This is a genomic window from Cylindrospermum stagnale PCC 7417, assembly GCF_000317535.1.
GTDB classification, from domain to species: domain Bacteria; phylum Cyanobacteriota; class Cyanobacteriia; order Cyanobacteriales; family Nostocaceae; genus Cylindrospermum; species Cylindrospermum stagnale.
This window is the reverse complement of the sequence record NC_019757.1, coordinates 2,015,143-2,057,500: the sequence shown is the minus strand read 5'-3', so window position 1 is coordinate 2,057,500 and position 42,358 is coordinate 2,015,143. Positions and strand designations below refer to the sequence as shown.

Annotated in this window: 31 protein-coding genes, 1 tRNA gene and 1 pseudogene (2 of these 33 running past the window's edge); 18 read left to right on the top strand and 15 right to left on the bottom strand. The window is 42.5% G+C overall.

Annotated features, from left to right (window positions below; translation table 11 throughout):
• Window positions 1–630, bottom strand: the 5' portion of a protein-coding gene (nadA, locus tag CYLST_RS08450) for a quinolinate synthase NadA (RefSeq protein WP_015207296.1). The gene continues 345 nt to the left of window position 1, outside the view; 630 of the gene's 975 nt are visible here — the first part of the coding sequence; the start codon lies at window positions 628–630; the stop codon falls past the left edge of the window.
• Between the two features lie 149 nt (window positions 631–779).
• On the opposite strand from nadA, the gene CYLST_RS08445 reads away from it, so the two are divergent.
• The 7 genes from CYLST_RS08445 (at window position 780) to CYLST_RS08415 (ending at window position 10,607) form a co-directional block, all read left to right on the top strand.
• Entirely contained in the window at window positions 780–1,700 is a 921-nt protein-coding gene (locus CYLST_RS08445; RefSeq protein WP_015207295.1) for a TIGR04168 family protein, read from the top strand.
• Between the two features lie 131 nt (window positions 1,701–1,831).
• Window positions 1,832–1,916, top strand: a tRNA-Ser gene (locus CYLST_RS08440).
• 741 nt (window positions 1,917–2,657) lie between these two features.
• A complete protein-coding gene (gene argS, locus CYLST_RS08435; protein WP_015207294.1) occupies window positions 2,658–4,424 on the top strand; it encodes an arginine--tRNA ligase in 1,767 nt (588 codons plus the stop codon).
• A 117-nt stretch (window positions 4,425–4,541) separates the two neighbouring features.
• On the top strand, window positions 4,542–5,279 hold the full coding sequence (locus tag CYLST_RS08430; protein WP_015207293.1) for a Uma2 family endonuclease: 738 nt from the start codon (window positions 4,542–4,544) through the stop codon (window positions 5,277–5,279).
• 299 nt (window positions 5,280–5,578) lie between these two features.
• Window positions 5,579–7,057, top strand: a complete 1,479-nt coding sequence (locus tag CYLST_RS08425) for a CoA-acylating methylmalonate-semialdehyde dehydrogenase (protein ID WP_015207291.1) — start codon at window positions 5,579–5,581, stop codon at window positions 7,055–7,057.
• 427 nt (window positions 7,058–7,484) lie between these two features.
• On the top strand, window positions 7,485–7,874 hold the full coding sequence (locus tag CYLST_RS08420) for a hypothetical protein (protein WP_015207290.1): 390 nt from the start codon (window positions 7,485–7,487) through the stop codon (window positions 7,872–7,874).
• Window positions 7,875–8,222: 348 nt separating this feature from the next.
• Complete coding sequence (locus CYLST_RS08415; RefSeq protein WP_015207289.1) at window positions 8,223–10,607, top strand: WD40 repeat domain-containing protein; 2,385 nt, start codon at window positions 8,223–8,225, stop codon at window positions 10,605–10,607.
• A gap of 245 nt (window positions 10,608–10,852) precedes the next feature.
• Here the strand turns inward: CYLST_RS08415 and CYLST_RS08410 are convergent, their stop codons facing one another.
• Window positions 10,853–11,428 carry a response regulator gene (locus CYLST_RS08410; RefSeq protein ID WP_015207288.1) on the bottom strand — a complete coding sequence of 192 codons (576 nt, stop codon included), beginning with the start codon at window positions 11,426–11,428 and terminating at the stop codon, window positions 10,853–10,855.
• A 238-nt stretch (window positions 11,429–11,666) separates the two neighbouring features.
• On the opposite strand from CYLST_RS08410, the gene lipA reads away from it, so the two are divergent.
• Entirely contained in the window at window positions 11,667–12,578 is a 912-nt protein-coding gene (lipA, locus tag CYLST_RS08405; RefSeq protein WP_015207287.1) for a lipoyl synthase, read from the top strand.
• Between the two features lie 124 nt (window positions 12,579–12,702).
• Complete coding sequence (gene psaX / locus CYLST_RS08400; RefSeq protein WP_015207286.1) at window positions 12,703–12,843, top strand: photosystem I protein PsaX; 141 nt, start codon at window positions 12,703–12,705, stop codon at window positions 12,841–12,843.
• A gap of 21 nt (window positions 12,844–12,864) precedes the next feature.
• On the opposite strand, the gene CYLST_RS08395 is transcribed toward psaX, so the two are convergent.
• Window positions 12,865–13,731, bottom strand: coding sequence for a branched-chain amino acid ABC transporter permease (locus CYLST_RS08395; RefSeq protein WP_015207285.1), 867 nt, complete (start codon window positions 13,729–13,731; stop codon window positions 12,865–12,867).
• 183 nt (window positions 13,732–13,914) lie between these two features.
• Here CYLST_RS08395 and hrmK point away from each other — a divergent pair, with 183 nt between their 5' ends.
• Entirely contained in the window at window positions 13,915–15,774 is a 1,860-nt protein-coding gene (gene hrmK, locus CYLST_RS08390; RefSeq protein ID WP_015207284.1) for a hybrid histidine kinase/response regulator HrmK, read from the top strand.
• 62 nt (window positions 15,775–15,836) lie between these two features.
• Window positions 15,837–16,667: an ATP-dependent sacrificial sulfur transferase LarE gene (larE, locus tag CYLST_RS08385; protein WP_015207283.1), complete on the top strand. Its 831-nt coding sequence runs from the start codon at window positions 15,837–15,839 to the stop codon at window positions 16,665–16,667.
• A gap of 261 nt (window positions 16,668–16,928) precedes the next feature.
• Here larE and CYLST_RS08380 read toward each other — a convergent pair whose 3' ends face one another.
• Both CYLST_RS08380 and CYLST_RS34305 read right to left on the bottom strand, forming a co-directional pair.
• Window positions 16,929–17,999, bottom strand: coding sequence for a GDSL-type esterase/lipase family protein (locus CYLST_RS08380; RefSeq protein ID WP_015207282.1), 1,071 nt, complete (start codon window positions 17,997–17,999; stop codon window positions 16,929–16,931).
• A gap of 183 nt (window positions 18,000–18,182) precedes the next feature.
• On the bottom strand, window positions 18,183–18,359 hold the full coding sequence (locus CYLST_RS34305; RefSeq protein WP_157162549.1) for a hypothetical protein: 177 nt from the start codon (window positions 18,357–18,359) through the stop codon (window positions 18,183–18,185).
• Between the two features lie 272 nt (window positions 18,360–18,631).
• On the opposite strand from CYLST_RS34305, the gene CYLST_RS08375 reads away from it, so the two are divergent.
• Window positions 18,632–18,844 (top strand): hypothetical protein, encoded by a 213-nt coding sequence (locus tag CYLST_RS08375; RefSeq protein ID WP_015207281.1) that lies wholly within the window; start codon window positions 18,632–18,634, stop codon window positions 18,842–18,844.
• A gap of 311 nt (window positions 18,845–19,155) precedes the next feature.
• Here the strand turns inward: CYLST_RS08375 and CYLST_RS08370 are convergent, their stop codons facing one another.
• The 5 genes and pseudogenes from CYLST_RS08370 to psaA all read right to left on the bottom strand — a co-directional run bounded on the left by CYLST_RS08370 (window position 19,156) and on the right by psaA (window position 26,529).
• A complete protein-coding gene (locus CYLST_RS08370) occupies window positions 19,156–20,388 on the bottom strand; it encodes a hypothetical protein (RefSeq protein WP_015207280.1) in 1,233 nt (410 codons plus the stop codon).
• 56 nt (window positions 20,389–20,444) lie between these two features.
• Entirely contained in the window at window positions 20,445–20,927 is a 483-nt protein-coding gene (locus tag CYLST_RS36740; RefSeq protein WP_425389082.1) for a transposase, read from the bottom strand.
• A 543-nt stretch (window positions 20,928–21,470) separates the two neighbouring features.
• Window positions 21,471–21,707: pseudogene (locus CYLST_RS36735) on the bottom strand (transposase); the annotation flags it as partial.
• Between the two features lie 205 nt (window positions 21,708–21,912).
• Entirely contained in the window at window positions 21,913–24,144 is a 2,232-nt protein-coding gene (gene psaB / locus CYLST_RS08355; RefSeq protein ID WP_015207277.1) for a photosystem I core protein PsaB, read from the bottom strand.
• Between the two features lie 126 nt (window positions 24,145–24,270).
• Window positions 24,271–26,529, bottom strand: a complete 2,259-nt coding sequence (gene psaA / locus CYLST_RS08350; protein WP_015207276.1) for a photosystem I core protein PsaA — start codon at window positions 26,527–26,529, stop codon at window positions 24,271–24,273.
• Between the two features lie 519 nt (window positions 26,530–27,048).
• Between psaA and CYLST_RS08340 the strand changes: the two genes are divergently transcribed.
• Window positions 27,049–28,632 (top strand): hypothetical protein, encoded by a 1,584-nt coding sequence (locus CYLST_RS08340; protein ID WP_015207275.1) that lies wholly within the window; start codon window positions 27,049–27,051, stop codon window positions 28,630–28,632.
• Window positions 28,633–28,634: 2 nt separating this feature from the next.
• On the opposite strand, the gene CYLST_RS08335 is transcribed toward CYLST_RS08340, so the two are convergent.
• Window positions 28,635–29,549: a glutaminase gene (locus CYLST_RS08335; protein ID WP_015207274.1), complete on the bottom strand. Its 915-nt coding sequence runs from the start codon at window positions 29,547–29,549 to the stop codon at window positions 28,635–28,637.
• 38 nt (window positions 29,550–29,587) lie between these two features.
• Here CYLST_RS08335 and CYLST_RS08330 point away from each other — a divergent pair, with 38 nt between their 5' ends.
• From CYLST_RS08330 to CYLST_RS08310, 5 genes are all read left to right on the top strand, one after another.
• Window positions 29,588–31,108: a thioredoxin-like domain-containing protein gene (locus CYLST_RS08330; RefSeq protein ID WP_015207273.1), complete on the top strand. Its 1,521-nt coding sequence runs from the start codon at window positions 29,588–29,590 to the stop codon at window positions 31,106–31,108.
• A 188-nt stretch (window positions 31,109–31,296) separates the two neighbouring features.
• The gene (locus CYLST_RS08325; protein WP_015207271.1) at window positions 31,297–31,725 is read left to right on the top strand and encodes a KGK domain-containing protein; all 429 of its coding nucleotides are present in this window, start codon (window positions 31,297–31,299) and stop codon (window positions 31,723–31,725) included.
• A 12-nt stretch (window positions 31,726–31,737) separates the two neighbouring features.
• Window positions 31,738–32,085, top strand: coding sequence for a DUF952 domain-containing protein (locus CYLST_RS08320; protein ID WP_015207270.1), 348 nt, complete (start codon window positions 31,738–31,740; stop codon window positions 32,083–32,085).
• A 64-nt stretch (window positions 32,086–32,149) separates the two neighbouring features.
• Complete coding sequence (locus CYLST_RS08315) at window positions 32,150–32,338, top strand: DUF4089 domain-containing protein (protein ID WP_015207269.1); 189 nt, start codon at window positions 32,150–32,152, stop codon at window positions 32,336–32,338.
• Window positions 32,335–33,699, top strand: coding sequence for an AtzE family amidohydrolase (locus CYLST_RS08310; protein ID WP_015207268.1), 1,365 nt, complete (start codon window positions 32,335–32,337; stop codon window positions 33,697–33,699). The genes CYLST_RS08315 and CYLST_RS08310 overlap by 4 nt, the downstream gene beginning before the upstream one ends.
• A 105-nt stretch (window positions 33,700–33,804) precedes the next feature.
• Here the strand turns inward: CYLST_RS08310 and CYLST_RS08305 are convergent, their stop codons facing one another.
• The 4 genes from CYLST_RS08305 to CYLST_RS08285 all read right to left on the bottom strand — a co-directional run.
• Window positions 33,805–34,311, bottom strand: coding sequence for a GNAT family N-acetyltransferase (locus CYLST_RS08305; protein ID WP_015207267.1), 507 nt, complete (start codon window positions 34,309–34,311; stop codon window positions 33,805–33,807).
• Between the two features lie 178 nt (window positions 34,312–34,489).
• Window positions 34,490–39,883, bottom strand: coding sequence for a trifunctional serine/threonine-protein kinase/ATP-binding protein/sensor histidine kinase (locus tag CYLST_RS08300; protein ID WP_015207266.1), 5,394 nt, complete (start codon window positions 39,881–39,883; stop codon window positions 34,490–34,492).
• 504 nt (window positions 39,884–40,387) lie between these two features.
• Window positions 40,388–41,065: a hypothetical protein gene (locus CYLST_RS08295; protein ID WP_015207265.1), complete on the bottom strand. Its 678-nt coding sequence runs from the start codon at window positions 41,063–41,065 to the stop codon at window positions 40,388–40,390.
• Window positions 41,066–41,672: 607 nt separating this feature from the next.
• Window positions 41,673–42,358, bottom strand: the 3' end of a protein-coding gene (locus tag CYLST_RS08285; RefSeq protein WP_015207263.1) for a pyridoxal phosphate-dependent decarboxylase family protein. 889 nt of this gene lie beyond the right edge of the window; only the last 686 of its 1,575 coding nucleotides appear in the window; its start codon lies off the right edge, out of view; it ends in the stop codon at window positions 41,673–41,675.

Here is a 42,358-nt window from a genome sequence, read left to right as displayed (position 1 = left end):
TGCCTCTGCCTCTGGGTGTGTAATTTTTAGCTGGATAATTTTCTTCTCGGAAAAGGTTTCATGCACTATACAGCTACCTTCCCATAGCAGCAAATCTCGCCCAGTCTGTTCCATCACATACCGCCCCAAATTCCGGTCTGGGGCAAAAATAATTGGCTGCTCCTGGGGTATCTGCTGCACAATCTTCACAGCGTTGGAACTGGTGCAGATAATATCGCTCATCGCCTTAATTTCTGCAGAGCAGTTGATGTAAGAAATCACCAAATGATCTGGATGCGCTGCTTTAAAAGCTGCAAACGCCTCTGCGGGACAACTGTCTGCTAGAGAACAACCAGCATTCAAATCTGGTAACAGTACCAATTTTTCTGGATTGAGGATTTTGGCTGTTTCTGCCATGAAGTGAACGCCAGCAAAGACGATCGCATCTGCATTGGTTTTTTCAGCTGCTTTTGCCAGTTGCAACGAATCCCCAATAAAGTCTGCGATATCCTGAATATCAGGCTCTTGATAGTAATGTGCCAGGATAACCGCGTTGAGTTCTTTTTTGAGATCCTCAATAGCGGCAAATAAGTCTAATGGTAGTCCACCCGGTTGGGTTGTGTCCCGTTGAGCAAGTGCAGTTGTAAACACAGTTAGGGGTTGCTTCCAGTTGCAAGTATTTTTCTTGTGGATTCAATTATAGTAGTTTTTACCAAAAATGGTGGACGGTTGATATTTCCAGATTGTGTCCAAATTCGGCTGAGTTTCATATCCTGGAGATAGACGGCAAGGAAAGCGGCATGACCAGTCAGAAAACTCAATCAATAACCCTGAAAATTGCTGTAGTTGGCGATGTTCACGACCAATGGGAAGTAGAAGATGGTGTAGCACTCAAGCATCTGGGTGTGGACTTAGTGCTGTTTGTAGGGGATTTCGGTAATGAGTCGGTGGAAGTGGTAAGAGCGATCGCATCCCTCGACATTCCCAAAGCAGCGGTAATGGGCAATCACGATGCATGGTACAGTGCCACGGAATGGGGACGTAAGAAGTGTCCTTATGACCGCTCCAAGGAAGACTGGGTACAGGAACAACTGGATTTATTAGGTTCAGCCCATGTTGGTTACGGTAAACTGGATTTTCCAGCTTGGAATTTAACTGTGGTGGGGGGTCGTCCCTTTACTTGGGGTGGCCCGGAGTGGAGATTCGCGGAAATCTCCCAAGAACGGTATGGTGTGACGAGTCTGGAAGAGTCCGCCGACCGCATTGTTAAAGCCGTAAAAAGCGCTGCTTATGAGACGATTATTTTTCTGGGACACAATGGGCCTAGCGGATTAGGCGATCGCCCTGAAGACCCCTGCGGCAAAGACTGGCACCCCATTGGCGGCGATTTTGGTGATCCAGATTTTGGCCAGGCGATTTCTCAGAGTCTCACTGCTGGTAAAACGATTCCTCTGGTTACTTTTGGTCATATGCACCGGACTCTCAGGCACACTAAGAAGGTGCCGCGAACACCCGTTTTTAGAAGTCCAGAGGGGACAATTTACTTGAATGCGGCAAATGTGCCCAGAATTGTGGAAGACGACGGGGTGAAGCTGCGGAATTTTTCGATTGTTTCCTTAGAGGAGGGTGTGGTTTCCCAAGTCTCTCTCGTTTGGGTGGGTAATGACTTCCAAGTGGCATCGGAGGAAATTTTGTATGCGCGATGGCACAATGTGTCGTAGAAATTCGCTTCCAGTAGTGCCATCTGTGTAGATAATGAGATATAGTATTATCTGTCGGCTTTAGTTTTAGCTGAGGCAAGCATCTGCATGGCCTTTTGACCAAGGGTAGGCAGAAGCGCGACAGATTTACTGGAGAGGTGGCAGAGTGGTCGATTGCGCCTGACTTGAAATCAGGTGAAGTGAAAGCTTCCGGGAGTTCGAATCTCCCCTTCTCCGTTGAAAGATTTTAATAGGGTATTAGGCGATCGCATTTAAAAGCTGAGAGTTAAGAGCGATAAATTTCCATCACTAAAAAATTTCAGCGTATCTGGTTTGTTGATATAGCTGCTACTTCCAGTTAGCAGAGCTAATGCCTTACACGGGTATATTCGGTTATATCAAAAAATGAAAGTAAAATTTAATACTTTAAATTAAATATATCATGAACAATTGAGCAAGTTAAGCAACTCAAACCAACTCTAGTTGCAGAACTAACATATCCCTCTTTTGTCACTTTCCGGGAGGGCAATCTCTGAAAGCCTGATCAACCAATCAATCCAAGCTATCCTATTAGAAAAAAATGGGTGTTGTATTTGTTATTAGAAAGAAATTGTGCAATCGCTTGGTAGATAAAAGCTCTAGAATTCAGAAATGGCAAATGTTTTCGGAGAGTTACAGAACAGGGATATGTGTAAATGCATTTATTAGTAATTAGTATTACCCGATTTCCTCAATAATCTGTAACACGCTAGTCTTTCCACCTGTTCCCGCTGCGCTAATTCTTCAGATGTGGGTAACTAGAGTATCGTCAGAGTTTGGAAGTTCTACCGCAAGAAGACAGTTTAGGGTGTGGTAATTTACCATTACAGTCTTCAAGGTGACGATGTAACTAGATTTTAAGGCTAAAATAGTCAAGCCTTGGGGAATATCCGAGCATTAAGCAGCCCATAGCCCCTGCAAACAGATAAGAATTTAGATATGAACGCTACACAAGAACAACTAAAAGTTAAGTTTGAGCAGGCTTTGGTGGCTGCTTTTGGCGCTGACTACGCTGGGGTAGATCCGATTTTGGTTCCTGCGAGTAATCCTAAATTTGGTGATTATCAGGCGAATGTGGCTTTGTCTTTGAGTAAAAGGTTAGGAAAGCAACCAAGGGCGATCGCAACGGCGATCGTTGATAAACTAGATTTATCGGATATTTGCGAACCCCTGGAGATAGCTGGCCCGGGTTTTATCAATCTGAAGCTAAAAACAGCATTCCTGGAAGCACAACTTAACGCTATTCAAGCAGATCCCCGGTTAGGAGTGCCAATGGCGAAGACGCCACAACGGGAAATTGTGGATTTCTCTAGTCCGAATATTGCTAAAGAAATGCACGTCGGACATTTGCGGTCTACGATTATTGGTGATGCGATCGCTCGGATTCTCGAATTTCTAGGTCATGATGTACTGCGGTTAAATCATGTCGGTGATTGGGGTACGCAGTTTGGGATGTTAATCACCTACCTGCGGGAAGTATACCCAGAAGCGCTTACCACTGCTAACGCTTTAGATATTGGGGATTTAGTCAGCTTTTACCGTGAAGCCAAATTGCGGTTTGATACAGATGAAGCTTTCCAAGAAACCGCACGGCAAGAGGTCGTAAGATTACAAGCAGGGGCTGAAGATACAATCCATGCTTGGAAACTGCTGTGTGAACAGTCGCGGCTTGAGTTTCAGATAATTTATGATTTGCTGGATGTCCATGTAATGGAACGGGGAGAATCTTTCTACAACTCCTTTTTACCTGGAATTGTGGAAGATTTGGATAAATCTAGCTTATTGGTAGAAAACCAAGGTGCAAAATGCGTTTTCTTGGATGGGTTTACGAATAGAGAAGGGGAACCCTTACCTTTAATTGTCCAGAAAACCGATGGTGGTTATAACTACGCGACAACAGATTTAGCATCTCTCCGCTACCGGATTCAACAAGATGAGGCCAAGCGGATAATTTATGTAACGGATTCTGGACAAGCAAACCACTTTGCTCAATTTTTCCAGGTAGCGCGTAAAGCTGGATGGATTCCCGATGATGTAGAACTTGTCCATGTTCCCTTTGGTTTGGTGTTGGGGGAAGATGGTAAAAAGTTCAAAACTCGCTCTGGGGATACGGTGCGGCTGCGGGATTTGTTAGATGAAGCGATCGCTCGTACCCGTGCTGACCTAGAAGCTAGATTACAAGAAGAAGAACGCCAAGAAACTGAAGAATTCATTAATAATGTTGCTGAGGTAGTTGGTATCAGTGCGGTGAAGTATGCCGATTTAAGCCAAAACCGGACTAGCAACTACATCTTCAGCTATGACAAAATGCTGGATCTCAAAGGCAATACTGCACCATATATGCTGTATGCTTATGCACGGATTCAAGGAATTAGCCGCAAAGGTGATATTAATTTTCAGGAGTTGGGTGATAATGCAAAAGTTATATTGCAACATCCAACAGAATTGGCGTTAGCAAAGGATTTGCTTCAGCTAGATGAAGTTATTAGCACTGTGGAACAAGATTTGTTACCCAATCGTTTGTGCGAGTATTTGTACGAGTTGTGTAAAAAGTTTAATCTGTTTTACGATCGCATTCATGGAGTGCCTATACTAGAGGCAGAAGAACCGCAGCGGACATCCCGGTTGATTTTGTGTGATTTGACAGCTAGAACTCTGAAGCTGGGATTAAATTTGTTGGGAATCCAGGTTTTAGAGAGGATGTAGGAGTATTTTTTAACGCAGAGAGACGCAGAGAGTATATTCTTTGCGTCTTTGGTGCAGGTGAATAAGCTTTAGTTGATTGGGGTTAAACTATAAGTAGCAACACAAGCCAGTAACTATATGACGGCTGCTAAAGATTTTCCAACATCTGCTGAATTAACTATAGATATAGATACAGAAGATATTATTATTCCTCCTAGTGATTTATGGAGTGATGAACCACCTTTGGAAAGTGATTTACACAGAGAACAAATTGAACTGCTGCTAGCTTGTCTTAAGCACTGGTGGCGTAACCGTAATGATTTCTATGCAAGTGGAAATCTGACAATTTATTTTAGTCAAGAGCAAATTACGACACGAGACTTTAGAGGTCCAGATTTCTTTGTGGTTTTGGGATGTGAAAACCGTCCTCGCAAAAGTTGGGTATTATGGGCAGAAAAGGGAAAGTATCCTGATGTAATTATTGAATTGCTGTCTGATAGTACTGCTAAAGTTGATAAAGGTGTTAAGTTTGAACTTTATCAAAATACTTTTCATACACCAGAATATTTTTGGTTTCACCCCCATACTTTGGAGTTTAGAGGCTTTCGTTTAATGGGTGGTAAATATCAACTTTTGGAAGCAACTGCTGAGGGGTGGTTATGGAGTGAAGAGTTAGAGTTATTTTTGGGTGTTTATGAGTCGAAATTAAGGTTTTTTAGTTCTGATAAGCAGTTGGTAGCTACTCCAGAAGAAAGGGCGAAAGTTGCAGAAAAGCAAGCTGAGGATGAAAGAGAGCAGAGAGAAATTGCACAACGGCGTGTAGAAGAGTTGCTGGCTAGATTGAAGGAATTAGGTGTTGAGCCAAATGAATTATAGTAATGAATTATCCTAATTTTTAGCAAGCAAACTTCTGTAGTCTTTGAGAATTTTTTAGAAATACCTGACGATTTCACCGATGAATTTACCTTCGAGACCAAAAAGGTAGAAAAAAAATAATTAAAGTCGGCACCACTCTCAGGTAATTTATCGACCTGAGTGGGTATGATAATTTCTAGATTTTCACCTCTAGCTTGCACGCATTCCCCCAAAACACTTGGGGGATTTAATCGGGAATTTTGAACGCTTAGAATATTCATATTCGTTGAACTTAATTCTACTAATTTGATATTTCCCTGATGATAAACAACAACGTCTTACCAAACTATATCAACGGCCAGTGGACTGCATCTAGCGCTACAGAATACTTAGCGGTGATCAACCCAGCTACAGCAAAATTACTCGCTCAAGTTCCATTATCGCCAGCGTCTGAGGTGAATCAAGCCGCAGAAGCTGCCGCAACAGCTTTTGTGACATGGCGGCGCACTCCACCTACAGAGAGGGTGCAATATTTATTCAAACTCAAGAATTTGTTGGAAGAAAATTTTGCAGATTTATCTCGCACAATCACCTTGGAATGTGGTAAGACTTTGGCGGAATCTCAGGGCGAGATGCGTCGCGCTATTGAAAATGTGGAAGTCGCTTGTGGGATTCCGATGATGATGCAGGGGACTAACCTCGAAGATGTTGCTAGGGGGATTGATGAAACGATGATTCGCCAACCGTTGGGAGTGGCGGCGGTGATTTGTCCTTTCAATTTTCCGGGGATGATTCCCTTTTGGTTTTTACCTTATGCGATCGCTTGCGGTAATACCTACATTATCAAGCCGTCGGAAAAAGTGCCCCTGACAATGCAAAAAATTGTTCAGTTACTCGAACGCACTGGTTTACCCAAAGGGGTTGTAAATCTAGTCAACGGCGCCAAAGCAGCAGTAGATGCAATTTTAGATCACCCGAAAATCAGGGCGATTAGCTTTGTCGGTTCCACCCCAGTAGCTAAATATATCTATAGTCGGGGGGCGGCGAATGGCAAACGGTTGCAATGTCTTGGGGGTGCGAAAAATCCAATTATTATTTTGCCAGATGCGGATGTCGAAATGACCACCCGTATTATTGCTGACAGTGCTTTTGGTTGTGCAGGACAACGTTGTTTAGCTGCATCGATTGCTGTTACCGTGGGGGAAGCACGGCACAGCTTTACAGACGCGATCGCGGAAACTGCTAAAAAGCGCATAGTGGGTAATGGCTTAGATCAGGGTGTGGAAATGGGGCCAGTCATCACCGCCCAAAGTAAAACGCGAATCGAGGAATTAATTCAACAGGGAAGAGAGGAAGGCGCAAACCTATTGGTAGATGGGCGTTATCCCAAGATTTCCGGCTATGAACAAGGTAATTTTATTCGCCCGACGATTCTGCAAAACGTTGATCGAGTGGGGAAAATTGCCCGCACAGAAATTTTTGGCCCGGTGCTGAGTTTAATCCATTTGGATAGTATTGATGATGCGATCGCCTTAGTCAATAGCGGTCAATATGGCAACATGGCTTGTTTATTTACTAGCAGTGGTGCAGCATCTCGCAAGTTTCGCTACGAAGCAGAAGCGGGTAATATTGGCATTAATATTGGCGTTGCTGCACCGATGGCATTTTTTCCATTTAGCGGTTGGAAAGAAAGTTTTTTTGGTGACTTACATGGGCAAAGCAATCACGCAGTCGAGTTTTTCACTCAAACCAAAGTCGTAGTTGAACGCTGGCCCAGCGATTGGTCACGTCAGTTTTGAACTGTAACATTATCCGCTAGTTGATTACACCAGTAAGCAGAACCATAACGATTTCTGTTGATTAATCCACCTCAAAAATTTCTCGTCGCTAGATACTCTAACACCAACCTTTGGAACTTTCCGTTATTGCGTTTAGAGGTTCATTGTTTCACACCTGTTCGTCTAGATAGTGTTGAAGCTCATCTGAGTAGTTCATAATCTGTCAATTAACCTCGATACATCATTACTACCTATAAGTTTGCCAGAAAAACCACTATATCCAATACTCTTACATCATTTCTGATACTCATCTATAGTTTGTAGTATCGGCATTACCCAGCCGATGATTCTCAAAATAATGCTGACACTTATCGGGCACTTAGGTGAGGTTCCAGGCGTCAATATTAGTCATCAACGATGAAAATTCAACAGAGTGTAGGAAAAGAAATTGAAAACTGCGGTTATTGCCAAAACACTAATCACATCACTAGGTTTGTTAGTTTTATTTGCCCCAAATGAAGCATCAGCACAAATAGTACCCCAACCTTGGGTTTCAGTTGGGGGAAAAGATGGCGATACAACCTATGCTGTAGGAGCTAGGGCTTTAAATTTCGGAGTTGAATTGGGAACTGGCCCTGATGGTGCTACGGGAGTAGATGTTTTAAAATTTATCAGTTTGCCTGTAATTTCACCCTATGTAGGAGTTGGCTTATATTCAGAAGATAAGGGCGTTGCAGTTTCCGGTGGTGTGCAAGTAAGCGCTACCAAGCACGTTTTTGTCGGTGCTGGTTACAATTCTGTTAGAGGGATAAATGGACAACTGGGAATAAAATTTTAATTTCTGTTAGAAAAAGAATATTTAGCCTTAAAAGTAGCAGATAACTACTGTCAGATTGAGATTTAGTTAGCCTAATCTCAATAAACCCAGTTCATAGAATGATTGAATTAATTATCGAGCTATAAGCTTAAATTTAATAGTTATACCTCAGCTAACCCTGACCGAATAGCTGAGGTTTTTTAATTTCAATCTTGTTCTGGATTCATTTTTAGTGTAATCTTTATGGGCTGATAAAGGATAATACTTTCAAGTAGTAATATGAGCAATATATGGATAACAGAAGCAGTCAAATTGCTACTCGTCCTTGCAGCACAATGTTAATGTTATTTATTTAACAGGAGTCTGCTTATGGAGCCAGGTTTAAGGTTACTAATTCAACTGGTATTAGAGTTTGCACCTGTGATGGTAAATCTCATCCAAAAGAGAACAGCAGCTAGTCTAACTACCAATAACTACCAGTTCCCCAAATCAATCCAAGGATTCATTGAAACTGTAAATAGTATTACCCAGATAGATAGTTCTATTGCCGAATTTTCACAACAAAAATCTCTGCAACAGCAATTAGCAGTTTACTATAATGAAACGCAATCTAAAATAGCCCAGAAAGAGCGAGAAACAGCACTCAAGTTGCCAGAAGTTCATAAAATTATCGATAGCTGGCCGTTGAGATTATATCCTTCGCAAATTTTAGAATCTCACATCAGTAATGGACGCACCCCACTAAAAATTTTTCTGGCACCGCCGCGAGTGCAGTTTGACCGATTTGACCACGGGACTGAAGGACTTTCCGAAATTGAACTAAGGTTAGCTGAAGGGGTACGAGAGTTTATCAATAAGCATTATTCTCTGCACAATCCAGATAGACCGACGGAATTTTTAGCGGGAGCTTGGGATAGTAAACGTTTTCATAGTGAATCCAGCATTAAAGCTCTTTTTTGTGCATTAAAAACAGAGCCTATTTTAATTTTAGAATCTGAAAATGATGGAGATCATCTAAATTTTCGGATTGCTTACTGGGGATTAGGACAAGGTAATTATTACTACCAGACAATTTCTCGTTTACCTTATCGAGAAATTTTAGATGGGTTTGCTAAAACTCGTGCCTTGGAGTGGAAGAAAGTTAGAGATGAACTGCTCAGTCTGGGAGAAAATGCTGAAGAAATTAATAATTTTGGCAGGGAGAATACAATTAATTTAGCAATTTTAGAAAAGTCAGAGAAATGGGAAAATCAAGGAATTAATGTTAGTAATTTAGGATTACAATACCAAATTAATCATCAGGATTTAGAAAAATTTTCTCAGGTTTTAATTACCTGTCACTGTTTAGTTGCTGCTTGGGTGGCGGATGCTTATCACTTAGTTCATAATGATGTATCTCCTCTATTACCAGAGTTACTGCCAAGCTTGCTGATAAATGGGCTAGATTTACAATCAGTGCAAGCCATTGCCACAGGTTACAAACAAGTCTACCAAGCCTTACAAACCGAGAGACATTTCTGGATACCAGAGTTGGCTTTGCAATTAGCCCAAAGTTTATCTAATTTACCTGATATCTCTTGGTCACAGGAACAGGTTGATTACTCGATCAGTACATGGTTACAACTGCGGCAAGTATCAGCCCAAGAAGTAAATAGCCCCCTGGAGGCGATGCAATTAGCCGTTAGGATAGAAGATGAGGAATATGTCCAAAAGTTAAGAAAATATTTTGCGGCAGTTGGTGATACTGAAAGTGTTGTTTGTGTTGACAGACTTTTAGAGGATATTGCCCATCTCAAAGACAAACGCAATCTAGAATCTGTCAATATTAGATATACCCTCACAGGACATTCCAGTAAAGTTGCATCAGTAGCAATTAGTCCTGATGGCGAAATGTTAGTTAGTGGATGTGCAGATAAAACTATTAATGTCTGGAATCTCAAAACAGGTAAACTAATCCGCACTTTTACAGGAAATTTAGGAGAAGTCTCATCTGTGGCGGTGAGTCCTAATGGCAATTTTTTGGCAGTTGGCAGTTGCGAACACCCCCAAAGTAATGTCAAAGTGTGGCATTTAAAAACGGGTAAACTACTGCATACGCTATTAGGTCATCAAAAACCAGTCAATGTTGTGGCAATTAGTCCAGATGGGCAGATTCTCGCCAGTGGCAGTCATAAAATCAAGATTTGGAATTTGCATAAAGGCGATCGCATTTGTACTCTTTGGCATACATCCGCCGTTCATGCCATTGCCATCAGCACCGATGGTACTATCCTCGCCAGCGGCAGTTCTGACACCAAAATCAGGCTGTGGAACCCACACAGCGGCGATCCGTTACGCACACTCACAGGTCATACAGGTGAGGTAACATCAATAGCCATCAGTCCAAATGCCAAAATCCTTTTGAGCGCCAGTGCAGACAAAACTATCAAAATTTGGCACCTGAACACAGGTAAACTGCTGCATACCTTGACTGGACACTCAGACGAGGTAAAATCCATCGCCATTAGTCCGGATGGTCAAACCCTCTGGAGTGGCAGTGCAGACACCACCATCAAAATGTGGCATCTTTCTACAGGCGAACTGCTGCAAACCCTCACAGGACATTCTGGTTCAGTAAATTCAGTTGCCCTGAGTGTAGATGGTAAGTTTCTCGGCAGTGGTAGCACTGACAAAACGATTAAAATTTGGCAGGTGGTAAGCAATTCAGATTGCAAAATATTGTATCTAAAACCTATAGCTGGCTTCTCAGTCTAACTGGTGTGTTCAGGATTATTCATCAGCTGAGGAGATAGATTTTATGGAATTGATCCTAATTCTGCGATCGCTAATTATCGATACCTTATAAGTGTAGATAGCACGCAAATTTGTCTGTAACAGCCCAAACTAAAAAGCCTGCCGTTCCCTTTAGCTAAAGAGTAAACTCCGGCAGGTTTGGTAGGTCTAGGACTGTTTTGCTAGACGGGTATTGTGAGCGGCAAGGATAATAGGCAGCAAAAATGCTACTTGATTTTCTGTTTAATAAAAGTCACAACCTGAGATAGCTGTTTCTTTAAACCATCAATTTCCGCCTGCATCTTGACAATTTTTTCATTCAGTGCGTTAATTTCTGCCGTGGAAACTGCTCCATTACTAGAGGTTGTAACTGCTCCTGCGCCATTTTTTGGGGAAGCGGCGGTTACTGGGACGGTGGGGCGCGGCAGTTTAGCCTTTTTCATCGCTGACTGAATCGCGCTAATTAGTTGCTTCTGGTCAAAAGGCTTGCCGAGAAATTCAAAATATTCAAAGGGTTCTTGAAATTTCTCTGTCACCTCTTCCTTACGACCAGACATAATAACCAAGGGAATTTTCCTTAACTCCGGTTGGGCTTGAATTTGCTGGAAAACTTCCCAGCCACTCATTTTAGGTAACAGGAAATCTAACATAATCAGGCTGAGTTTTTCCTCACGGATGAGATTGTATCCTTCCAAACCGTCTTTTGCTTCCAAGACCTCGAAATTGCCCGGAGGCAACATTTCTCGTACTTTTACCCTGACAACTGTGGTGTCATCGATAACTAAAATTTTGTTACTTGCCACGACTGATTGCTCTACCAGAAACTTTAAGTGTAGATGGCGGATTTGCCGATTGACCTTAAGAATTCTCCTACTATATCCAAAATTTAGGTTGTTTGGGGGAGAGTATATTTTCGGTGTAAGTGAGAATGCTGGAGGTGTTTTCTGAAACTTCTGCTTGTGTTTTTACCAATTTGTGTCATGGTAATTTCAGGGACTAGGAAACTGGTCTACTATATCTTTGCGTCTTGCTTGGATGTCTATGACTTCGTCACAAAAAGCCGAACTCAAGTCGGAAATTACGGCAATGCCTGGGTGGTTGCGCCGCCCCATCGGCAAAGCCAGTGAACTCTCTACCGTACAACGGATTATTAAGCAGCGCCAAATTCACACGATTTGCGAAGAAGGACGCTGTCCTAACCGGGGAGAGTGCTATGCCCAAAAAACTGCTACTTTTTTACTCATGGGTCCAACTTGCACACGCTCTTGTGCTTTTTGTCAAGTAGATAAAGGTCATGCACCGATGCCTGTTGATCCAGAGGAAGCACAAAAGGTGGCAGAGGCGGTGCAGCTTTTGGGATTGCGTTATGTGGTGTTAACTTCTGTAGCCCGTGATGATTTGCCCGATGGGGGAGCAGTCCACTTTGTAAAGACGATGGAGACTATCCGCCGATCGCAACCAGAAACTCAAATTGAAGTGCTGACACCAGACTTTTGGGGTGGTGCGGGTGTAGGGGAGACAGGTCAATACGAGCGAATAGCAATGATTGTGACTGCCAAGCCGGCTTGTTTCAACCATAATATTGAGACGGTGCGACGGCTAACTGGCCCAGTGCGTCGGGGGGCAAAGTACGATCGCTCTCTGCGGGTGCTGGCTGTAGTCAAAGAAATTGATCCGACTATTCCCACTAAATCAGGTTTGATGCTGGGACACGGAGAAACTATCGCCGAAGTAATCGCCACAATGGCGGATCTCAGGGCTGTAGGGTGCGATCGCCTAACTATGGGTCAGTATATGCGTCCTTCCTTAGAACATCTGCCCGTGCAAAAATACTGGACGCCAGAGGAATTTGCTCAACTGGGCAGCATAGCATCGTCCATGGGATTTAGCCATGTCCGTTCTGCTCCTTTGGTTCGTAGCTCCTACCACGCAGGGGAAGCGGGTAATGGGTAATAGTTTTTCCCTAGCCCCAATTACCCAATTACTCATGCCCACACAAATATTTTTAAAGAATTTGGGCAATTGGCGCAGCTGTTTGGTATTTCTTAAACAGTCCTGAAATTTAGGTAAACCGCTTATGACCGCTAAAAGCAAGAATAATTCAGCAGTTGTGGAAACTGGAGCTAAACCTCCCTATCCCTTTCGCACAGGTTGGGCATTACTGCTATTGGCTATCAACTTCTTGGTAGCAGCCTATTACTTCCACATCATTGACTAGTTAGAAATGGAGTGGTGCTGCTCAAATTGTGCCTTTGAACAAACCTTTGGGACGAATGAGCAGCACCAAAATCATCATCAATAGGGCTATACCTTGTTTGTACTGAGAACCAAGCCAAGGCGTACTGATCTCTTGGGCAATGCCAATCATAAAAGCAGCTGCGATCGCACCGTAGGGGTTACCAATTCCCCCAAGAATTACAGAGGCAAACAAAGGCAAAATCAAAAACCAGCCCATATTCGGTCGCACGGCTGTAATCAACCCATACATACTGCCGCCCAAAGAAGTGAAAGTGCCAGCAATTAGCCAAGTCCAGAAAATTACTCTGTCAACATTGATGCCAGAAACTCTGGCTAAATCCAAATCGTCAGCAACTGCTCGCATCGCCTTACCGATTTTGGTGTTTTGCAGCAGGTAGTGTAGCCCCAAAATTGCCAGAACTGCCAACCCCAGTACCAATAATTGATTTTGCGGGACTTTTAATCCCCAAATTTCTAAGGCAGGGGTAACAGGTAGATTATAGTTCTGGTTTTTCCCCCCCCAAAGGAAAATAATTCCATTACGAAGGAATAAGGCAAGTCCGATAGAGATAATAATCAGTGTCGTGGAAGTAGCACGGAGCGAGCGCATTCTTGACCAGAGCAATTTTTCTGCCAACAGCATCGCAGCTACAGTTCCTGCTGCTGCCAAAATCATCGACAGCCAAATATTTACCCCAATGGTATTTACCCACAGCGTCAGATAAGCCCCCAAAGTTAGAAAATCCCCGTGGGCAAAATTAGACAACCGCAAAATTCCATAGGTAAGGGTGAGTCCGACTGCTGCTAGAGCAATAATGCTCCCCACAGCAATCCCATTGATAATTAATTGAGTCAGTTGTGCATCCATATTTTGAAGTTGCTATCAAGAAATTTTTAAGTGTGTGATTTCCTTTAATAGTTTTTCGATAAACAGTTACAATCGACACTATCAGTTATGGTTGATCAAAAAAAAAGATTCGTGCGTTAATATACATAGAATCCTGTTCGCATTTTTGTGCGAAGCTAAATTTGTTCAGCGGTCTAATTGGCCATGCAGCAGTCTTCAAGCTTACCAGAACAGAACTCACCGATAGATGCAACGCCAACTCTTTTGAAAACAATCCAGCAACTTCGTGCCGAGTTGTGGCTGGAGAGCAGCTTGAATCAGTTGCAAAGTCGCCTTAGTGATTGTCTGTTTTCTGCTTTTACCACGATTTCACAAGCAACAGCCACAGAAGCAGAAATTTTCCAAACTGTGGTGAACGAACTCAATACCGCTTTAAACACCAATAGAATGGCGTTTACGCAGTGTGCAGTAGGCATCGCTCTGTTTCAACCACAAGAAACAGTTGGTGAAATTTGCTTTGTTTCTCGTTCCCCATCCCGGAGATCGCAACATCCACTTCTAGAAGTGATGCCCAAAACTGGAAAAAAGCTGTGGTTGAAATTAAAAGAGGTGATAACTCTTGAAGATTTGCAGTACATGGAAAAACAACAACCACAGAGTGCTTGGCGTTTAGTCGAGGATGCTAACGGTGTGATCGTCGTCGGCTGGCTAATTATCGCTACAACACGCATTCGGTCTAATGGCGGCTCACTCAAAGCATCACAAGCTCAACTTAGATCGCAATTGGTGACAAGAACAGCCCAGCAGTGCGCTAAATCCTTAGCACATCTGAAGCAAATACAATCTTTGCAGCAACGCTCTCAAAACTTAGGTAGCTCTAATCAGGAACTGGAACGCACCAATCAACTCAAAAACCAATTTTTGGCAAATACCAGTCACGAAATCCGCACACCACTAAGTTCGATTATTGGATTCACCCACCTGCTCTTAGCCCAAGGCTACGATCCAACTAGAGAGCGCCACCAAGAGTATTTAAAGATCATCCAATCAAGCGGTAAACATCTCCTAGGTTTGATTAATGATATTTTGGATCTCTCCAAAATTGAGGCAAACCAACTGGAAGTACAGTGGGAAATAGTGGATGTTCCAGTTTTGTGTCGCAATGTTTTCGCTTTAGTGAAAGAGAAAGCTGCTAATAGGGGTTTGAAACTACGTCTAGAAGTAGATTCTCATGTCACAACCCTAATAGCTGACCCCTTACGACTCAAGCAAATGCTGTTGAATTTACTCTTCAATGCCCTCAAATTTACTAGCAGGGGCATTGTTGGGTTAGAGGTTATTCCCAAAGGTGGATTTGTGCATTTTACAGTTTGGGATACTGGCACTGGCATCGCGCAGGAAAACCTAGATCAACTGTTTCAACCTTATCACCAAATTATTAACCCTCTAGCTGGTCGCAATGAAGGTACTGGTTTGGGCTTAGTAGTGACTCGGAAACTTGCGGAAATTCATGGTGGTTCTTTGGAAGTGGTATCGGAAGTCGGTCACGGCTCGCGGTTCACCATCGCCCTACCCCTCGAGCCAATTGGGGAGGTTTTGGCAGCAGTGGAAGATCAGCAGCTAGGAAGATTGGCAGAAAGTCATTCCCCGATTTCAGAAAATCCGATCACTCCAAGCGCCTCTCGAGAGATTTTGTTGGTGGAAGATAACGCACCCAATGCCGAGTTGATGGGAATTTATCTCAGTAAATTAGGATATCAGGTAAGTTGGGTAATGACTGCTGCCCAAATGTGGGTAACTCTAAAACAGATAGAACCGACAGTGATTTTAATGGATGTAACCCTGCCGGATGCAAATGGTCTTAATTTGGTGCAACAACTGCGATCGCATCAGCAATATCAGCAGATACCGATTATTGCCCAAACAGCAATGGCCATGAAAGGCGATCGCGAAACTTGTCTGGCATCTGGTGTTAATGACTATATTTCTAAACCGATTGATTTACCACTTTTAGCAAGTTTAGTAGCAAAGTATAGCAAACCACTGTTGGGTAATGACCAATGACCAATGACCAGCGCCTAAAATAGAATTTGTTGGGTGCTATAAGGTTTTGGTAGGATGGAAGAATGATGCTGACAGAAAAACTGGAGCAACTAAAAGCCTTATTTAGAGAAATGGAGCAGGCATTGATTGCCTACTCTGGGGGCGTTGATAGCACCTTGGTTGCCAAGATTGCTTATGATGTGTTGGGCGATCGCGCTTTGGCTGTGACTGCTGTTTCTCCTTCGCTATTACCAGAAGAGTTGGAAGACGCCAAAATACAAGCCGCAACTATTGGGATTAGGCATCAAGTGGTCCAGACGAATGAAATGGACAATCCCAATTACACCTCTAACCCAGTTAACCGCTGCTATTTTTGCAAAAGTGAATTGCACGACACTCTCAAACCTTTAGCGTTGGAGTTGGGTTATCCTTACGTGGTAGATGGGGTAAACGCTGATGATTTGCATGATTATCGCCCAGGAATACAGGCAGCCAAGGAAAGAGGTGCGCGATCGCCTTTAGCCGAACTTAGCGTCACCAAAGCTGAAGTCCGTCAACTTTCACAACAACTCGGTTTACCTTGGTGGGATAAACCCGCCCAACCCTGCCTCAGTTCCCGCTTCCCCTATGGTGAAGAAATTACCATAGCCAAGTTACAACGAGTGGGAAGGGCAGAAATTTATCTGCGAAAGCTAGGGTTTGAAAATTTGCGGGTACGCTCAGAAGGGGAAACAGCACGCATTGAATTGCCACCAGCACAAATTAAAGATTTTGTCGTAACCACGGATTTATCTGCTGTAGTGTCTGCATTTCAGAATTTCGGATTTATCTACGTCACCCTAGATTTAGAAGGTTATCGCAGCGGTAAGTTAAATCAAGTTTTAAATCAGGAAGCCTTAAGTGTTAAAGCATAAATTGGGAAATGTTAGGGGATAGAGGATTGGGAATTATCCCTATGCCCCAAATGTTATGCAGATAAAAAAATGCGATCGCCTTTGGCGGGGCGCAGCCCATCGCTTCCAGCGGGGCGCAGCCCATCGCTCTCAGTGCGGGCGCTCCGCGCCATCACCTACGGTGGGCCTCCTTGGACATCGCCTCAGACAGAAGCGCTCCCCTTCCATAGCAACAGCGGGGCTACGCTCATCGCTCTCAGTGCGGGCGTTTTGCACCATCGCTCAATTTTGACGCCCAGCGAGTTTGACTTCTATCTGCTGTATTGCTGATTGCCAAACATGATACCCATTTGGCGACAGATGCAGTCCGTCTGTAGTCAAATCTGGGCTTAAATTGCCTTCAACGTCTGTAAACCAATGATGGATATTTAGATAATTAGCTCCTTCTTGTTTGGCAATCAAGGCAATTTGGGCATTGAGATGACGAATGCGACTGTTGGAAATTGTCGTCAGGCGAGTTGGCAAAATAGATTGGACAATTATCTGGGCGCTTGGGTGATTCCGGCGTAATCGGTGAATAATCCGGCGATGATTACGCAAAATTGCTTCATCACTAGCTCCCTTTCGTAAGTCATTAATGCCAACCATCAGGTAAATCGCATCTGGCCGCGTTGCTGAAAATGCTGCCAATCTTTTGAAGACACCACTGGCAGTATCTCCAGATATGCCTTGATTCAGCCACAATTTACCAGCAGGTAGTTTTTCCCTGGGAAACCACATACTCAAGGAATCACCCACTAAGATACTCAGACGATTTTCACCTTGTCCTTCAGCCAGAGCTTTGGCTTCCGAGGCTAATAAACTTTTCCAATCCTCATAAGTTAATTGCTGTTTGTTGGCTGACTCCCACGTTGACTGTAAGTTATCATCATCCGCGCGTGTGTAAATCTGACCAGTTTTCAGCGACGCTAATCTTTGATAGTAAAGTTGACTTCCAGATACCAGAGTACGGTTAGTTTCTGGGGAAATAGGGTTGAGTAATGAAGTTCTTAGCGCGGGTAAAACTTTGTTGCTAAATTCTGGTAAAGAGATGTCAACGCTGGGAATGATGTTCTTAGCTACTGTTGACTGCGAACCTTCTAGTGCTGACAAAGCTTGGCTACTGAATTCTGGTAAAGAGATGTCAACGCTAGGGATGATGTTCTTAGCTACTGTTGGCTGCGAACCCTGTTTTAAATCCCACAGGAATTGAGAATTTTCTGGCAGGCTACTCGTCGTCATCTGTGGAAGAGCCGATGCTGGTATTGCCAATCCTGTTAACAAGCTTGCTGCCAACAGATAAGGTTCCCTCATCGTTTAATCTCTCCTCTACTCACTGTTCTTCCTGAATCCAACCAATTAATACTGGATTCAGGAAATTTTTACTTCCGTCAAATTATTATTTTCAATTACACTATTGGCGTTTGTAAAGCCAGGTAACAAGATGGCATTGACTATTTACCATCTTCTACAAGCGGATTTTGCCAGGTAAAGTTGCTAACTACCGTCGGGATTTAGCTGATTTACGGTAGCCCATCGCGAACAGCGGGCACTTTGCGCGATCGCTTCACTACCAGGGCGGTAAAACCCGCAACGTCTTGGAAGAAGTGACTCTGGGTAAACTCTTGGGGCTACGCCCAGCAATGGCACGGTGATCGCTCCATTAGTAAGCAACTTCCTTCAGCTGTTCGAGAATTCCCCATGCTTCAACCAGGAGATGATGTCAACACTATTTATTCACAAGTTCGCTCTTACCTTTAGTGTGATGATTGAATATTTGGTGGAACTTCTAGAAGAATAGGGGCAAGCATAGCTTTGATCATCTGTCATCAGAAGTGATCTTGTAACCCTTAATGTATTAATTATTACTTATATAAATTTAAAGTTAAATTCTAGTTATATAGAAGAACCACGTTGAAAGTGCTAAGATTTAGGCGCAGTCATTTATGTTTCCCTGTTCTTTTGTGGCTAGAGCTAGTACAGCAATCGGTGTCAGTCCAATTATTAAAGAGATTGTGCAAAAACAGGCACATTCTACACGTTTAACCCTGAAAGAAGTCATTCTCATGGGGATGTTAGCAATTGATAAGCTGGATGATCAAAGTCGTCAAGATTTAGCAGATCAAGTTCATCAAATGCAGGTGAATGGTGAAATCTAAATCCGCCGTTAGGAGTCTAATTTCTAAATTCCTAAGTAACAACATTAACTAATCACAAGAGTAGAGGCGAGAATAATCACATCTCTACTCTTGGCTAAATCGATAGCGGCTTCCCATAAAATAATCCTCATTCATTTAAAAAGATATCTATCGACCTTGCAAAGTTTCAGCAACAAATCCAGTTATCTTAAAACCTGCGAAGGGATCTAAAACTATCTAAATCTCATACAACTCTTGTTTATACAACTCTTGTGGGGTGGGCATCTTGCCCGCCCTAATTATACAAGTTAAATATAGTGACTGATTAAGGACTAATCTGGCTCATTAGTATTTGGCTCATTAGTATTAGAAGGATTATCTATATCTATATTGTAAAGTGACTTAGCTCTAATTTTATTTAGCTTAGTTTTTTGGGCTAATATGCGAATAGCTTGTTCTAATTTTTTGGATGCAGGCAAATTATCCAATTTTAAAGACATTTTAACTATTAGACCTAAATTAGGATGACCTTCTTGAAGCCATTTAGAATACTCCTCAACACTAAGGCTATTTAAAAATTCAATATCCGCACCTAACCGAGATGATATTGACTCGGAATCCCTATTAATTATATTTCTTAAAGCTGTAGGAATATCTAAGCTTTGCTGATATTCATCCTTTTTATCTTCTAGATGTGCTTCTAACTCAGGATATTTAAACAACTTAGCTCTCATAGCATCCAAATCATTAAAATTATCTAGTTTTAAGGTTTTAAGTATATGTTCTAATAAAGACTTTTCATATTTATCAATATCCCGATCCCGTTCGAGAAATGATGCAGTTGTTTGAATTTGTTCAAATTGTGAAATACTCAAATCAAGATGATGTTCTTCTAGAAAAGTAATAATTTGATTCATTATTTCTTCTTCATTATCTGCAAAGGAACTAGAACATAGTTCGCTAATATTATGAAATTTTTGAATAATTTGAGTATTTTGTTCTCTTTGATTGAGAATATCACCTTTCTTACTAAATTCCAACTCAGCAGACTTAGACAAAGGGGTATCAACCAACTGAATTATAAGTTCATCAATTTCTTCTAAATCACTATACCCAAGATAGTACTTTTGTTGTATAGCTTGTCTTTCTCTCTCAAAAGTCTTATTATCTGTGTCTTTAGATTTTGAAGAGTTTCTTGACGGTAATATAGTGTCTATTGTAATAGAAAAACGCTGACGAAATTCAGTATCGAGTTTTGCTAAATTAATAACAATACTATTCTTTATAACTTGATTACGTAAACTAGCCTCCCAATTCTCCATTAAGGGAATAAGCTCATCAATAAGCCATTTAGTTTTGCGGATAACTCGAATATTATTTGTACCAGCAGTTACAAACACTTCTTTAATTACTCCTACATCAGGATGACCATTAAATATAAAATCTAAGTTCTCTTCTACTGTTGGGTCAAGTTTAAATTCTCTATCAATTACTTTTTCTCGATAATCTTCTAAGACTTTTTTATTATCTGGATCTCCTAAGAGAGTATCTTCATTATAGATCAAAATGATTTTACATTTAAACTGCTGGACGAGATACTCAACAAACCCAAGTAACTCATCTACACCTTTTCCTTTTGGCGTGTCAGCACATACTTATTAGCTGTAGTCAGAGAATCAAACCATTCAAAACCATAAAATCCCATGTCTACTACGAGTAAACCGCCTGAAGGTAAACGTTCTAACAGTGCTTGCCACCAACGAGTCTCATTTCGTTTGACATCGGCATCATACCAAACTGCCACGGGAGTGTGAGTGAAAGCTTCAACCACCATCAGCATTTTTCCTGCCAACACCGCACCTGTTTTTTCTTGCAGTTGTCCGAAGTGTTTTTTCATGGCTTCGAGTGTCGAGGCGTCTCCAATCCAAATGGCGGGAAATTTCTCGGACACTGATGCCCAGGCTGGGGCTAATTCCCTTACACTCCTTTTAGCTGCTAGGCACTCTATGACCTGCTCTAACAGTTTGGCAAATAGATGAGCCGGTAGGCTGTTGAGTCTTTGAGACAAAGCTTGCTTACTCACTTTCGTTGCCTCTACCCACATCAATCCTTCTACTTCTAGGATTCGCAATACATCTGTTAAGTGCTGTACTTGTCTATACACTATACTCAACACTATTGCTGCCATTACTGGTAGGGTCAGTACTCGTGAGCGCAAGCTCCGTTCTTTATCTTTTACTTCTTTGAGGTTGGTAAATGTGCCTGGACTTACCAACTCAAACAACCTTGATTCTATCTCTTCACTTGCCGGAGCCGGTACGTTGACTCGATGGCGAAAATCTGGATTCCCTTGCTTTTTCCGTGGTTTACTCATGGCTCTTTTCAACACCCCTGTGTTGACTTCTACCATTAGGTTTCCCTCTCTTGACACAAATCCATTTTTCTTAACTTGACACCAATGGCAAGATGCCCACCCCACAAGAGAGGATTTAATAATTGAGATTATTTTGAGGTTTGGTAGTAACAAGGGCGGGCAAGACTTGTACTGAGCTTGTCGAAGTATGCCCATCCCACAAGAGAGGGTGTAATCAGTGAGATTATTCTGAGGTTTGCTAGAAGAAAGGATAATTTTCTGGAGTTGATGACAATTTTCTGACTTAAACAACGGCTGAATCAGCAGATGAACATGATCTGCCATCACAACAAAGACAAATATTTGATATCTTTTTTTGTTGAAAAATAGACAAGAATTAAAAACTATTTCTCTTTCTTCTGGGCTAAGTTCTAATTTTTCCCAAGTATTAAAAGTAATAAAATAAGTTGCCCCATCCAACTCCCAATGAGGCAATGTCCTCTGGTAAATTTTCAGCCTCGGCTCTTGCATTTTCTATACAAAGCTATTTCCCTTGTTTCTAATGTGGGGTAGACATCTTGCCTGCCCTCTATCTTTATATTTCCCATCCTCAAAACAAAAAATTCCATCTTTTTCTATCTTCTCTTGTGGGGTGGGCCGGACAGCCAGCCCAAAAAAAATCCCCCACCTCACGGCAGGGGATTTTAATTATTCACCTACAAAACTAGTAGCCGGCTCAACCGAACTTCCCAGCAGTGGAGGCAATCAAGAACGCCGCGTAGGTGACGATGTAGCCAACAGTGAAGTGAGCTAGACCAACCACACGAGCTTGAACGATAGACAGAGCAACGGGCTTGTCCTTCCAGCGAACCAGGTTAGCCAGAGGAGTGCGTTCGTGTGCCCAAACAAGAGTTTCAATCAACTCTTGCCAGTAACCTCTCCAAGAGATGAGGAACATGAAGCCGGTCGCCCAAACTAGGTGTCCGAAGAGGAACATCCAAGCCCAAACAGACAGGTTATTCACGCCGTAGGGGTTGTATCCGTTAATCAACTGAGCCGAGTTAGCCCAGAGGTAGTCACGGAACCAGCCCATCAGGTAGGTTGAGTTTTCGTTGAACTGAGCAACGTTACCTTGCCAAATACCTAGATGCTTCCAGTGCCAGTAGAAGGTTACCCAACCAATGGTGTTTAACATCCAGAACATAGACAGGTAGAAAGAGTCCCAAGCGGAGATATCACAAGTACCGCCACGACCGGGGCCGTCGCAAGGGAAGGCGTAGCCGAAGTCCTTTTTATCGGGCATCAGCTTAGAACCACGGGCATCCAAAGCACCTTTAACAAGTACCAAGGTGGTGGTGTGGATAGCCAGAGCGAAAGCGTGGTGAACCAAGAAGTCGCCAGGGCCAATTGTTAAGAAGAGGGAGTTGGTGCCAGAGTTAATGGCTTCCAACCAGCCACCTAACCAAACGTTGCCGTAGTTAGGATAGGCTGTGTAGGCAATGCTATCGGGGTTAGACAGCAAGGTGTCTAAGCCGTAGAGTACTTTACCGTGAGCAGCTTGGATGAACTGGGCAAAGACCGGCTCAATCAAGATTTGCTTTTCAGGAGTACCAAAAGCAACAACTACGTCGTTGTGTACATACAAACCGAGGGTGTGGAAACCCAAGAAGAGAGATACCCAGCTGAGGTGGGAGATGATCGCTTCTTTGTGCTTCAGCACGCGGTCGAGTACGTTGCCTTTGTTTTGTTCGGGGTCGTAGTCACGTACCCAGAAGATGGCGGCGTGGGCAAAAGCACCAACCATCAAGAAGCCAGCAATATACTGGTGGTGTGTGTACAACGCTGCCTGTGTTGTATAGTCCTTCGCAATAAATGCGTAGGGAGGCAGGGCGTACATGTGCTGCGCCACCAAAGAAGTGATGGTTCCCAGAGCTGCCAAAGCTAGTGACAGTTGGAAGTGCAGCGAGTTGTTAATGGTGTCGTAAAGACCTTGGTGAGGCAGGTTGAACTGACCTTCACTCTTGCTACCAGGTACTAAACCGGATTTGGAGTTCAGCATTTCTTTGATGCTGTGACCAATTCCGAAGTTAGTCCGGTACATGTGACCGGCGATGATGAAGATAACAGCGATCGCCAAGTGGTGGTGAGCTATGTCAGTCAGCCACAGGGATTCTGTTTGCGGATGGAAGCCACCCAAGAAAGTCAGAATCGCTGTCCCTGCACCTTGGGATGTACTGTACACATGACCAGCGGTGTCTGGGTTAGCAGCGTAAACACCCCAGTTACCAGTAAAGAAGGGTGTCAAGCCTGCTGGGTGGGGCAGGGTGGTGAGGAAGTTATCCCAACCCACATGCTGTCCGCGAGATTCGGGGATAGCAACGTGAACCAAGTGTCCTGTCCAAGCCAGAGAGCTAACACCAAACAGACCTGCCAAGTGATGGTTCAGGCGGGGTTCAGCACTCTTAAACCAAGAGAGGCTGGGACGGAACTTGGGTTGCAAGTGCAACCAACCAGCAAATAAGAACACTGCTGCCAATAACAGCAGGCCCAATGAGCCAGTGTACAGTTCAGTGTTTGTCCGCATCCCGATGGTGTACCACCAGTGGTAAACACCAGAGTAAGCGATGTTTACCGGGTTGCTAGCACCAGCTTGGGTAAATGCTTCAATCGCAGGTTTACCAAAGTGGGGGTCCCAAATCGCGTGGGCGATGGGGCGGATGTGAAGGGGATCTTTAATCCACTGTTCAAAGTTACCTTGCCAGGCTACGTGGAACAGGAGGCTGGATGCCCACAGGAAGATGATTGCCAAGTGACCGAAGTGCGTAGCGAAAATCTTTTGGTAAAGATTTTCTTCCGTCATGCCATCGTGGCTTTCAAAATCGTTGCCTGTGGCGATCGCATACCATATCCGACGAGTAGTCGGGTCCTGCGCGAGATCCTGGCTAAATTTCGGAAATTTCGTTGCCATAGGTTTGATGAATCCTCTGACCTTTAGCCATCAGGTATCAGCGAAATTTTAGATTTTGGATTTTGGATTTTGGATTTTGGATCGTATCTCAAATATCTAATCCAAAATCCAAATATCTACTGGTTGCTACCCTACTGAAAGGATATGCGCGTGGAAGAATGCCCAGGTGGTAACAATACCTCCTAGGAGATAATGAGCCACACCTACAGCCCGTCCCTGAATGATGCTCAGAGCGCGGGGCTGAATTGCTGGTGCTACTTTCAGTTTATTATGAGCCCAAACAATGGACTCAATCAGTTCTTGCCAGTAGCCGCGACCACTGAACAGGAACATCAAGCTGAATGCCCAAACAAAGTGAGCGCCTAAGAAAAGCAGTCCATAGGCAGACAGCGCACTTCCGTAGGAGTTGATTACTTGTGTAGCTTGCGCCCACAAGAAGTCACGCAACCAGCCGTTGATGGTGATGGCACTTTGGGCAAAGTTACCGCCAGTGATGTGTTCGACTACACCATCTGAATCTACTGTTCCCCAAACATCTGATTGCATTTTCCAGCTGAAGTGGAAAATCACAATTGACAGGGAGTTGTACATCCAGAAAAGTCCGAGGAACACATGGTCCCAACCAGATACTTGACATGTGCCGCCACGACCAGGACCGTCGCAAGGGAAGCGGAAGCCCAGGTTTGCCTTGTCTGGAATCAGACGAGAACTGCGGGCGAACAGTACACCCTTAAGCAGAATCAGGACGGTGACGTGAATGGTGAAGGCGTGAATATGGTGAACTAGGAAGTCCGCTGTACCCAAAGCAATGGGCATCATTGCCACTTTGCCGCCTACTGCCAAAACACCGCCGCCAAATGCATAGCTAACTGGTTCTAAGGCGTTGGGTGCTGTTCCACCAGGAGCCAGGGTGTGCAGATTTTGCACCCACTGAGCAAATACTGGTTGCAACTGAATTGCTGAGTCAGAGAACATGTCTTGGGGACGGCCCAAGGCACGCATGGTGTCGTTGTGGATATATAGTCCAAAGCTATGGAAGCCGAGGAAAATAGACACCCAGTTCAAGTGAGAGATGATAGCATCCCGGTGACGAATCACCCGATCCAGTACGTTGTTTTGGTTAACAACTGGATCGTAATCCCGCACCATGAAGATAGCAGCGTGAGCCGCTCCGCCAACGATGAGGAACCCACCAATCCACATGTGGTGTGTGAATATGCACAACTGTGTAGCGTAGTCAGTTGCCAAATATGGATAGGGGGGCATCGCGTACATATGGTGCGCGATGATGATTGTCAGCGAACCCAAGAAGGCTAGGTTAGTAGCCAACTGAGCGTGCCAAGATGTGGTCATGTTTTCGTAGAGACCTTTGTGTCCTTCACCAGTGAAAGGACCTTTGTGGTTTTCTAGAATTTCTTTAATGCTGTGACCGATACCCCAGTTGGTACGGTATTGATGACCAGCAATGATGAACAGTACAGCGATCGCTAAGTGGTGATGAGAAATATCTGTCAGCCACAAGCCGCCTGTTACTGGGTTTAGACCGCCTTTGAAGGTCAGGAAGTCAGCATACTGTCCCCAGTTCAAGGTGAAGAAAGGTGTTAAGCCATTGGCAAAGCTGGGATACAGCTCTGTCAACAAGTCTTTATTCAAAATGAACTCGTGGGGCAGGGGTATGTCTTTGATCGCAACACCTGCATCCAAAAGCTTGTTGATTGGTGCGGACACATGGATCAAGTGACCAGTCCATCCCAAGGAACCGCAACCCAGCAATACTGCCAAGTGGTGATTCAGCATTGACTCCACGTTCTGGAACCATTCCAGTTTAGGAGCACGCTTGTGGTAGTGGAACCAACCTGCAAACAGGAACAAGCCTGCTAATACCAAACCGCCAATTGCAGTTACGTAAAGCTGGAAGGAGTTGGTAACACCCCAGCCTCGCCATACTTGGAATAAGCCAGAGGTGATTTGAATACCGTGGAAGCCACCGCCAACATCACCGTTCAAAATGTCTTGTCCCACAATGGGCCAAACCACTTGAGCACTGGGCTTAACATTCAATGGGTCGCTCAACCAAGCTTCGTAGTTGGAGAACTTCGCGCCGTGGAATAACATCCCGCTCAACCAGATTGTCACTACAGCTAGGTGGCCGAAGTGAGCTGCGAATATCTTGCGGGATATGTCTTCTAAATCGCTTGTATGTGTATCAAAATCATGGGCGAGTGCGTGCAGGTTCCAAATCCACGTGGTGGTTTTTGGACCTTTGGCTAAGGATCTGTCGAAATGTCCCGGCTGTGCCCATTTTTCAAATGAGGTTGGTACCGGATCATTGTCAACGATGACTCTTGCCTTCTTTTCCTCTCGCTCCGGAGGACTAATCGTCATTCGACCTCCTCTCTAAATAAGGAATGAGGATTCATGCATACCACAAAGTGAACCGTTATCGCAGCCTACAGGATTTTTCTGGAGGTGCGAGAAGACGCTGTGCGGATAGTTGTTTCTCGTTGAATTATAGAGTCAAGACTTGTACATTGTTGGAGACATTTTAACAATAATTCAAAATCGCTAGATTTCTTGTCAGATCTGCCTTTTAACTTCAAACTTATTTTCCAAAAGTCAATAGATTCTTCATTTAATTTACAAAGAATAACAATTCGTAAAACTTATGGTTTGACTGTGAGTTCACTGAAGGAGGCAAGTATTCTGGCTTTTACTGTCGCGCTTAAATTGCTGTTGGCAAAAAAAACTGTCAAAAATATTACTTATTTTGAATAATATCTGAGACAGATAGAGAAAAAGTCAGGGGATGTGAGGCAGATTTCAGCTTTTGGGCTATAGTTCCCTAGAGACAGTTTGAGCCAAAATAATCTGTCAGTTGTTGAAGACTATCACTGGGTGCAAGGCATGAACTCTAGGCAAAAGACGGCATTAAAGAAACTCTTTCCTAAGAGTTTCCCGATCCTCAGGTGGGTAATAATATTCTTGCTAGCCTTGGGTTTAAGCAGTTGTGGAGAAAAAGCAGGTAGTCAAGAAGTACCCCTTAGTTACGGAGAAACCCCTCCCACAACGTCCCAGATTTCTCGGCAATTTTCGGAAGTTTCTCCACCAGAAATCATTCAAGAACTGCGCCCAGCTTTGGAAGGTTATCAACCACAAGTTGCCATAATTACTCCAGAATCCGGTGAAGTCCTGCAAGACAACACAGTTACAGTCCGCTTGCAAGTTAAGGACTTACCAATATTTAAAGACCAGCAATGGCAACTGGGGCCCCATCTCCACGTAATTCTTGATAACCAACCTTATATAGCTGTTTATGACCTGAATCAGCCCTTAGTTTTGCCAGACTTGTCCCCTGGTACTCATACCCTGCGAGTTTTTGCCTCTCGTCCTTGGCATGAAAGCTTTAAAAATGAAGGCGCTTACGCCCAGACAACATTTCACATTTTTACCAAAACCGACGAGAATAATCCCGATCCTAGTTTGCCTCTGCTCACCTACAGCCGTCCCAAAGACAACTATGGAGCAGAACCGATTTTACTGGACTTTTACCTCACTAACGCCCCTCTACACCTTGTTGCTCAAGATGATCCCAAGGACGAAATTAGTGATTGGCGTATCCGCTGCACGATTAATGGTGAAAGTTTCGTTCTCGACAGCTGGCAAGCAGTTTATCTCAAAGGCTTCAAACCTGGGAAGAATTGGGTAAAACTGGAATTCCTCGATAACCAGGGAAACCCTGTAAAAAATGCTTTTAACAGTACGGTCAGACTAATTACTTACCAGCCAAAGGGGAAGGACACCCTGGCGAGAATTGTTAGAGGGGAACTTAAAGCTGATGAAGTGCGCGGTATTGTAGACCCAAATTACACTGCTAAGGCTCGGGCTACTGAACCCACACCCACCCCTACTAAAACTCCTGCTGTTGAAAAAACACCCCAAGCACAGCCAAAGGTAGAAAAACAGCCTATTCCAGAAATTGAAATTCCAGAAACACCCACAACTCAACCTACACCTCAAGTACAGCCAGAGGTAAAGCCAACACCTCCCGCTGCTGAAAAAACGGAATTGCCGCCAGTGGAGACACCTACACCCCAAGCACAGCCAGAGGTAACACCAACACCCCCCGCCGCTGAAAAACCGACAGAAAAACCGGAATCGCAGCCAGTAGAGTTACCTACACCTCAAGTAGAGCCAGAGGTAATACCAACACCTCCCGCTGCTGAATTGCCGGAAGAAAAGATTACCCAGCCGGAAAAAACAGGATTCAGCCGAGATTTTCAGCCTCATCCTGATGCCAAGCCTCAAATTTCGCCTAGTCTGCCCCCGACGCTGCCAGAAATTATTGAGTCACCTGTACCCCAAGAGGTGACACCAACACCTGCTGCTGCTGAATTACCTGAAAAACAGAAAGGCCAACCATCGCCTAGCTTGTCGCCTGCACCAGCAGCACCGGAAAAGTCAAAAGGCGAAGTCCAAGAGAAATTGTGAGATTAACCAAAAATACTCAACTGTAATTTTTGGGATAACGCTTCGACAAAGGCCAGCGCCGCTACAGGATTACCCACACTATCTAAAGTAGGACTATAACAGGCGATCGCACCTTGATTTGGGACGATCGCTAACAGTCCCCCACCAATACCTGATTTCATCGGTAGACCAACCCTGACAGCAAACTGAGCAGAAACTTCGTACAATCCACAAGTTAACATCACAGCATTGACAATTCGCCGATGTTGTGAGTCTAAAAAATTATTTTCACAAGCTAAAAGTTTTCCCAAAAGGGCTAAGTCTTCTACCGTCCCAGACAAACAGCATATTTGCTCATATGTGTCAAGAGATATGTCTAAATTTTCTAGCTGTTCTTTTTCGGTAAGATAATTAGCGATCGCTTGATTACCCCTTGAGGGTATCGAGCGGACTGAAGCCAGCATCGCCTCATCTAACCTGAGATCACAACCAGCTGATTGGTTTAGCCATTGACAAAATAACTGAGTTTTATCACTAGCATCATTCCCCGGTAATTTATCAGCCAAAGTAATTGCTCCACTATTAATCATTGGATTGCGGGGATGTCCACCATCAGCCACCAGTTGCTCCAGTGAATTGAAGGGAGCATCTGATGGTTCAACGCCAACCCACTGAAAAACAGTCTCGGCTCCCAGGAGTTCTAACAGATAGAGTAGAGAAAATGGCTTAATCACGCTCATCAGTGGAAATACATAATTTGTATCTCCTTGGCTGTAACTTTTTCCCGATTCACAGCAAATATGAACCGCAAACCAATCAGGGTTAGCCATAGCCAAGCGCGGGATATGCGGAGGAAATTTTCCTGGCAATACCTGAGTTGTAGCTAGCTGTAACCAAGCTGATAAATCCCCAGCCGTTAGTGATTCCAGTCCTTTCAAAACTGTTATGCCTCTCAGAAAATTTTCAAGAATACCTCATGATTCCCCGTGTTAGAGCACCAGAACTACCGCAAAATTACCCTTGGCTGAACACCGAAAAACCCTTGTCTCTTAAACAACTCAAGGGCAGAGTCGTAATTTTGGACTTCTGGACATACTGCTGCATCAACTGTCTGCATATTTTGCCAGACTTGAAATATCTCGAACAGAAATATCAAAATAGTCTCACTGTTATCGGCGTCCATTCTGCCAAGTTTGACAACGAAAAAGAAACCGAAAACATCCGTCAAGCTATCCTACGCTACGACATCGAACACCCAGTTTTAGTTGATATTAATTTTCGAGTTTGGCAAGAGTATGCTGTCCGCGCTTGGCCTACCTTAATGGTCATTGACCCCCAAACTTATGTAGTTAACTATGTTTCTGGTGAAGGACATCGCGACAGTTTAGACCAACTAATTGAAAACCTGATTCATGAACACCGAGAAAAAGGAACGATTAATTTCCAAGAACTCAGCCTAACTTTAGAAAAACAGCGCCAACCATTAATCACACCACTAGCTTTTCCTGGTAAAGTCCTAGCGACACCAGCGGGTTTGTTCATTGCTGACTCTGGACATCACCGCTTAGTTATGAGTAGCTTCAACGGCGAAGTTTTCCATATAATCGGTACGGGAAAATCTGGCTTTACTGATGGTAACTTTAGCGAAGCACAATTTTCTGCACCTCAAGGAATGGCTTATGATGCCGAAAATCAAATTCTTTACGTTGCTGATACAGAAAATCATGCTTTGCGAAAAGTAGATATCAAGCGTCAAGTAGTAGGAACTATTGCTGGGACTGGTGAGCAAAGCCATAATACTCGTCCTCACAGCGGTGCTGCATTAGAAACAGCATTAAATTCCCCTTGGGATTTGGAGAAAATAGGAAATAGCCTCTTTATAGCAATGGCTGGAAATCATCAAATTTGGCAACTAGATTTAGAAAATCATATTGTCAAAACTTATGCTGGTACTGGTGGAGAAGGTTGTGTTGATGGTAATTTTACAGAATCTGCCTTTGCTCAACCTAGCGGCATTACTACAGATGGCAAAGAATTATTTATTGCTGATAGTGAAATTAGCTCAATTCGCGGTGTGGAATTGGGAGAAAATGGTAAAGTGCGGACTGTTTGCGGTGGTGGGTTTTTATTTGACTTTGGCGATATTGATGGACAATATTTTGATGTCCGATTACAGCATTGTTTAGGTGTAGATTTTTTCCAAAATCATTTGTGGGTAACAGATACTTACAACCACAAAATTAAATTAGTGAATCCCATTACAGGAGATTGTCAAACGGTTTTGGGGGATGGTTCAGCAGGTTTACAAAATGGTCAAGGTAAGAATACCCGTTTTTTTGAACCTTCGGGATTGAGTGCGATAGATTCATATCTATATATTAGTGATACTAATAACCATGTTATCCGTCGAGTAGATTTAGAGACGCTGGAGGTAACAACGCTGCAATTTTCTGGTTTATGTGCGCCAGAGGTGTGTATTCCAACGGTTTTTTATTAGTTTTTTTATAAAGAATGTAGAGACGTTGCATGCAACGTCTCTACAAAGGTTCTGCTATATCTATTGAAAGCATTTTTTGGTTAGGCTGGTTATTTTTTGTAGCTTTTGTTTACGTAAATTTACTATTTTAATGTTAACAAAATCGCCAGATAATCTAATGCTGTGGAGCAATATCAGGTAAAGTACATATGAATAATAAATTTATTCCTCTAGACTGTGATGATGATGTCGTACTTTTCTATAAGGATACGTTTAAAGTAAGTAGATTAAAAGAGTTGGTTTATTTAGAAATTAGGAATAAGTTAAATCAATATACTTACGATGAACAAACTAAAAATAGAGGACATCAAATACTTACATTACTCCACAATTTATCTATTGGTCAAGAGGGTATTAATTTCGATGAAATTCAATTTCATTCTGTGCTGAGTTGTCAGTTTCTTAAAATTGGTGGTAAGGGTTGGCAAAAAGGCAAAATAAAAATTCAGATGTCTAGCTTTTCTATGCGTAAAAAGCAACAACCTGAAATTTATCTGGAATTTTGTCCTGATGAGCCTGAAGAACCGGAATCACCTTTAGATGATATTCGTAAACTGATACAACAAGCTGAATCATAATTGTCATAAAACATGAATACTATATTTCACATTACCCAGCGCCAACAATGGCAAGATGCAAAAGTCCTCGAAAGTTATCGCGGTGATACGCTAGATTCTGAAGGATTTATCCATTGTTCTACAGCAAGACAATTAGTCAAGGTTGCAAATAGATTTTTTTCTACTCAAAATGATTTGGTAATTCTTTTTATTGACTCTGATAAGGTTCAAGCTGAAATTCGCTATGAATTGGCTGAGGTGGATGAATTGTTTCCTCATATATATGGTGCTTTAAATATTGATGCTGTGTTTCAGGTGATTGATTTTGAACCTGGGGAGGATGGTTTTTTTGAGTTGCCGCTAGAGGTTGTAAATTTATGATAACGTAGACGCGGAGCGGCGTGCCGCAGGCTACCGCAGAGGCGCAGAGGACACAGAGAAGAATATGGAAAATCAGGCTTTTGATGTGGGTGTGTATGTTGATCAAATGTCGCTGTTGTTGGATTTGGAGTTGAGGGATGAGTATCGTGATGGGGTGGTGGCGAATTTTGAGAGAATAAATGCGATCGCAAATCTCGTTAATTCTTTTCCTTTACCAGAGGAAGTTGAAGTTGCACCTGTGTTTGAACCATGAATGATGCTGTATCAATAGCTGCTGCTGTGCGCCAAGACCAAGTTAGCGCCGTGGAAGTAACTCAAGCTGCTTTAGCACGCATTGCGGCGCGGAATCATCAACTAAACTGTTTTACGGCTGTGACTGCGGAATCTGCTTTGGCTGATGCAGCGCGGATTGACAGGGAAATTGCTGAAGGTAATGATCCTGGTGTGTTAGCTGGTGTACCTTTTGCAGTCAAAAACCTCTTCGATATCGCTGGTTTAACAACTTTGGCGGGGGCGAAAATAAATGCTGAAAATCCCCCAGCAACTCAAGATGCAACCGCCGTCGCCAAGCTGAAACAAGCGGGTGCGGTTTTGATTGGCGCTTTAAATATGGACGAGTACGCCTATGGGTTTGTGACGGAAAATTCCCATTATGGCGCTACTCACAACCCCCATGATTTACAGCGGGTAGCTGGTGGTTCTTCGGGTGGTTCGGCGGCGGCGGTGGCTGCTGAGTTGGTTCCGCTGACTCTGGGTTCTGATACTAATGGTTCTATTCGTGTTCCGGCGGCTTTGTGTGGCGTTTTTGGCTTTAAACCAACTTATGGGCGGTTGTCTCGTGCTGGGGTAGCTTTATTTTCTAGCAGTTTTGACCATATTGGCCCTTTTGCTGGTTCGGTGCGAGATATTGCTACAGCTTATGATCTGCTTCAGGGGGAAGACGCACGAGATCCAGTTTGTACAAAACGCTTTCCTGAACGGTGTTTACCAAAACTAAATCAAGATATTTCTGGTATTAGAATTGCGATCGCAGATAATGATTTCACGCAAGGCGCAGAATCTGAAGCTTTAGCAGCGGTGCAACAGGTGGCGGAGGCGTTGGATATAACTGAGTTTGTGAGGATACCTGAAGCAAAACGCGCCCGTGCTGCGGCGTTCGTGATTACAGCTAGCGAAGGGGCAAATCTGCATTTAGCTAAATTGCGATCGCGTCCTCAAGATTTTGATCCAGCAACACGCAATCGCTTTTTAGCCGGGGCGTTAATTCCCAGTAGCTGGTACCTACAAGCCCAACGCTTTAGAAGATGGTATCGCGATCGCATTCGAGAAGTCTTTCAAAATGTCGATGTAATTCTCGCCCCCACCACACCAATCTCTGCACCGTTAATTGGTCAACAAACTATGATTTTAGACGGTGAAGAAATACTCGTCCGTCCTCATTTGGGAATATTCACTCAACCATTATCTTTCATCGGCTTACCCGCTTTATCAGTGCCCATTCAGCGTCCAAATACCTTACCTCTGGGTGTGCAATTGATAGCTGCACCCTACAATGAAGCTCTAATTTTGCGGGTTGCAGCGGTGTTGGAGGCAAATAGCATAATTTCAGTTTAAAATATGGGCATTGCTAAATAGTGATATGAAAAAATCCAAAAATCCTCACTCGCAAATAGCATTTCATCTCATAACTCAGCAACGCCGAAATTTGAAGTACTTGGATCAAACCCCATCAAAAGCTGGTGGATAAACAACCGTGCCTTTGTACTTTTTCTGATAGCTTTGCAGTCGTTTGACCATAAAAAAATCCTCTGGCACCGGAAACGGAGACTCGATTTCATAATTAACTGATGGCTCAAACCCAAAGCGATTATAAAACTGGGAATGACCCAATACAATAACTATGGCTTCTCCTCTAGCGTCTGCTGTTTCTAAACCTGCTTGTACAAGTGCGCTGCCAATTCCATGCCTCTGAAACTGGGGACGAACTGCCATAGGTGCTAAACCGAGTACCTGTAGAGTTTCTTCACCGACCAAGTCAATGTAGCTGAAAAGAATATGACCAACTACATTACCCCCAACCTCCGCAATTAAAGAGAGTTCGGGAATATAGCGATCAGAATTGCGAATCACCTCTACAAGTTTAGCTTCGTTCTCCTGACCAAAGCCTAGTATATTCACCTCAGCTATTGATGGGTAGTCTGGTAAAGTTTCACAGCGGATATTCATAAATTCAAAATTAATTCCATAAATACCCAGTTTAAGCGATATTTTGGAGGAATTTTGTTTTCAGGATATAGCTCAATATTTTGAAAGCTAATCTGATGATAAACAGCCTAGGAGCGCTATCTAAAATGATTTCGGTGCAACCGATATAGGCAGCCTCATTGAGGTTAGGTAAGAAGTGCTAAAGCGGAATCTGAATGACGAATTCTGCACCTTGACCTGGCGAAGAAATACACTGTAATTTACCGCCATGTTTTTCAGTCACAATCTGATAACTAATCGAGAGTCCTAACCCAGTACCCTTACCCTCTGGTTTAGTAGTAAAGAAGGCGTCAAATAGTCTTTTCCGTACTTCTTCTGACATTCCAAGCCCATTATCAGCAATGTGAATTATCACTTGATTGCCCACAATTTCGGTGCGAATAGTAATCATATTGGGATTCTTTTCAATGTCAGCAAATGCCTTGCCATTGTTAGACTCTTCCAACGCATCAATAGCATTAGCCAACAAATTCATGAATACCTGATTCATTTGCCCAGAATAACACTCAACTGGTGATAGATTGCCATACTCTTTGACAACTTGAATAGCAGGACGGGTTGGGCTTGCTTTCAGGCGATGCTGTAATATCATCAATGTGGTTTCAATACCCTCATGAATATCAACTGCCTTTTTGTCAGCGCTATCAGTGCGTGAAAAGGTACGTAGAGACTGCATAATGCCGCGAATGCGCTCAGTTCCCACTTTCATTGAAGAAATCATCTTAGGAAGGTCTTGTAGTAAGAACTCCAGATCAATTGCCTCAATTTCATCGACAATTTCTGCGGGTGGAGAGGGCAAGTGCTTCTGGTAAAGATCAAGCAGATTAATCAAGTCTTCAATATACTGATTGACGTGGGATAAATTGCCAGAAATGAAGCTAACAGGATTGTTGACTTCATGAGCTACCCCAGCGACTAATTGCCCTAAAGAGGAGATTTTTTCAGTCTGCACTAATTGCGCTTGGGTCTGCTGAAGTTGTTGCAAAGATTGTTGTAACTCCTGGGATCTTTCTTGTTCACGTGAGTAGAGGCGGGCATTTTCAATGGCGATCGCCGCCTGAGAAGTCAGCAGCTTCAGAATTTCCAGGCGATTACTTGTAAATGCTCCAGTGGCTAAGTTATTTTCCAGATAGAAAATGCCTGTAAATTTACCCTGGTAGAAGATGGGAGCGCAGACAACAGATTTGGGCTGATGTTGTTTTATATAGGGATCTTCTCTAAAGAGTGCTTCAGAACTGGCATCACCTATTACCAGAGTTTGCTGAGTTCTGGCGACGTAGTTAACAACAGTTATGGGGATATCTTGACTTGCTTCTACTGGCGTTGATTGTAAAACAACGAAAGAGGAGTTTTGGTCACTGTGAATAACTTCGATAAACAGTTGCTTCTCTTTTTCTAGAATTAGACAGCCCTTTTGAGCTGCAGCATTTTCTAGGATGATGGCTAACAATTTGGCGAGAAGTTTATCTAGAACAATTTCGCTACTGATAGCCTGGGAAAGTTTCATAACTGTAGCTAAATCTAGAATTTGACCGTTGCTAGTTGTGCTTCCCGTTTTTGTGGTTCTAATATTCCTGCTAATTGTCTTGGATGTATATAGATCGGACTCTGTAACCTGATCACTACGGATAATTAATTCAGGATACCGTTCCTCTAAATCTTGGACTTTAGCGATCGCTCCCCAGCTGTTATAGCTATAGTAGGCTTCGGTCATGTAAGTTTTGGCGATCTTTTCTTTGCCTAATGCTATGTAGAACTGTGCTGCTAGTTCGTTGGCAAGTGCAACTTCCTGAATATAACCATTTTCTGCAGCTCCAGAAATTGCGCGATCGTACAAATACATCGCTTGCACATCTTGCCCCAAAACTCTGGCTTTTTCTGCTTCTATTAGCTCATATTTATGTCGGTAGTTACAGGGAGCATGGTAGGCCCATTTTTTCATCTTATTCTGATTAAGTGCCACTTGCTTAAGGTATTGTTTTTGGTCAGAAGATGAAGTGTTTTTGAACTCAGCCAACAATGCCAAAGAATAGTAGAAGTTATTGACTAAATACATTAAGAATGCTGGATTATTATCTTGGTATTTTTCTGTAGTTAGCTTGGCGCTCTGAATAGCATTTTTATAATCCTGAAAGCAATAATAAAGGATGGTTTTACAAATGTAAAGAGCGCTTAACCAAGAATAATTTCCCTCAAAAACAGATATCATCTCTGTTTCATTAAATGCATCTCCTACTAAAATAGTTTTATCTAATGAGCGTCCTAAAAAGTTTAAAGAAGATTGTCGAAGACATCTGATTGCTAAAGCTGTAGGTTCTAGTTTTAATTGCCGCATTAAATCAACAAAATCTAATAATTTGTGCTCAACTATTTCCCTATTTTCTCCGCTCGATAACAAATGAAAACTTAAAGCAGTAGTGCAATAACTGGCAAATTCTATATCTCCAGTTTCCAAGCCCATCTGTATTCCTTCTTGCAAGGATATGATTGTTTCCTTCAAAGGATCTTTAAAGTGACGAATCATACTATTAAATACAAATAAGACTTTACATCTGAGCGATTTATCCTTCATCTTGTCCAGCACTGCAAGGCCTAACCAGCCAAATCTATAGCCTGCTTCTATATCTCCTAATTTGTCACATAACATAGCTCCATAAAAACTATATCCAAAAGCAGCAAAAGTTGAATTGTTATATTTCACTGATAATCTGACCATTGCCATAATAGCCAGTGGAAACTGCAAAGAACCTGATTGAGAAGCGGCAGGAGTGATCAGCATTAATATTTGCATAGCTGCCAGCTTATAGGGATCGGTCATTTGTGGCAAAGCAGCTAAATGTTCAATTCGTTTTCCAGTTAAAGTTAACTTAGTCTTTATTATTGCTGTTAAAACATCCAACTTCTTGGGTTTGTTCGGCAGTCGCACACCGAGGACTGTTAGAACTTTAACTCCAATATCTAAGGCTTCTTGTAGTCTATTTTGTGCAGTATAAGACTGGATTTGAATTTCATATACTTTGACTTTATCTAAAATACTATTAGCTTGTTGAAGTGTGATATTTGCTATTTGTCTTGACCTTTCAAAGTTGCCATTCAAATACTCTACTTCTGCTGTTTCTCTATGCAGATAAAGTATGAGTTCATAGTTATCCTGCCAACTATTTACTGCTAAAAGGTTCAATCCCACATTCAAATACTTGATAGCCGCTTCATAAGCATTGCATGTTTTAGCTTTTTTACCAGCCAAGAGATTAAGTTTCGCCAGTTCATTTTTTTCGGCTTGGTTTGCTAGTAAATCCACACCAATATTTAGTTGGTTGACAATATCTAGTACGTTCTCTACTATTACTTCAGGTGGGGTCTGTTTTAGAAGTAATTGACCTATTCTCAGATGAGTTATCTGTTGCTGATTTTGAGGAATAAGTGAATAGGCAGCTTGCTGCACTCGATCATGTAAGAATTTATAACCTACCCGTTTTGTATCAAAAGTGAAATTAACTGCTTCTTCCTGATTAAATACTAAGGGAATCCGGTAAGCCTCACTTAATGGCAAGATTAATCCAGATTCTAAGGCCGCATATAGTTCACTGGCGGTACTTGCAGGTGACTGTTCATTCACAATTGACAGCATATCCAGCGTGAATTTATCCCCTATACAAGCTGCTAATTTCAAAACTCCTTGTGTAGCTTCTGGTAGTTTTTTAATCCTGCTGGATACCAGCTCGACTACACTCTTATCCGTGATACCAATGGCTTGGATTTCTGTAATACTCCATTGCCATGAAGCAGTAATAAAGTCAAATTCTAGCAGTTTTTCTTGATAAAGTACCTGGAGTAATTGTGTCAAGAAAAAAGGGTTTCCACCTGTCTTATTAAAGATTAATTCAGCTAGTCCATAGCTTTGTTGTGTATCATCATGCAATGTTTCAGCAACTAAGCTAGTTACATTGGTTATTGTTAACGGTTGCAATACAATGTTATTTATGAAGGTGTCAGTATTCTCAATTTCCTCAATTGTCTGTCTTAAGATATGCCCACCATTGACTTCATTATCCCGATATGCGCCTATGAATAGCAGATATTTGCTGTCGGGGTCAGTAATTAACAGTTGCGTTAACTTCAATGTAGCGGAGTCTGCCCATTGCAAGTCATCCAAAAATATGACTAAGGGATGCTCTTTTTGGGCGAAAACACGCGTAAATCCTGAGAAAACACGATTGAAGCGGTTTTGAGTTTCGGCTGCGCCTAGTTGTGCTACTTCTGGCTGAGATCCAATAATCAGTTCTACTTCAGGAATTACGTCAATAATTACTTGTCCATTTGCTCCAACTGCGCTAAGTATTTTGCTTTTCCATACATCAATTTGGGCGGCACTTTCTGTAAGTAACTGCTGCATTAAGGAGCTAAAAGCTTGAATCAATGATATATAGGGAATATCCCGCTTGAATTGATCAAATTTACCACTCACAAAGTAACCTTTTGAGCGGGTTATGGGTTTATTAACTTCGTTGACTATAGATGATTTCCCAATCCCTGAATAACCAGAGACTAGCATTAATTCGGTGCTTCCTTGACTAACACGATCAAAGGCTGATAAGAGTAAATGAACTTGAGGTTCTCTACCATAAAGCTTTTGCGGGATGAGCAACTGACTGAGAATATCTAAGCGTCCTGGAATAAACTCAGTCAACTCATTTAGATTTTTCAACTGGTTTTGACAAATTTCTAAGTCGGCTACAAGTCCAGCTGCACTCTGATATCTGTCTTCAGCATTTTTGGCCATCAGTTTCATGACAATAGAACAGATAGCTGGTGGCACTTCTGGCTTCAATTCTTTAATTGCCGAAGGCTGTTTGGCAAGATGACAGTGAACCAACTCTAGGGGGTCATTACTTTGAAAAGGTAATTGACCCGTTAAGATTTCATAGAAGGTGATACCTAAAGAGTAAAAATCGCTACGATAATCTACGGGGCGATTCATTCTCCCAGTTTGTTCTGGGGACATATAGGCGAGAGTACCTTCTAGTTGAGTGGGGTTAACGAGTTGCGGTGTTTCTTTATAAAGGCGTGAAGAGATACTGAAGTCGGTAAGCTTTACTTGTCCTGAAAGCTGGTTAATGATGATATTAGCAGGCTTAATATCCTTGTGAATGATCCGGTTATTATGCAGTGCTACCAAGGCTTGTGCCAGTTGCAGGGCAATGCTTAAAAAGGTAGCCATATCTAATTTTTGATGGGAGAGCAGCTGCTTGAGCGACTGTCCACCAAAGTCTTCACATACAAGCACTAAACGATTTTGATGGGTTTCGAGCCTCAAAAATTTGACTATGCCCTCAATATCTAGGTTTTCCGTCATTTTGTATTCGTGCTTGAGACGGGCAATGTCATCAAGGGTGGGATAGTCAGCTTTGAGGATTTTGAGGATGACGGGTTGAGCGTCGAGTTGCGCTGTACCTCGATAGATAATAGTGTGAGCGCCCTCGTGGATGATTTCGGTCAGGTCATAACCTGTAAGTATTGGGGATGCAAGCATTTCCAAATTTTAGCGGGATAATAGTGTGCCATATTTAGAATGCCCGCTTATATTCTTTTTTAAACAAATTTAGTATAAATAAAATTTTTCGGTACAGATTAAAAATAGTTTAATACCGTTGCCCAGAAGTCAAAAGTCTTACATTGTATGCTTTTCGTGGATTTTGAATGGTAGCGTTATTTCCGTCCTCGTGTACTAGATTTTAGCTTTGCTTTTTTACTCTGACCAAAGTAAAATCTCTGACCCTTGTATTGAGATAATTTTGCCAGTTAAGGTGTTTTGTAGAATTTAAATCCGGGTGAAATTGCTCAACCCAATAAACACTCTAATTTTCAGAGCAGTCTTGATACCCAGCAGCTATGTTGCGAAGAGTATATTCGCTGCCTCCATTTAGCCGCACCCAAGGGTGGGTGTCGGCTAGCGATCTTTAGTTTGCTTGGACGTAAATTTACTGAGGAGATATGTTTGACACTTGGTTACATGATGGACCAAACTTGATTTTGCCTAATTTGTTAATCTGTATTCTTTAAAAACAAGTCTACAGCTTTGGCATTCTGTTATCTCAGTGAATACACGTTGACCTTCATAGTGAAAATCATCGTAGTATACAGGGGCTATACCTTCTACTTCTTTAAATCCCAAACGTTTGGTATTAATTTGATGGGCAATGTGTCCCGTTGATTCTCCAATGCTGCCCACATAACCCTTTTTATGGGCGATGCTTTCTGCTATCTTAATTAATCTCACTGATAGACCTGCATACTCTTTGTAGACACCTACCATAAATATGTGATATAACTGACCTGATTCAACTGGATATTGTTGCTTGTATGCTTCGTCAAGACTACCTAACAGTTCAAAAATGGGTAAAAATTTAGAGGATACAGTTTCAATTCTTTCTGGTGGCTCAGTCACAAAATCTTCACCAATCAAAACACCTACTACTTTGCCATTTATTTTATCCAGAGCTACCAGTGAAAGCTGATCATTAACTGCTTTTTTTAATAAAATTTCGGCAAAATATTTAAACTCCTCCAAGGTAATTTTTAATGCTTGTGTCATGGGTTCTCTGGACTGAAAAGTGCTAGAAAGGCATTCAATGGCACTTGCTAAATGTTCCTCTGTCAGAATCTGATAACTAACATTTTTGCGGGATAATTCTACTACCGTTGATGTTTGCATTTGTTTCTCCAAATATTTCTAATTCATTAAAAATCGTTGCTTTTTGCACTGCCTTGCTCAGATTTAGACTTACGCATTTCCATACAGTTATGCTATTTTGAATGAATTTTAGACCCCCATAGGGGTCAGGGCTGTTTCATTCCCTTAAAGCCTCATAATGTCAAGGGTTTATTTTAGCGATTGCGCTGAATTTCCTAGGCAAAATCTGAATTCTCTGGGTCTAAATAAAGGGTTTTCCATCACTTTTGTCCAAAAAATTATCGCTAATGATATTGACAAACTTTCCCTCCTTATCGAATGAAACAGCCCTGCCATAGGGGTTGTTCTCAAAAAAGAAAATCTTCAATATCCAAAAATCATCTGCATTTGGCTCATAATGATAGTTGCATAGTGGTGCGTAAGTCTTACAGATTAATTTGAGGGTGTCATCTACCATTGATACTCAACTGAAATTCTGGCCAATTGTTAAGGGGTAATTAGTCATAACTTTCCAGTAACTACCAATCAAGGATCACCCAAGTTTGAATTCTAACGACAACTTGATAATACAACCACCCGAAAGTCTTGAATTATTGCTATTAGCTAACTAACCACTAATTGCTAATCACTATTTTTGCTGAGAATAATTTTTGTCTATCGATTTAGCAAGTTTATTCAGTCGACTGATTGTTTCTCGAATATCTTGTACCGTAGTGCGAGGATTTATAGTACACATACGGATAACTTTACGATCTTTCAAGATCGTAGTGTTGACTAGTGCAAATCCCTCAGTAGCTGTATCATCTACAATTTTCTGGTTGATGGCATTGATGTATTCACAAGACCGTCCCACAGGAGCATAGCGAAAAGTAATCACACCTATCTGAGCCGAAGTTATTACTTCCCAATCAGGTAAATTTTGCAACAAAGTTTCAATAAATTCTGCCAGTCCTATACCCCAGGAGATTGCCTCTCGAAATGCCTCTACTCCAAAAGTCTTCAATGACATCCATAGCTTCAAAGAGCGGAAGCTACGGGTTAATTGAATGCCATAATTATAGAAATTGACTTCTTCTTCCTGACGATTTACATCTTTGAGATACTCTGCTTGGCAAGCAAAAGTTTCTTTCAACCAAGAGTTATTACGAACTAATACACAGCCAATTTCATAAGGTTGAAATAGCCACTTATGGGGATCTATCGTCAAGGAATCAACACGTTCTAGTCCTTTGAGCAAAAAACGACCCTGTTCGGAAAGAATTGCGGCTGCACCATAGGCTCCGTCAACATGTAACCAAAGTTCCTCATGTTGAC

Coding starts and splice junctions, on each gene's coding strand:
- CYLST_RS08445 (WP_015207295.1), top strand. CDS start 780: ATGACCAGTCAGAAAACTCAATCAATAACCCTGAAAATTGCTGTAGTT.
- argS (WP_015207294.1), top strand. CDS start 2,658: ATGAACGCTACACAAGAACAACTAAAAGTTAAGTTTGAGCAGGCTTTG.
- CYLST_RS08430 (WP_015207293.1), top strand. CDS start 4,542: ATGACGGCTGCTAAAGATTTTCCAACATCTGCTGAATTAACTATAGAT.
- CYLST_RS08425 (WP_015207291.1), top strand. CDS start 5,579: ATGATAAACAACAACGTCTTACCAAACTATATCAACGGCCAGTGGACT.
- CYLST_RS08415 (WP_015207289.1), top strand. CDS start 8,223: ATGGAGCCAGGTTTAAGGTTACTAATTCAACTGGTATTAGAGTTTGCA.
- lipA (WP_015207287.1), top strand. CDS start 11,667: ATGACTTCGTCACAAAAAGCCGAACTCAAGTCGGAAATTACGGCAATG.
- psaX (WP_015207286.1), top strand. CDS start 12,703: ATGACCGCTAAAAGCAAGAATAATTCAGCAGTTGTGGAAACTGGAGCT.
- CYLST_RS08395 (WP_015207285.1), bottom strand. CDS start 13,731: ATGGATGCACAACTGACTCAATTAATTATCAATGGGATTGCTGTGGGG.
- hrmK (WP_015207284.1), top strand. CDS start 13,915: ATGCAGCAGTCTTCAAGCTTACCAGAACAGAACTCACCGATAGATGCA.
- larE (WP_015207283.1), top strand. CDS start 15,837: ATGATGCTGACAGAAAAACTGGAGCAACTAAAAGCCTTATTTAGAGAA.
- CYLST_RS08380 (WP_015207282.1), bottom strand. CDS start 17,999: ATGAGGGAACCTTATCTGTTGGCAGCAAGCTTGTTAACAGGATTGGCA.
- CYLST_RS08375 (WP_015207281.1), top strand. CDS start 18,632: ATGTTTCCCTGTTCTTTTGTGGCTAGAGCTAGTACAGCAATCGGTGTC.
- CYLST_RS36740 (WP_425389082.1), bottom strand. CDS start 20,927: ATGTGGGTAGAGGCAACGAAAGTGAGTAAGCAAGCTTTGTCTCAAAGA.
- psaB (WP_015207277.1), bottom strand. CDS start 24,144: ATGGCAACGAAATTTCCGAAATTTAGCCAGGATCTCGCGCAGGACCCG.
- psaA (WP_015207276.1), bottom strand. CDS start 26,529: ATGACGATTAGTCCTCCGGAGCGAGAGGAAAAGAAGGCAAGAGTCATC.
- CYLST_RS08340 (WP_015207275.1), top strand. CDS start 27,049: ATGAACTCTAGGCAAAAGACGGCATTAAAGAAACTCTTTCCTAAGAGT.
- CYLST_RS08330 (WP_015207273.1), top strand. CDS start 29,588: ATGATTCCCCGTGTTAGAGCACCAGAACTACCGCAAAATTACCCTTGG.
- CYLST_RS08325 (WP_015207271.1), top strand. CDS start 31,297: ATGAATAATAAATTTATTCCTCTAGACTGTGATGATGATGTCGTACTT.
- CYLST_RS08320 (WP_015207270.1), top strand. CDS start 31,738: ATGAATACTATATTTCACATTACCCAGCGCCAACAATGGCAAGATGCA.
- CYLST_RS08315 (WP_015207269.1), top strand. CDS start 32,150: ATGGAAAATCAGGCTTTTGATGTGGGTGTGTATGTTGATCAAATGTCG.
- CYLST_RS08310 (WP_015207268.1), top strand. CDS start 32,335: ATGAATGATGCTGTATCAATAGCTGCTGCTGTGCGCCAAGACCAAGTT.
- CYLST_RS08305 (WP_015207267.1), bottom strand. CDS start 34,311: ATGAATATCCGCTGTGAAACTTTACCAGACTACCCATCAATAGCTGAG.
- CYLST_RS08300 (WP_015207266.1), bottom strand. CDS start 39,883: ATGCTTGCATCCCCAATACTTACAGGTTATGACCTGACCGAAATCATC.
- CYLST_RS08295 (WP_015207265.1), bottom strand. CDS start 41,065: ATGCAAACATCAACGGTAGTAGAATTATCCCGCAAAAATGTTAGTTAT.